The sequence below is a fragment of the Streptococcus sp. SCPM-O-B-15304 (M98) genome, assembly GCF_058200215.1.
In genome coordinates this window covers 1-57,671 of sequence record NZ_JBYQGQ010000008.1, presented here as the reverse complement: position 1 = coordinate 57,671, position 57,671 = coordinate 1, and the positions used below count along the sequence as shown (strand labels likewise).

Sequence of the window (57,671 nt, the reverse complement as noted above, 5' to 3'; positions counted from 1 at the left end):
CAATTCTTGCTTTTATCCTGATCATTCCAGTTGGAATATTTCTACCTCAAATACTTGGTGGAGGTAATCAGGTTGTCTTATCCTTAACAGAACAAGATTATAGTTTTCAAATTCTCTTACTTTACTTTATCATCCGCTTTATCTGGAGCATGATCAGTTACGGAAGTGGACTACCAGGTGGTATTTTCTTACCAATTTTAGCATTAGGTTCTTTACTTGGTGCCCTAGTAGGCGTTATTTGCGTCAATCTTGGACTCGTCACCCAGCAGCAATTTCCTATATTTGTAATTCTTGGAATGAGTGGTTATTTTGGGGCTATCTCAAAAGCACCTTTGACAGCAATGATTCTCGTGACGGAAATGGTCGGTGATATCCGCAATCTAATGCCATTAGGGATGGTGACCCTAGTTGCCTATATTGTTATGGATCTGCTAAAAGGGGCGCCCGTTTATGAAGCCATGTTGGAAAAAATGCTACCAGAATCGGCAACTGATGATGGAGAAGTTACACTAATAGAAATCCCGGTTTCAGACAAAATAGCTGGTAAACAGGTACACGAACTCAATTTACCTCATAATGTCCTCATCACAACCCAAGTACATAACGGTAAAAGTAAGACAGTTAATGGTTCTACAAGGATGTATCTAGGGGATATGATTCATCTCGTGATTCCAAAAAGTGAAATTGGAAAAGTAAAAGATTTGCTTTTATAACAGTATTAATTTACATAATTTATGTTATGTTGTATCGGATAATGATTTAAGAAAAAGATTTTTCAGATTTATTTAATCGACAGATTCTTATAGATGAAAACAATATAAAAACAAAAACTCGGTCTCTAGATGATGAGAACGAGTTTTTGTTTTTCGGTTAAATATACTGTAGAAGTTAAAAAAATTTTAAAACTATAAGTTCAAGGAAGCAATGATTCACCATATTTTAAGCGATTTTTCAAAACTAAAAGTTTATGTACAATTGACTTAACATGAGCTAAACAATTGATACAACTGAATTAGAAGCATAAAGTACATTCTTTAAGGAGTGTACTTTATTTTTGTTTTGTACATTATTCTGGAGTGGTATTTTGCAAGAACACTTTGTACAGTTTAAAAAAATATAGATAAATAAAAACACTCTAAATTTCATTAAATTGATATTAGAGTGTTTTTTTATTGTCAAAATGTACATTTGAAATATTTTTAGTTTTCACTTAAATAAAGTACATTTTCACCTGAATTGAGAGTAGTAAAAAATTCCAGTGTTCACTTAAATAAAGTACATAATTGAGTATAATTGGCTTAAAAATTTTTTTGGTTATGTGTTTTTACTAAGACAATCCGATAAAAACTAAAAGTTTATGTACAATTGACTAAACAAGACTTAAACCATTGATATAACTGAATTAGAAGCATAAAGTACATTATTTAAAAAGTGTACTTTATTTTTGTTTTGTACATTATTTTGGAGTGGTATTTTGTATGTTTTGTAGTACGTAATATTCTCTAATCTAAGAAATTGATTTGTACATTTTTTACTCTAATTGGTGTAGAAGAAGTGGTGGTTCAATTGTACATTTTATTTAAAATATTTATGGTTATAAGATTAGTATTCGAAGCATAAATAAAGTAGATACAGTGGTATAATAGTGTCAAAAGACTTTCAGGAGAAATGAGATGAGATCGCATACAGTTATTCTAGGCGCTGGTGCTACTATTGCAGCAATACCAGATGGTGATAAAAACGGCAAAAGTTCTTCAGTTATGAATGGATTGCTAAAAAAACTAAATTTAGAAGAAATTCTTGCTGGTGTTGAATTACAGACAAAGAGCGAAAATTTAGAGGATATCTACTCAGAATTATTTGAGAGAGAAGAGTGCTCCGAAATAGTTAGAAAGCTAGAAGAAAGACTCTATGATTATTTTGCTTCGTTGGAGTTACCTGATGAACCAACAATTTATGATTTTTTAATATTAAGTTTAACTAATAAAGATTGTATAGCTACGTTTAATTGGGACCCTTTACTTATACAGGCTTATATTCGCTGCTCAAAAATTACTCTGAACTTGCCAAAAATTCTTTGTTTACATGGGAATGTAGCTGTTGGGTTTTGTGAAGAACATATTGAGTTTGGAGGAGTAGATTGCTACTGCCCAACATGTTATAAAAAATTAAATCCAACAAAATTATTGTATCCCGTAAAAAACAAAGACTATTCTTCCGATGGATACATAAATTGGTGTTGGAAAGCATTAGATTACTTTGTCGATCATTCATATATGTTAACTATTTTTGGATACAGTGCTCCTAAGAGCGATGTAGATGCTGTTAATTTAATGAAAAAAGCATGGGGAAATATTGAAGACCGACCACTTGAAGAAGTTTCCGTAATAGATATTGTAGACGAAGAGACTATGCTAAATACATGGAAAGACTTTATTCATAGCCATCATTATAGGTATTCAAATTCATTTTTTGATTCTTACTTAGCAAAATTTCCAAGAAGAACTTGTGAAACTGTATTTGCAACATTTTCATTAAATGTTCCTTCTGATGGTAGTAGAGGTTTTAAAGAGAATTTTAATTGGGACATGATAAAAGAGTTTTTATCTGATATGTTAGTTGAAGAACAGGAAAATAAAGGAAAATCAAATTTAAAATCGAAATATTTAGTTTGGGGTGAAGATGTTAACAAATAATCCAATTAATCATAGTGTACTTAAATTGTCAATGGATTTCGATAATGCTTTTAAACATAAAAATATAGAGGAAATCTATAGACTAATAGAATTTGGAAAAAATATGGAAAATACTATTGATGATATTTCCAAAATTCAATTATTTTATTCTATTGGAACAGCATACGCTGATATATTTGAACTAAGTGATAACTTAGTTTTCAACATAGATACCGATTTTACAGTTCAACAAATTTATTACTTTAGAAAAGCTATCGAAATTTCAAATAATATTGATATAGATCCTGAGAACAATAGCTTTATTCACCCATTATTATGTTCACTATACACCAATTACGCAAATCTATTAGATGCTTGTGGTAGAAAACAGTTAGCTATTAAGATGTATTGTAAATGTATACAAATCAATCCAAGATTCACAATGGCTAGTGGTAACTTGGCTATTTGTCTACATCATTATCGTAATTTTTTGAATGATAACGAACATCTTCACTTTATTAAAAAAATTAAAAATTTAATAGAAACAAGTATAACTGTTTCAGATCCAAACAGAGTTGATTATGCAGAAAAGCGATTTATTGAACTTTACGAACAATATCTTAATTATAAAGACTTAGATGAATGCTCTTGTAAAACCATCGATTATAATCCTAATTCACAAAAGTATCGCGAATGGTGTTGGAACAACGGGCTGTATCTTAATCCACTTAATGACTTACAAGCTGACGATATAAATAGATATGATGATAATCTTTTACTACCAAGTTTATTATTTCAATCAGATAAAGATTTAAACAAATATTTTTCTATGTTTAATCAAATTAAGCAAGAATATGTTTATGCGCGTTATCTCTGTTTTAATAGCATTGAGATTGATTCGGTTCATTATGCTGACGAGTATGTTAATCTTATTGATTGTCTAGACTACGTACAATACTCTATCAGAATTGAAGGATTAAAAGCAGCTTTTAAAACACTATATTCATTATTAGATAAAGTAGCAATGCTTATAAATGAATATTATTGTCTAAAAATCATGCCTCGACAAGTAAATTTTCATTCAATCTGGAGAACAAATAGTAATTTAAATAAATTGTTGGATAAAAATATTGGTTTGTCTTCTATATTCTGGATATCGAAAGATTTTGATAATGGTGATAATTCTTTAACAGCAAATCCACACGCAAAGCTATTAAAAACTATTAGAAATTATTTAGAGCATAGATTTACTAATATTACATTGAATTTTATTGATGTAAATAAAGACAATGACGAAAGCAGATTATATCTAACTGAAATTGAATTGCAAGAGTGTACATTAGATTTATTAAATCTTGTAAGAGAAGTTATTTTTTCATTAAAAAATGCCATTCAAATAAGTGAAAATGAAAAACAATCTACTCTAAGCAGTGAAGTTGCTTTAATTCCGATAAATTATGAAGAAGTAGATTTGGAAGATAAATTATAGCATTAAGCATACAATTTATGGTCGTTATAAAAAGCAATAGTCTAAATTCATTTAACTAATCGACTTAACTAGAGCTAAACCATTGATAAAACTGAATTAGAAGGATAAAGTACACTCATTAAGCAGTGTACTTTATTTTTGTTTTGTACATTATTTGTTGATTGCTTAATCAATACTACATCTCTATCAGGCAATTCAGACTCCATTTAGTCCTCTAAAACTCACGTTGAGGCGGTATCACTGCTTGTACGAGCTGAAGCATCAGCGAGGTAGAAGAAGATGTTCTGCCCATGGGACAGCTGTCTTAGAGTAAGGAATTTACGACGAAACGATACGGTAACAGCGAACCGCTGAGAGTGTTTCTCTGCTCTTAAAAGTGAACGAAAGAAATAATGAAAAGCGTGAAGGTAGCTTCTCTAATCGAATAGAGGGTAAGAATCAGAGTAATAGTTCAAGTATGGCTTCTGGATACTATAGTCTGACATGCTATCAATCTATTTCAGAAGCTGGACAAATTGTAATAACTTTCCTTGAAGGAACTGAGGTAGATTTATAAGAGACTGTGACTGGGAAGTTGCAGTCTTTTTAGGGGTTTAATGGTATAATGTAATTATAAATGTGGATATTGTCTAAATACTCTGGAGGACGCATAATGTTGAATTTAGTAAAAGGTCACCGAGTTACCTTGGTAGAAAACCTGTTTGAATCATTTACAAAGTTAACTGAACATCATTTGATGGCGAATGTACACTCAGAAAAAATATTAGAGGTTTTTCAACACTTTATTGCGATTCATGACGAGCCCTTGTTTTTTATTTTGGAATTGCCTGTCAGTATTGATAGAGAAAAAGTAATAGCAAAGAATATTATCAAGGAATCCCATAAGGATGTTTATTATATTGATGGTTGTTCAAGAGAGGAATGCCTAGAACTGTTGATTAGATACGGTGATTTGCTTGTTAATGATGGACTAAGTAAGTTTGGATTTGGTGGGCATAAAAGTCATGATGAGATCATGCTTGATAGCTATAATGTTGTGACAATTTATAGTAAAGAACTATCGAAATTTAATGACTTTTTTGAACCTCATAATATTCAATTTGTAGAAGAACTAGTGACAGCTTGGAAAACTTTTTCTAAGACCTCACCAGGAATCTCTGAAATCTATGAATGTAATGGAAAAACTGTTTATGATTTGCCTGAAGAATTAGCTGAATGGAGAATATATTTAGCTGAAACTCGAACAGAATAGGCATATCTATAGGATTAAAAAGAGAATACTTCAATTCCTTAAAATTTGATTTAGAGTAAGGTGGAGATTGAAGTTGTAAGATAAATAATGGTTATTTATGGCAGAACTCTGGTTCTGCCTTTTTTATTTATGAAGTATATGAAATATGGCATAAAAGACTAAAGAAAAAAATGCAAAACATTTAATATATTAGAATTTTCTTGCTACTTTTTAAAAATATTTTTTCCTTACAGAATCCTTAAAATTATTTTTTATACTATTTACAAGATTAAAGGAGGAATAAAATATGAACAAATATATTTTAGAAACAAATGAGCTAACAAAAGTTTTTGGAAAACAAAAAGCTGTAAATAATGTGTCATTAAAAATTGAGGAAAATTCAGTATATGGATTACTAGGACCTAATGGTGCAGGTAAATCTACGACATTAAAGATGATTACAGGTATGTTACACAAGACGTCAGGTGAAATTATGTTTGAAGGACATGAATGGAGTAGAAATGATTTATCAGATATTGGTGCTTTAATCGAGATGCCACCCTTATACGAAAATTTAAGTGCAAGAGAAAATCTTAAAGTTAGAACATTATTACTTGGATTGCCTGAAGCAAGAATTGATGAAGTTTTAGAAATTGTAGATTTAAAAAATACCGGAAAAAAGAAAAGCGGTCAATTTTCTTTGGGGATGAAACAAAGATTAGGTATTGCAATTGCTTTATTAAATAATCCTAAACTATTGATACTAGATGAACCGACAAACGGATTAGATCCATTAGGAATTCAAGAATTACGTGATTTGATACGTAGTTTTCCTGAAAAAGGGATAACAGTGATTTTATCAAGCCATATTCTGGCAGAAGTAGAACATACTGCAGATCACATAGGAATTATTCATGATGGAGAATTAAAATATCAAAACATCATTGATCATAATGAAAATTTAGAAGAACTTTTTATGGATGTTGTAAAGAATGGAAAGAGAGTATAGATTAATGAAAAATTATATTTTTGCAGAAACTTTGAAACACAAACACAGTTTTTTGTTGAAGATATTATTTATTGCACCAATTATATCTTTACTTGTTGCGTTTGTATTAATGCCATTATATTTTAGTGTAAATGCATATAATTGGTGGTATGTGATGATTATGCCAGCAACTTTCGCTTTAATACCAGCAATGATGCATAGAAAAGAAGAGAGAAAATTAAACTACCGAGCAATTTTTCCACTCAATATTGATTTAAAAACGATATGGATTTCAAAAATATTAACAGCTTCAATTTATCTAAGTATAACTGCTATTTTGCATATGCTAGGAGTATTTGTTTTTCAATTTTTCATTGGAGAACAATTAACAGGAAACTATGCATTCACGACATTATTATTCGCAAGTGTATTATTGGTTATAACTAACATATGGCAAGTTCCATTTTGTTTTTTCCTGGCTAAAAAGTTTGGGTTTATAGCAAGCATTGTAGTAAACGCTGTATTAGGTCTTGTGTTAGGAATTTTGTTAGCTGACGGTTCTATGTGGATTTATTGCCCTTATTCTTGGGGGATTAGATTGATGGTACCCGTTATGCGTATTTTACCGAACGGTATCCCAACAGAAGTATCAGATCCAATGATTTTAAACACATCCTTACTTGTTCCTTGTATTTTATCAATATGTTTGTTTACATTATTGACTTTCATTACTGCAAAATGGTTTTCTAAGCAAGAGGTGAAGTAATGATGAAAATATTAAAATCAGAGTTTTATAAATTGAAGCATACATGGATTCCCTGGGCTCACTTTATCTTACCTGTTTTATATGCACTAATATTTTATGGAGCAGCAACATTTACAAGTCTAAAAAATTTTTCTGATATGGATATCATACTGAATTATTTTGTGCTTTTAGGTGCTATCTTACCAATAATATTTGGTGCTATCACATCTAAGGTTGTTGACATGGAAGCAAGTGCTGGACGATTTCAAGTGATTCTATCAACTACAAAATCCAGAAGCAAGGCTTATGGCGGAAAACTTATAATGCTCTTATTGAGTTTTCTATTTTCTATAAGTTTAGCAGTTTTTATATTTGCAATGCTATTTGGTAATCAAGCGACTATGGCTTGGTTAATTGAATTATTATTAGTTTTTATAGGATGTTTATCTACATATATGATTCATTTATGCGTATCACTTATGTTAGGTGGTGGTGCATCTATTGGATTGGGATTTGTGGAAACGTTGATTGCTTTACTTTCAATAACCAATTTAGGTGAAAATATCTGGTATTATTTACCTTGTACTTGGGCATCGAGATTATCTGCAACATATATTGTTGGAAGTGAATTGGCTGATAGCTCATATTTAATTAAAGAGTTTACCATGTGGGGCTATGTAGCAATACCTATTACAGTAGTCATTTTTACTGGCTCTTTATTATGGTTCAATAGGTGGGGTGGAAAGTCAATCAGTGAATAATAGCTCTAAATGTATTTGTAAATGGAATATGGTATAATAATAATAAAATATTTATAAATATGGAGGTGGTTTGGTATGGCAAGAATTCTTGCTATAGATGATGAATTAGATATGCTGACTCTAATCAAGAATATTTTAATAAAAGGAGATCATATTGTTGATATTTACCAAACCACGGTAGATATTGATGAAAATAGTTTGGGGAAATATGACTTAATATTACTTGATGTAATGATGCCAGAGGTTGATGGAATCAGCTATTGTAAAAATATACGTAGCAAAGTGGATTGTCCGATTATCTTTTTAACTGCAAAAGCAATGGAAACGGATATAGTAGATGGCTTATTAAGTGGAGGAGATGACTATATTACCAAACCATTTGGTGTTGGTGAATTGTTAGCAAGGGTAGAAGCTCATCTGAGAAGAGAACAAAGAGAAAAACATTCGAGTTTAAACCTAGGGAATATAAGATTTGATTTATCCTCCAATCAAGTATTTGTGAAGGAAGAAGAAATTCATCTGACAAAGTCTGAGTATCAAATTTCTAAACTTTTAGCAAAGAGAAAGGGACAAGTTTTTTCAAGAGAACAAATATATGAAATGATTTTTGGATTTGATGGGATTGGTGATTCTTCTGCCATATCAGAACATGTAAAAAATATTAGAGCAAAGTTCTTAAAATTTGGTGAAAATCCAATTTCTACAGTTTGGGGGATTGGTTATAAATGGAATTAATTAGAAAAGGACAGTCGCTCAAAATAGTATTTCTTAAATACTTAATGACTGTTGGAGTTGGTTTAGGATGTGCCATCGTACTAGCTTTATTAACTTTTACAGCGTTTTATAGTGTTGGTTTGATTGTTCCGGCTAACCATACAGAAAATTTATTACAAAAAGATAAATATAAAATTTTAAATAAAATTGACTTTGATGAAGCATTGATACCTAAAGGAGCTAGCTATATGTTTTTATCGCCAGATGGTGAAGTGATAAAAACTAATATGGATGAAGCTATTCAACTGAAAGCTAAGAATTTTCACAATCATGAGGGATTTTCAACTCCATCTTCTTCATTTATAGAATTTAAAAGGAATGATGGATATGTATTAATCCATTATTCACTAGAGCCACGCTACAATAATGATTGGATGGAAAAATATTTCCCTAGCATAGATTTACTATTAATATTTTTATTAATCATTTTCTTTTTAATGAGTGCATTTGTGGCTACTCTAATCTGGGCAAAACGAATAACAAGGCAATTATCTCCAATGCTAGATGCATCAGATAAAATCGCCAACCATGAATTAGACTTTGAAATAGGAAGTTCAAATATCAAAGAATTTAATGATGTCTTAAATAGCCTTGATATAATGAAAAAAGCCTTAAGTGATTCATTAAGAGAGAATTGGATTAAAGAAGAGAATAAGAGAAGTCAGATATCGGCATTAATGCATGACTTAAAAACTCCGGTTTCTATTGTCCAAGGTAATGCTGAATTGTTAAAGGTAACTGATCTAACTGATGAACAAAAAGATTATGTAGCGTACATTATAAAAAATTCAACACGTATATCAGATTATACAAAAGCTCTGATGGAGATGAATCAGTCAATTAAATTAAACTCGTTGAATTTACAAAAAGTAAAGGTGTCAGAAATAATCGAAAGAGTTAGTGAAATAGCGAGAGAGATTACACTAATACATGACCGTACTATATCTAAATCTATTAATTGTGAAGATTCAGATGTAATGATAGATATACAATTATTTGAAAGAGTCATTCAAAATATATTTAGTAATGCTATTCAATATTCACCAGACAAATCCAACATTGAATTACTAATAATGACTACAGATAAGATACTTTCAATATCTGTGATAGACGAAGGCCCAGGATTTTCTAATGAGGATTTAAAACGAGGAACGGAGCAATTTTACCGTGGAGATAAGAGTAGACATTCAGCTACAAACTATGGTTTAGGTTTATATAATTCTTGGAAAATAATGTTATTACATAATGGACGCATCATATTAGAAAACAACTCGGATAAACATGGTGCAAGTGTAAAGTTAGAATTACCATTACTATAATAGAACAGGAATTGTTTTCAAATGGAATTTATTAAAAATATATCCTTTTTGCTTTTGGTGTAGAATAGAAAATTTACTCCGCTATCAAGCAAGAATCTTACATAGTAGAAAGCTAAATGAACTTTGATAACTGAACAAATTCTAAATGTTAACTTATAAATTTCTAGTAGGAACGGAAGAAAATCTGTGTTTAACTGCAACTAGTAAGTTGCAGTTTTTTATTTTGAATAATGATATAATAGGATAAGAAAATAATGAAAACGCTATATATTTGAAAGTTGATTAGGAAGTAGAAAGTATGAAAACAATTGATATGATTATTAAATCATCAACTGAATTTTATATCGATTTAGTTTATCAGCTTTCAGATACGGTGAGACACATTTTAACTTTATTATTAGGGAAAGCAACTAGATAGCGTATTATTAAGATATTTTTACATATTGGAAACTAAAGTGTAGACGAACTGGATGGGTTACTAGTGAAAACTGCAAGAAGTGTTGGAAAGTGAATCGGAGAGTGCTTGATGAATTTTATTAGTAAGATAGCCATAAATAAAGGCTGGTCAGATGATAAAAAATATTGTGTGACAGATCAAAATCAGCAAAAATATTTCTTGCGTGTTTCTGATAAGGAGAAGTTAGATTCTAAAAAATCTGAATATGATATGATGGAGAAAGTAGCTTCTCTTGGAATTCCGATGTGTAAACCGATTAGTATAGAACTCTGTGATGATGAAGTGCATTCTTTACACGAATGGATAGACGGGAAAGATGCAAGAGAAACCATTTTAACTGTTTCGAAAGAACAACAATACACTTACGGAGTAGAAGCAGGAAGTATACTTCGAAAAATTCATTCACTTCCTGTTACAGAAGTTCGTGAAGATTGGGAACCCTTTTTTAATCGTAAAATTGATGACAAAATCAAAAAATACAAAGAATGCCCCGTTCAATACGAGAATGGTCAGATTTTTATTGATTTTTTAAATGCAAATAGAGAATTATTAAAAGATAGACCTCAGGTTTTCCAACATGGAGATTATCATATCGGGAATTTCATGATTGGTGAAGATCGTAATATTTATGTCATTGACTTTGATCGATTTGACCTTGGAGATCCTTGGGAGGAATTCAATCGTATTGTATGGTCTGCTCAAGTTTCACCTTCTTTTGCCTCTGGTATGATAGATGGATATTTTGATCATAAGGTTCCAGATTTATTTTGGAAACTTCTTGCTATCTATATTCTAAATAACATAGTTGGTGCTCTTCCATGGTCTGTTCCTTACGGAGTTGAAGAAATATCAGTAATGCAAAATCAAGCTAAGGAAATTTTAGAATGGTATGATGATATGAAGCAAATCATTCCTAGTTGGTATTTGATTGAGAAAAAAGCTGAATAATAAAAGAGTTGATTAAAGAAGAATTTGGTAGTTGGGACGTTAAAAGTAAAGAGACTCAACAAGTTTACAAGTTAGCAAGTAAATTTTTTAAGTGACAATTATCAGCTATAAAGTTGAAAAATGGTAACTATAAAATAGTTTCATTCTACATTTTAATTTTAAACAACAACTCAGTTACTTTCGTTCTTTAATATAGGAGTATACTAGCACCACATGTTGAGGCGGTAAGTTTGCTAGTCAAGGAGTAAAACGACGAAGATTAGCATTTACTTCCGCCCATGCGATAGCTGTCCGTGATTGACAAGTGCTAGCACGCAGACAGAACGGAGATAGCGAACCGCTGAGTGTGTCGCTCTGCTCGTAAAAGCTTAGAAACCTTTGAACGAAAGGGATAATGAAAGCCTTGATTGCAAGGCTTTTTGCTTTATGGTGGGTAAGTATCAGAGTGAGAAAATTTTTGGAATGAGTAGAAGTGATAGCTAGAAATTATCAGTTTCTATTTCCATTTACCCTGTGGGTACGTGTTTGTTTCCATTGACAAGGAGTTTGTGGGAATAGAAATGTACCCACCTTGTTTGAATCAAGTGAAGTGTAGTTGAAGGAAATCTGTTGAAAGCAATACTTCATTTTACCGAATAAGTAATAATTTAGGCAACTTCAAATCGATTAAAAAAAACTATTTTAAAGGTTAAGAGTAGACAAAAATTGTCCACTCTTTTTTGCAAACTCAATTTATCAATAAATGAAATGAGGGAATGTAAAATGAAATATTTTGAGGTTGAGTTAGAAAATCCTGATGAATTTTTAAAACTACAAACAGAAGATTTTGTGAAAGCTAATCGCTTGCTACTAAGGAAGATAATCCAGAGCGTTACAGTCTATGAAGAAAACTTCGTCATATCCTTTAAATCTGGCATCGAATTGGAAGTATGAGTCTCATTCCATAACTTTTATATTGAACATATCATCTTGTTGTGTTATACTATAAATTGATATAAACAAAGATGTAGGAGGAACCGAAACTATGACAGCCTCAATGCGTTTAAGATAAGCTGGCAATAAAAAAAGCAGAATCTATACCCGATGATAGGCTTTTTTGTTGTGCTTATTTATACGATATTGAGCATTCATTAGTTACGGTGAGGATATTGGTTATTTAACTATACCTTTATTTAACTATGTCTTTAATATGAATGTTTCCAAATTGTATGTATGCAGACCAAAAGCCACATTGTGGGGTTTGGCCTGCATTTTTTATTGCCTAGAATGCTATTCAAAATAGAAATTCAAGCAAAATAATATGCAGGAGATAATATAAATGGAAAAATACAACAATTGGAAACGAAAATTTTATGCAATATGGGCAGGGCAAGCAGTATCATTAATCACTAGTGCCATCCTGCAAATGGCGATTATTTTTTACCTTACAGAAAAAACAGGATCTGCGATGGTCTTGTCTATGGCTTCATTAGTAGGTTTTTTACCCTATGCGATTTTGGGACCTGCCATTGGTGTGCTAGTGGATCGTCATGATAGGAAGAAGATAATGATTGGTGCCGATTTAATTATCGCAGCAGCTGGTGCAGTGCTTGCTATTGTTGCATTCTGTATGGAGCTACCTGTCTGGATGATTATGATAGTATTGTTTATCCGTAGCATTGGAACAGCTTTTCATACCCCAGCACTCAATGCGGTTACACCACTTTTAGTACCAGAAGAACAGCTAACGAAATGCGCAGGCTATAGTCAGTCTTTGCAGTCTATAAGCTATATTGTTAGTCCGGCAGTTGCAGCACTCTTATACTCCGTTTGGGATTTAAATGCTATTATTGCCATCGACGTATTGGGTGCTGTGATTGCATCTATTACGGTAGCAATTGTACGTATACCTAAGCTGGGTAATCAAGTGCAAAGTTTAGAACCAAATTTCATAAGGGAGATGAAAGAAGGAGTTGTGGTTCTGAGACAAAACAAAGGATTGTTTGCCTTATTACTCTTAGGAACACTATATACTTTTGTTTATATGCCAATCAATGCACTATTTCCTTTAATAAGCATGGAACACTTTAATGGAACGCCTGTGCATATTTCTATTACGGAAATTTCCTTTGCATTTGGGATGCTAGCAGGAGGCTTATTATTAGGAAGATTAGGGGGCTTCGAAAAGCATGTATTACTAATAACAAGTTCATTTTTTATAATGGGGACCAGTTTAGCCGTTTCGGGAATACTTCCTCCAAATGGATTTGTAATATTCGTAGTTTGCTGTGCAATAATGGGGCTTTCGGTGCCATTTTATAGCGGTGTGCAAACAGCTCTTTTTCAGGAGAAAATTAAGCCTGAATATTTAGGACGTGTATTTTCTTTGATCGGAAGTATCATGTCACTTGCTATGCCAATTGGGTTAATTCTTTCTGGATTCTTTGCTGATAAAATCGGTGTAAATCATTGGTTTTTACTATCAGGTATTTTAATTATTGGCATTGCTATAGTTTGCCAAATGATAACTGAGGTTAGAAAATTAGATTTAAAATAAACAATATTGGAGGAATATTTATGTATCTTATTTTCATGTAACTCTTCCTGCTAAAATCGCAGGGTTTTCCCTGCATACAAGCAAATGAAAGCATGCGATTATAGACAGGAGGAAATGTTATGGAATTAATATTAAAAGCAAAAGACATTCGTGTGGAATTCAAAGGACGCGATGTTTTAGATATAAATGAATTAGAAGTATATGATTATGACCGTATTGGTTTAGTAGGAGCAAATGGTGCTGGAAAAAGCACTTTACTCAGGGTACTTTTAGGAGAATTAACTCCCCCAGGATGTAAAATGAATCGTCTGGGTGAACTTGCCTATATTCCCCAGTTGGACGAAGTAACTCTGCAGGAGGAAAAAGATTTTGCACTTGTAGGCAAGCTAGGTGTTGAGCAATTAAATATACAGACTATGAGCGGTGGTGAAGAAACAAGGCTTAAAATAGCACAGGCCTTATCGGCACAGGTTCATGGTATTTTAGCGGATGAACCTACGAGCCATTTAGACCGTGAAGGAATTGATTTTCTAATAGGACAGCTAAAATATTTTACAGGTGCACTGTTAGTTATTAGCCATGACCGCTATTTTCTTGATGAAATAGTAGATAAAATATGGGAACTGAAAGATGGCAAAATCACTGAGTATTGGGGAAACTATTCTGATTATCTTCGTCAGAAAGAGGAAGAACGTAAGAGCCAAGCTGCAGAATACGAACAATTTATTGCGGAACGTGCCCGATTGGAAAGGGCTGCGGAGGAAAAGCGAAAACAGGCTCGTAAAATAGAACAGAAGGCAAAAGGTTCTTCAAAGAAAAAAAGTACTGAAGACGGAGGGCGTTTAGCTCATCAAAAATCAATAGGAAGTAAGGAAAAAAAGATGTATAATGCTGCTAAAACCCTAGAGCACAGGATTGCGGCCTTAGGAAAAGTAGAAGCTCCGGAAGGCATTCGCAGAATTCGTTTCAGGCAAAGTAAAGCATTGGAGCTCCATAATCCATACCCTATAGTCGGTGCAGAAATTAATAAAGTATTTGGGGATAAGGCTCTGTTTGAAAATGCATCTTTTCAAATTCCGTTAGGAGCAAAAGTGGCGTTAACTGGTGGTAATGGAATCGGAAAAACAACTTTAATCCAAATGATCTTAAACCATGAAGAAGGAATTTCTATTTCGCCTAAGGCAAAAATAGGTTACTTTGCACAGAATGGTTACAAGTACAACAGTAATCAGAATGTTATGGAGTTTATGCAGAAGGATTGTGACTACAATATATCAGAAATTCGTTCAGTGCTAGCATCTATGGGGTTCAAACAGAACGATATTGGAAAAAGTTTATCTGTTTTAAGCGGTGGAGAAATTATAAAATTGTTGCTTGCTAAAATGCTCATGGGTAGATATAACATCCTAATAATGGATGAACCCAGTAACTTCCTTGACATACCAAGTTTAGAGGCTTTGGAAATACTAATGAAGGAGTACACCGGAACTATCGTGTTTATCACCCACGATAAACGATTACTCGAAAATGTAGCAGATGTAGTTTATGAAATTAGAGATAAGAAAATAAATCTGAAACATTAAATTTAAGGTAGTCGCTGGTCAGTATAGTCTGTTCTGGTTGGCGACTCCATTGTTAAAGAGTATAAAGACTTTAGATTTTATGAATATTAAAAATAGGAACAGTCAATTGAACTGCTCCTATTTTTCTGCTAAATATATTGTAGTTTTCTTATATGTATAATGATAGATTAGCGGATTCTCATCTACGGTACTTACTTCAAATATGAAGAAGTGATCGCGGTTATCTCTGGACTTTTCCTTATTGAGGACAAAGTAATTCTTACGTGAAGTCGCCATTGTTTTTAGGATATCATCAGTTAGGAAGGTCAATGGAATATTCATGTTAGAGTAGCGGTAGAAGTCACGTTCAAAATCTTGGTAGCTCTCGCTATAATAGTCCATTTGTAGGTGATTACGCTGAAACTCAAGCTGATTCATAGAGCACCTCCTCGACAAGTTCAATACTAATAATGTCTTTTAATTTCAAATTGATGTGACCTGTTGTAGTTTTTATCAAAATGAAATCTTTGGTCAGACTTGGTATTGTTCCAGTGTAGGAAACACGCTTGTTTTTTTCAATCACTTGAATGCGTGTGCGTAGCTGCCCGGCGTATACTTGACTGAGGAGTAATAATTTCTTCTCTAGTGATAAGTCAGACATGTACGTTACTTTGTTTGTATCATCAGAGAGTGCTGATGCATGTTCAGATAGGAAAAAGCCCATCCATTTTTGCATCTTTGTATCCTGGTACTCTCTTGCTGATTGAAATGGTAAATATGAACGGTCAATCATATCAAATCCTTTCTATGCAGAGGCAAGGGTATTTTTATCAAATTGAATCGTAAAACCTTGAATTCCCCCACCTGTGTAACATTCTTTAAAGCGATTGATTACCTCAGTATAGATTATCACAGATGAGCTTGTTGGCTTAATGCTAAATGTAAATTCCAATGGTAATCGGTTTTCAGATTTAGCATGTACTAGTCGTATCGATATTTCAGTTGTTTTGAGTTTTCTCTGACGAAGTTTTGAAGTTGCTGTTTCAACGATTCCATGTAAAAATCTTTCAAGCATTTCAATATCATTACATCCTTTGCTACGGATTTCTGAAAATTGTACTGTATTTTTTTCTTGTTTCATTTTAATCCCTCCAATCCACCCGCGGAATGACCACCGATAAGTTTACTGCGTTCAATATTTCTGGAACCTTCAGTTAGGACGGTTCCTTTTTGTATGGCTAAAAAACCAAACTGTTCTCTGACAACATCAATAGCTGTCTGAAGTCTATTATCTTTTTCAATTTGTTCTACATCATCAAAGAGTGATAGTAGAGTATAGCTTTCATCTACGAAGCCACTATAAGATACACCAATTTGTCTCACTGCACCAGAGGTGTATTTTTTCGGAATAATACAAGTACATGACTCACCATTGTTTTGGGGAGATTTGCGGGTTCAATTTTATTCTGAGCATTTATAGATTTTTTCATCTCAGTCCTAGAATAGCCAATATGAATAGAAACGACAGTAGTCAATACTAGGGCTACTGTTCCGTTCCACAGTATCATTTAAAAATCATTTTCACACCCTTTCGTCTATTAGTATAGAAGAAAGCTCTCAGCACATGAGGAGAAATCATGAGGGATATTCTCAGTTGAATAAGTAAGAGTATAATCTACATCTCCAAAGTAGGAGTGGCCAGTTCCAGCAGAAAGACCTTCATAGGTTTTATAACTGAATAGATCGACTACTTTGTTGTCGAATTTTTCCTGTTCTTCAAGTAATCCTGAGGAATAGACGACAACTTTAAAATCAAATAAGCTAAAAACGCTCTAAAATCATTAAATTGATATAAAAATGTTTTTTATTGTCAAAATATACAATTAAAAAAATTTCCAGTTTTTTTAAAATCACTATCTCAGATGACAATTTAATCAAAATATGATATAATACAGAAAAAGTAAAAATAACAAAAGTAACTTACAAAAGTAAAAGAAAAAAAGTAAATAGATAGCCACGGCGGATATTCCTTTCATTGTTTAGAAGGAGTTGCTGTGGTTATCGTTGTTGCTGAGCTAATTAATTGCTCTTATTACTTAGATGAAGTTACTTTTGTTATTGAATTAATTCAAATAATAATAACGATCAATGAAAGTACTCATCGATATTCCCTTTATGCAGTTTAGAGCACAAAGGAAAATGGTACTGATTTGATCGTTTTTTTGTGTATTGACATCCTAAAACCCAGTCAGAACCTTCAGTCATATTAAACAAGGAGATAACATGAGATTTGTTGTATATAAACATTCACTAGTTTTAGGTGATAACAACATCGTGACAAAGCAATTTATCGTTCTGAAGCACGATGACGGCAACTTACAATTTACTGATTTTCATCGTTATGTTAAATCTACTTCAAGAATCAAGTCTATTTCAGATGATGGGAATAAACGCTTTTCTTACGTTGTTAAGTTTCTAAATTTTATATTTGGTACTTCTGGACTTAAAAGTATAGATCAACTTACACTTGAAATGGTTAGAGAATTTTTTACGCTTTATGGATTATCTCAGTTACCAGGAGATAGAGAAAAAAGAAAGAAAAGCACCGTTGAAAAATGCGTAAATGCAGTTCTTGACTTCTTAACTCTTTATTTAAGTGAGCGAGAGGGAAAGGCTAAGTTAAAAGCAGAAGAATTGTATGCTACGACAACTTTTACGAATAGTAGAGGACGGGTTATAAAGCGTAAAGAACCAAATTTTGAAATATACGTAAATGATAGCAACACTGAGAAAGCTATTTTTCGTGATATGCCAAATAGTGCTTTTGAGATGTTATTTTCTCACATAGCACACTATCATAAAGATCTACTCATGGTTGTGGCCTTGGGAGCCTTTGTTGGCTTAAGACCATCAGAAGCATGCAATGTAAGACGTGAAGATAGTCCTCTAGGGCCAGGTATTTTGTTTCACCAAAGTGATGGGCAAGTATTTAAGATTGAGATCGATCTACGAAAAGAAATACCTCTCCGAAGCGATTTAAAGCCAACTGGACGGATTAAAAAGGAAAGACTTCAAGCAGTACCTTATATCTTTCTGGAGGTCTTTTTAGACACTTATAATGACTATATGACTTATCTGGAAGGTAAGAAGTATGAGAAGGATTATGGACCTTTAAATCTTAACAGACGAGGAAAAGCATTATCATACGATGTATACTATCAACGATTTCGTAAGATTATTCGCGACGAAATGATCCCAATCTTCTTAAAATCTGATGATGCAGAGGTTGTCTTTTTTGGGCAGCTTTTGCAGGAGCATAATATTTCCCCACATATTTTCAGACACTGGTACACGACACAGTTAGTATTATCTGGGGTTTCTGAAATAAGTGAGCTTATGTCAGCAAGAGGTGATAAATCGCCTGAGAGTGCTTGGGTTTATCTACAAAACAAAGGAGAAATCGCAAAACAATATGGTCAAGTTAATAATGGTGTTTTTGACTATATGAATTGGCGAGCAAATGAACTTTTTGGTGATAAGTTAGAAAGGTAATGTATGACTTATTCAATTAAATCTTTGATCGAAAATCTGTTAAGTGAACTCGGAAAAAACGATATACAGTATAAAGGCAAAATTAGTAAGTTTTTAGTTGATAACAATTGGTTTAATATTGAGATTGATTTGGATAACTATTCTATCTCAGATAAAGATGCTCAATTATTAATAGAAAAAATAACCAATTATCTTCTTGGACCAACTGGTTTAGCAGGAATTCAGCCTATATTTAAACAAAAATTCCCATTAACTTACAAATATTTTCAGCAATACTCAGAAGATAGCAACTTATCTAAGGAAAACATGTTTTATGTTCAAGATTTTCTTGCTTTTTATCTTAAAAGAGATTTATTTCTCTGTAATGATAATGAGATTGAATTGTTGGTTGAAGAAGCAGTATATGCACTTGAAAAGCAAAAAGGCGAAGTTTTTATTGATTTTTTAAAGTGGTTAATGAATAAAATGAGATGTAACTATCACAAAAGATATGAATTTACACCTCGATACACATTAGAACAGGAGACTAACGCTTATGAGTTAGACGAATATTTAGAATTACTGTATTTTCTTTTTAATGACAATTACATTAGAAAAGAAGATATGCTTTATAAAGCAGCAATCTCAAAAGACTACGCAGATACCTGGCTATTTCTAGCACTTCATTTTATATGTGCGCTACGTGGAACAGATTTAGAACAACTTGGACATCCACAACTTCCTAGAACACCGAAAGAAGTTCTAAAATCAGTTAGAAGTGGTAATTGGAGTAGCAGTGAGGCAAGAAGAACTCTTTTAAGTATTACAACTCGTTTAACTTATTTAAATATTACTCCAAACAAAACAAAGCGAACTAAAAATATTAGTCAGATTAAATTTCAGGTCCCTGAGAGTTGTCAGGTATTGATTGGAACGTTGTTGGCTATCTGTGAAGCTCATTATCAGTTGAATAAAGATAATAATGATGAACCTTTAATTCGACAAATAAAAGAATATAAACGAATTAATCGATATATGGGGAAAGAAATTGGAGACTTATTTCTTGAAAGGAATTTTAGTTCTAGATCTGCAAATAAATCCTATCTTCAAACTGTTGCCATGTTAGCAGATGATGTTTTGCAAGAAAAATCTGAGTTAAATATTAAAGGCTATTTTTTAGCCGCATTAGCCCGTAGCCATAAAGGTTCATTCGATGAATTTGCACAAACTACAACAACGTACCTAAAAGATGCCCAACTAAGCCAGCTTAAACCAGAAATGGTTGCGAGAGAACTATTTGAACGAGGTGTTTTATCTATGATTCCATCAATGATCCTGACGATTGTAACTAGAGGAAAGTATAAAGAATTAAGTCCTAGTCAACAGACTCAGATGATTAAACAGTTAGATTTGACACCAAATGAGATTGAAAAAACATTGGCTTTAAGCATTCAGGCAGAAGTGAAATCGCAAAAGGCATTAAAGATTTTGGTAGAAGAAGAAGCAGAGCCTAATCAACTTCTTACTATTTGTCATCGTATAGGAAACGGTGAAGCCTTCTCAAAACAAGGTGAAAGCATGTGTCTTTTATCTGCGCTTGGAAAGATTTGTCCATATGACGATAGGCAACATTGCATCGGTTGTCATTATGAATTACAAACGAAATCTACTTTATTGTTATTAGTAGGAGAATTCAATCGTTTGAACAAACAATACTCTAGAGTTCGAACTGATTTAGAAAAAGGTAAAATTCGGAGTATTTTAGAAGAACAAATAAAACCTTGTTTAACTGAAATGTTGCAAGCTTTATGCGAGCAATATGGAGATGACGTGTTACATGATTACGAAGAAATAATAAAGGAGTTAATAAATTGAACAATCAAGCTAAACTTTTTAAAATTGAAAATTATTTTGAAACTTTTGACCGTGATTGTGTTCTGCGAGCAAAAGAAGTTTTCGATGACTATTTTGATAAAGGAATTATTCTAAGTTACGATTTTGATCATAAGAAATGGGAAACTACAAATGAATATGCCAATATTAGCCTGTTTTTTAACATTTCTGAATTTCAATATAGGAGATTTTATCAATCAATTTTTCAGTTGCCTTATAAGAAATTTATCGATTACTTAAAAAGTTTTATTGTTTTCTCAATGAAACAACATGTTTTAAAAACTTTACAGCTATTTCTAATGGATATTAAACAAATTATTAAAAATACAACCAAAGATACGTTTTTAGATTTAGAAAATATTTCTGTAAAATTTCCTGGTTTATGTATTGACTTTTTCTCAAATCTTCCCTGTTCAGATGATAGTCAACTAAATCAACTATTGGAGCAATTAGATAATAAATTAACTATCAACCTTCAAAAAAAGCAGAGGTCAAAACAGCAAAGACAATTAGCGCAATTTCAATCCTATTTTACTTTTAATGACATTTTAAATGATTATTGGTCTCAAACATTATCTAAGAAAGAACGTCTATTTTATTATCCATTGTATCTCTGGTGGCAGATTACAGCAATTTTACCTTTAAGGCCAAGAGAATTTCTTTTAATACAAAGAAACTGTTTAACCGAGAAAGATGGAAAATATTTTCTTACATTAAGGAGAAATATAATCAAAGGAAGGGATCGACTTGTTGCACATAAAATTTCTGAAGATTATACTTTGAATACTTATGAAATTACTAATTCATTAGCTTCTGAAATAAAGACTTACCTCAAACTTACGGAAAATGATAATTCTACTAAATTAGATACATTATTTGTGACTGATCCTCATTATAACCGTTGGGGTCGTCGAACAGGTGTTAATAACCGATTTTTAACTTACACTAATCTCAATACTATTTTGAGGTATTTTTTTAATGAGATTATTTCTCAAAAATACGGTTATCAAGTTAATTATTTTAGTTTTCCAGCTAGATTAGATGAAATTGGGGATACGAGACACATTGCAATGATCAATTTAATTGCAGAAGGGGCTAGTCCTGTTACAGCTATGCTTTTAGCTGGTCATGAAGATGTGACAACTTCATCTCACTATTTTTCAAATTTAAGCCAATTTATTGAATGTCGTAGTTATCAAATGTATCGTAAACTAACGAGTAAGAATACGAATTACACCATAAGTAAGAGACAGCCATTTTATACAGCACAAGGACAATACATCACTTTAGAAAATAAAGGACGGTGTTACTCACCCCGCTTTGCGAAAGGTGATTATTCAGATTGTCTGAAAGTTATTAGTGAGCATGCAGAACTAGGTGCTTGTACGAGCTGCCCTTTTTACCGTAAAGCAGGTAAAGATTATTTTTCAATGGATAAAACATTTAAAAAGTCAGTTGATGAAAAAGCTATGGTTGTAGATGAAGCGATTAGAAAAGTTAGGCAAGGGAAAGGTCATATTGAAGATATTGGAGAAGCTTTGTTGAAATTAAAAACAGTTAGCAATACCTATCAAGATTACTTAAATGCTAAACAACTATCTTTAGAGGAGAATAAGTCTAATGGCTAGAAAGAAATCAATTTCTGATGATGAATTGATTCATTTGTTTGAACAGTATTTAATTTCCCAGTGTTCCTGTGATTTAAGCTTGGTAAAAATCCCTCGGTTTGGTGACTATGTTAGGAATAATGGCTATCAAAATGTTGCGGATACAACCATTAGACGTAATAAAAGATTCAGGGATTTTTTAAAAGAAAGTGAAATTAAATACCAAGATGAAAATTATGAAGCTGTAATTACTTATAAGACCATAGATCCTGACAATTTTATGGCAAAAAATCGTGCTCCAGGTGCTATGAAAAGAGCATTGGTGGAAATTAGCCAATACTACAAGAAAATAGCAAACATTGCGGCCAGCTATAAACAAGAAGCAGATAAGTTACGTAGTTTAAATTCTGAACTACAGTCAACTAATGAAGATTTAAAACAGAAGCTACAAAGAGAAAATGAGTTAAGTGATGAGAATCAAAAACTATTACAAATAATCAAAACAAGTGTCTATCCAGAAATTGCGAATGAGCTTTTAAAAGCAGAAGGATTGTTAAAATATTCTCAAAAGGTTATCAGTGAGGATTTCCTAGCAGACAATATCATCACCGCTGATTCAGAAATAGATTTTCATTCTGGTGGTCTTATTGAACAAGAAAATCCTCAAAAATCAACTAAAGTGGTTTCTATTAAAAACTTACTAGACAGCAAAACTAATTATAAATGAGGAAAGAAATGAACAAGAAAGTTAAAGATAATCCAGCTATTTACATGTACTGGGATCAAAAACGAAATGTTCTTGACCCCAAAAAAATATCGTCAAATAGTTTAAAATATGCCTATTGGTCTTGCCCTTATTGTCAACACCATTGGGAAGCGAAAATCATTGATGTGCAGCTTGACAGTTATGAATATCTTAGGTGTTGCCCCCATTGTGGATTAGGTGAACGTTCCATTGATGAAAATGAGAGCGTCCTTCAGGTTTATCCCGATTTCAGAAATTATATAAACTACAGCATTGAGCAAGATGAAGAATTAGATGAGAAACTTCTTACCTTGCCGTTCAATAGTAAAAGAAAATTCAATTTTAAATGTCCGACGTGTCAATTAAGTTGGAAAGATTCTGCGACAAATAAGAGGTTATTTCAACTAACAAGTGGGGATTTGTTTCATTTTGGCTGCAATGAAACTTCCTATCATTGCGATTACAAATCAATTTATCCAAATTTAGCTAAAATCTATAGCGAACATTTAAACAAATTTAAATTTAACGAACTGAAGCTGAGTTACAATATAACAGTACCTATCCATTGGGAATGTGATAAGTGTCATTGCAAATTTGAATTATCTATTGATAGATTATTGAACCGAATTAAAAGAAGTGGTCATTACTGTTTGGAGTGTCATTCTTCATTTGAAGAGTTATTGGATAAAGATTTTGATGTTTCTCCTCTATCTTTTTTAAATTCTTCCATGCTCAAGGAGTGGTCTAAAAGGAACAATATTACACCTAATCAAGTTGATGTATTATCTAATGTTCATGTGTTATGGGAATGTACGAATTGTCACGGAGAGTATTCATGCTCACTATTTGAAAAAACAGATAGGTCTTGTCCATTTTGTTCAAATAGAGAAAAACTTCAGGATTTTAATACACTAAATGAAACACATCCCTATTTGAGGGAATTTTGGGACCTCAGTAATGAAAGGGATTTTTCCGAATATTGGTTTAAGTCAAATAATGTAGTTAGTTGGGTTTGTCCTTGTTGTAAAATCAACTTTCAATGTAGCCCAGCCGAAATGATCAGTCGAACCGATTTAGAAAATCAAAACTTTCAAACATGTCCCAATCAATGTGACTGGAGGACTGAGGTATTTAAAAATAATATTTTCCTTAAAGAACCAAAACTCATCAAAGAATGGAGCGATAAAAATAAAATTCCTATTCATTTATCTCAGACAACAATAGAAACGAAAAAATATTGGTGGGATTGTTCAAAGTGTCATGGGACATATTTATGTTCTATCCCAATTCGAAGAGAAGTTTCTCAGTGTTGTCCTTTCTGTAACAACGATAAGCCTCTGAATGGGTATAATACATTTGATTATTTGTACCCTGAACTAGCAAAATTGTGGGCACCAAATAATAAAGTCTCAATAGATAGTTTTGTTCCATTATTAACTGAAAAAAGGTTTTATTTATGGCGCTGCAAAGAATGTAACTTCGAATTTCATGAGCGCTTCAGCATTATATTAAATAAGTATTTAAATTCCGAGACAAAAGATCTTAAAGAAATGTGTCCATTTTGTGCAGAATTAAAAGAAAGACAAGATAATATCTCATTTGAAGATTTGATGAACGAGTGGGACTATCTTAACAATCTTATTCTAGGGGATCCAGAAAGAATCCCAAATAATACGCAATTAAGATTTTGGTGGATTTGTAAGAATAATCCAGAGCATCGTTATAGAATGGCTATTGTAGATAAGATTGCAAATGTAAAACGATCTATCGAGCCATGCATATTTTGTAAAGGGCGTAGACGAAAAAGAGAACATTTTGTTCCTTATAGGAAAATTTAAAAAACAGGTTCAAATTTGAACTTGTTTTTTATCATAAATTTTTATAAAGTACATTATTTTAAAAGATTGTATTTTTAGTTTTCAAGTAGATAGTGTACAGAATTTTAGTATGCGAAAGATTTAGTTTTCACGGGAATAAAGTACATTTTTTGCTCAAAAATTTTTTTCGGTTAACCTATATATCTCCTATAACTTCTTTCCGAAAAACTATAATTTTCTTGAAAAATATATCTGGCTATGCTATACTACTAGTATAGAAAGATTTGGAGAAAAACATGAAACGCGAGATCTTATTAGAACGTATTGATAAACTCAAACAAGTCATGCCCTGGTACGTTCTGGAATACTACCAATCGAAATTAGCTGTTCCCTACAGTTTTACAACCTTGTACGAATACTTAAAGGAATACGATCGATTTTTCAGATGGGTTTTAGAATCTGGTATATCGAATGCTGACACCATGGCAAATATACCTTTAGATGTACTTGAGAATATGACCAAGAAAGACATGGAATCTTTTATTCTTTACTTGCGTGAACGACCGTTGCTGAATGCCAATACAACTAAACAAGGAGTTTCTCAAACAACCATTAACCGTACTTTATCTGCATTGTCTAGTCTTTATAAATATTTGACCGAGGAAGTTGAAAATGAACAAGGTGAACCTTATTTCTATCGCAATGTCATGAAGAAGGTTGCTACCAAGAAAAAGAAAGAAACCTTGGCTGCCCGAGCTGAAAATATCAAGCAAAAACTCTTTTTAGGTGATGAAACAGAAGGTTTTTTGAATTATATAGATGAGGAATACCCTAAAACTCTCTCAAATCGCGCCTTATCCTCCTTTAATAAGAATAAAGAGCGAGATTTGGCCATCATTGCCCTTCTTCTTGCTTCTGGTGTCCGTCTCTCTGAAGCAGTTAACCTTGATCTTCGAGATCTCAACCTCAAAATGATGGTGATTGATGTTACTCGTAAGGGTGGAAAGCGCGACTCAGTCAATGTTGCTGCCTTTGCTAAGCCTTATTTAGAACAATATCTTGCTATTCGAGACAAACGCTATAAGACAGAAAAGACTGATACAGCCCTCTTCTTAACCCTGTATCGAGGTGTTCCAAATCGGATTGATGCTTCTAGTGTTGAAAAAATGGTCGCCAAGTATTCAGAAGACTTTAAAGTCCGCGTAACCCCCCATAAACTGCGCCATACATTAGCAACTCGTCTATATGATGCCACCAAGTCACAGGTTTTGGTAAGTCATCAACTAGGACATGCTAGCACACAGGTAACGGACTTGTATACGCATATCGTTAATGACGAACAGAAAAATGCCTTGGATAGTTTATAAGATACATAATATAATTTATGTAATTTTTAGTGTTAGAAAAAGAGCGTAGGATTTTTTTATGGTATCTTACGCTCTTTTATTCTTTCTATAAACTATAAAAATTCGATCCAATAATTACGGTGTGGCTCAATAATGACTGGTTTTCCCCAGAATGATTTTAGATAGGCCAAGTTTGCAGGGGTGACTGGTCTTTTTTCATCATTGAACTTCTCTGCACTCTCTTCCGTTAGAAAGCATTTAACTGCTTCATATGGTTTACCATCGCTCGCTATTCGATCAATTCCTAAATAAGCAATTTCATCACCGGATTTTGGAATATCTGTAAGTAGTTTACCAATAAAATAAACTGTCTTATCTTTCATTAATTCATAAGCCTTACTATTTTCCAGTCTGTTATTCGCTGCAGCGTACATAATACAAAAACTGTCCACAATATCTTTCAAAGGCATTAATTCTTCTTTGCTGACTATAATTTCGTCGGGAGCAAGTCCACCAAGGATTAAGTTTTGATAATGAGGTTGCTGAATGATATTATCTAAAGCCATTCCTAATGGTAGTTGGACAGCTTGATAACCTAATGGTTCTAGCTCTTGCTTTTTCTGGTCAAGGTGTTCTTGTGTAATACTGATATTCAAATCATATGGACTTGAAGGTTGTTGTTTGCTAAAAAAAGCCACTACTATACGATCTAACTGTTCAAATAAACCGAGATTTTCAACTGGAATTTTCATCATCGAATATGATCCCCTTTTTTTGTTAAGATTTCTTCTTTATTCTACTCTCATTATTTTTGAATATCAAGTCTAAGATAAAAGATATCCATGTTAAATGGATATCTTTTACTTTATTCAACAACTGCTTCAGCAATTTCTTCAGCAGTAATTCCTGCGAAATAACGACCTAGGTTAATGGTTTGAAGTGCTTTAAGGACATCTTCGCGTTCGTATTTAACACCACGAAGGACCTCTTCTACTGCTGCAACATCTTCGATACCGAAAAAGTCACCGTAAATCTTGATATCTTGAATTTTTGACTCGATAACATTAGCAAAAATTTCAACTTTACCACTTGGGAATTTAGTTCCACGACGGACATTGTATTCAGGTGATTTCCCATAGTTCCAGTCCCAAGTTCCAAACTTAGTTTCTTTGATTCGATTGATTTCAGCCAATTCTTCATCCGAGAAGACATACTCAGTCATCTCAGGGTATTCTTTTTTCATGTATTCCAAGAGTAAATCACGGAATTCTTCAACAGTGATCTTTTCTGGCAACTCATCGATAATATTAGTTACTCGAGCACGGACTGATTTAACCCCTTTTGATTCAAACTTATCTTTAGACACTTTAAGTGCGTTAGCTAGGACTGACAAATCCACGTCAAAGAGAAGACAACCATGGTGCATGATACGGCCATTGATATAGGCTTGTGCATTTCCACAGAATTTCTTACCGTCGATTTCCAAGTCGTTACGGCCTGTAAATTGAGCTTTAACACCAAGTTCTGCCAAAGTATTGATAACTGGTGTAGAGAAGCTCTTGAAGTCAAAAGCCTTATTTTCATCTTCTTTAGAAATGATAGTATAGTTAAGGTTGTTCAAATCATGGTAAACAGCTCCACCACCACTGATACGACGCACTACTTCAATTCCATTTTCACGAACATAATCACGGTTAATTTCTTCGATAGTGTTTTGGTGACGTCCTACAATAATAGATGGTTTGTTAATCCAAAGAAGGAAGATTTGATCCTCATCAAGGAGATGTTTAAAAGCGTACTCCTCTAAAGCAATATTAAAGGCAGTGTCGTTTGAATGATTGATAATGTATTTCATAAGATACCTTCTAATACGATAGAGACTGGAAAATAATTCCAGTCTAGTCTATCTATTTTTATTTTTTCTTAGGTGAATGGATAGCCATTCCAAGAACATCAGCAAATGCTTCGTACATAACTTCAGAGTATGTTGGGTGTCCGTGGATTGTCTTAAGCATTTCTTCAACAGTGATTTCCATTTCGATGATGCTTGACGCTTCATTGATCAACTCTGCAGCAGCAGGACCAATGATATGAACACCAAGGATTTCACCATATTTCTTGTCTGCAATGACTTTAACAAATCCTTGAGCAGCATCTGATGCAATTGCACGTCCGTTTGCGGCAAAGTTGAATTTACCGATTTGGACATCGTATTTCTCACGAGCTTGTTCTTCAGTCAAACCAACTGCTGCTACTTCTGGAAGTGTGTAGATAGCTGCAGGAGTCAAGTTCAATTTAGCAACATGGTGATTTCCTTTAAGGGCATTTTCCGCAGCTACCTCACCCATACGGAAGGCAGCATGTGCCAACATCTTAGTACCGTTGATATCACCTGGTGCATAAATACCAGGAACAGAAGTTTCCATGTACTCGTTAACCTTGATACGACCACGGTCTAACTCAAACTCAACTTCTCCGATACCTTCAAGGTCTGGAACACGACCAATTGAAAGAAGAGCTTTATTTGCGATGATATCATCTTTTCCTTCAACTTTGATACGGAGTTTGCCATCTTCTTCAATGATTTCTTGCAGTTTAGTACCTGTCAAGATAGTCATACCTTTGCGCTCAAGAATCAAGCGAAGGTTTTTAGATACTTCAGCATCCATAGCTGGAACAATACGATCCATCATTTCGATAACAGTAACTTTTGAACCAAATGTCATGAAGGCTTGTCCAAGCTCGATACCGACAACTCCACCACCAATGATCACAAGGCTTTCTGGTACTTCGTTCATTTCAAGGATGTCATCACTAGTCATCACAAGAGATGATTCCATACCAGGAACATTGATTTTGCTTACTTTTGAACCACCAGCAAGAATGATCTTCTTAGTTTCAAGTAATTCAGAACCGTTTACCAAGACATTCTTATCTTTAGTAATAGTACCGATACCTTTATGAACATCAACTCCATAGCTACGAAGAAGTCCTGCAACACCACCTACAAGGGTATTGACAACTTTAGATTTTGTTTCTAAAAGTTTCTCCATATCAACAGTGAAATTAGGATTTTCAATTACGATACCACGATTTGCTGCATGACCGATATTTTCAATGATTTCAGCGTTGTGAAGGTAAGTCTTAGTTGGGATACACCCACGGTTTAAGCAAGTTCCACCAAGTTCAGATTTCTCAACAAGAGCAATCTTACCACCTAATTGAGCTGCTTTAATGGCAGAAACATATCCAGCAGGTCCACCACCAATAACAACGATATCATAAGCATCATCGCTCTTACCATCATCGTTTGAAGCACTTTCTGCAGGTGCTGGGCTAGCTTCTGGTGCAGCTGCTCCAGCTGTTGGGATATTTTCCCCTTCTTCACCAAGATAACCGATAACTTCAGTAACAGGAACAGTCTCGCCGTCACCTTTTAGGATAGCGATCAAGTAACCGTCTTCTTCTGCTTCCAATTCCATGCTGACTTTGTCAGTCATGATTTCCAAAAGGATTTCTCCTTCTTTTACAAATTCTCCGACTTTTTTATTCCATTGGACGATTTGTCCTTCTGTCATATCCACGCCGGCTTTTGGCATAATTACTTCTAAGGCCATATCTTACTTCCTCTATCTATATTTCTAAAACAAATACTTTAAACCAACATTGAGATTGGGTTTTCAATTAAAGCTTTCAAGTCTTTCATAAACTTAGCACCAGCCATACCATCTACGACACGGTGGTCAATTGTTAAACCAAGACTCATAATTGGACGAATCACGATTTCACCATTAACAACAACTGGTTTCTCAATTGTTGAGCTAACCCCAAGGATTGCTGAGTTCGGTTGGTTAATGATTGGACCGAATGATTGAACACCAAACATCCCCAAGTTACTGATGGTGAAGGTTGAATTTTGCAATTCGCTAGGAGCTAGTTTACCATCTAAAGTACGTCCAATAACGTCTTTAAATGCAACAACCAATTCAGACAAGCTCATTTTTTCTGCATTATAAACAACAGGTGTCATCAATCCATTATCCATACCAACCGCCATCGCAAGGTTGACATAATTGTGAGTGATGATAGTCTTACCATCTTCAGTCAACGAAGCGTTGATATATGGATGTTTCATAAGAGTTTTGACAACCGCAAGTGAAAGCAAATCTGTAACAGTGATCTTCTTACCAGTTGCTTCCATGATTGGTTCAAGGACCTTCTTACGAAGGGCAAGCAATTCAGACATATCTACATCGTAGTTAAGCGTGAAGGTTGGAGCAGTCAAGTATGACTCAACCATACGTTGTGCAATAACCTTACGCATAGGAGTCATCGGAATACGTTCGATTTCACCATAAGGTGTTACGTTATCTGGAACTTCTTCCACTTTCTCAATTTGAGCAGGTGATTTAATCGTATCGTTTTCGATATTTTCAGGAAGAAAGGCTAAAACATCCTTCTTCATGATTTTACCACGATGACCTGTTCCTTGAATTTCTTGCCAAGCAATATTATGCTCTAGTGCAATTCGTTTTGCGAGTGGTGAAATGCGAACCACGTTAGTGTCTTTATATGTTTCCACGTCTTCTTTGTGGACACGACCGTTTGCGCCTGAGCCAGAAATGTCGTAGAGATTTATCCCTAAATCATCTGCTAATTTTCTAGCCGCAGGAGTCGCTCTTAGCTTATCATCAGCCATGACCTCTCCTATTCTATTATAAGATACTAAGGGCGTCAAAAGTCAAAGTGAAAATAGGAAACTTGACGAAGAAACTTTAGTTTCTAGGAAAGTTTATCTTTTTCACCCAGACTTTAGCCCGTGCTCTAATCTAAGATATCAAGGACGTAGAGGACTCTGCACCTAAAAGATACAAAGCTTCTCGTCTAATTAATTTTTTACATAATTTATTTTATGTATTATTGTTTATTATATGTTTTACGGATGGCATCTTTGATGCTTTCAACTGTCGGAATCATTGCATTTTCTAGATTTTGTGCATAAGGCATTGGTACATCCTCACCTGCACAACGGCGAATTGGCGCATCCAAGTAGTCAAATGCTTCAGATTCTGAGATAATAGCTGAAATTTCACCGATAAAACCACTTGTCTTGTGGGCATCGTTGACAAGAACTACTTTTCCAGTCTTCTTAACTGAATTAATAATGATGTCTTTATCAAGTGGAACCAAAGTACGTGGATCTACCACTTCTACTGAAATCCCTTCTTCAGCCAATTCTTCAGCTGCTTGCATGACACGACGAAGCATTTTACCGTAGGTTACTACTGTTACATCAGTACCTTCGCGTTTGATTTCTCCGACACCAAGTGGGATAGTATAGTCTGGATCAACAGGAACCTCACCTTTTTGGTTGAATTCTGATTTGTATTCAAGAATGATAACAGGGTTGTTATCGCGAATAGAAGACTTGAGAAGTCCCTTCATATCAGCTGGTGTACCTGGAGCTACAACCTTCAATCCTGGGATATGCGTAAACCATGTTTCTAATGATTGTGAGTGTTGTGCTGCAGAACCTACACCATTACCAGCTGCACAGCGGATTGTCATTGGTACTTGACCTTTTCCACCAAACATATAACGAGTTTTAGCGGCTTGGTTAACGATAGCATCCATGGCAATTACAGAAAAGTCCATAAAAGTCATATCTACGATTGGACGAAGTCCAGTCATTGCAGCACCAGCAGCTGCACCAGAAATTGCAGCTTCAGAAATCGGACAGTCACGAACACGTTCTGGACCAAATTCTTCAAGCATACCTACTGAAGTACCGAAGTCTCCACCGAAAACTCCGACATCTTCACCCATCAAAAGCACATTTTCATCACGACGCATTTCCTCAGACATTGCAAGGATAATGGTATCGCGGAAAGACATTAATTTAGTTTCCATATTTTCTCTACTTCTCCTTAGTCTGCGTAAATATCTTCAAATGCTGATTCTAGTGGAGGGAATGGACTTTCTTCTGCAAATTTAACAGATGCCTCCACTGCTTCCTTAACTTGTGCTTGAATTTCTTCAAGTTCTTCTTCGTTAGCAATCTTATTTTCAACAAGGTACTTGCGAAGGTTTTCGATTGGATCTTTTTGCTTCCACTCTTCTACTTCTTCACGTGTACGATATTTACCAGGGTCAGATGATGAGTGACCAAGCCAACGGTAGGTTACACTTTCAATCAAGACAGGACCTTTACCAGAGCGAACGTGCTCTACCGCTTTTTTAAATCCTTCGTATACATCAATTACATTGTTTCCGTCAGGAATAAACATACCAGGAATACCGTAAGCAGCACTACGTTCATGAATATGTTGAACATTTGTCATTTTCTTAATATCAGCAGAGATTCCATATCCGTTATTGATACAGTAGAAAATAACAGGAAGATTCCAGATTGAAGCCATATTCACCGCTTCGTGGAAGACACCTTCGTTTGTTGCACCGTCACCAAAGAAGCAGACAACGATTTTACCAGTGTTTTTCATTTGTTGAGTAAGGGCAGCACCTACTGCGATTCCCATACCACCACCTACAATACCGTTGGCACCAAGGTTACCTGCATCAAGGTCAGCGATATGCATAGACCCGCCTTTACCTTTACAAGTTCCAGTATATTTACCTAGGATTTCAGCCATCATACCATTAAGGTCAATACCTTTAGCGATGGCTTGACCGTGACCACGGTGATTTGAAGTGATCAGGTCATCTGCGTTTAGAGCTAACATAGCCCCGACGTTAGCAGCTTCCTCACCAACAGAAAAGTGCGTCATTCCTGGCACTTTTCCTTTTTTTACTAATTGAGCAATTTTTAAGTCCATACGACGAATTTCTTCCATCTTACGGAACATCTCAAGCAAAAGATTTTTATCTAAAGTTGACATAATCTTGCCTTTCTAAGTTTAAATTCTTATAGTTCTATTTTACTTTATAGGTTAATTAGTGTCAAAAAATATGCTTGCAATTTTTCACAATATAAAAAAAGAAAAGTCAGTAAAATCAAGACTTTTCTTTATATAAAATACAAATTTCACAAGCTGTTTTTTCATCATTTTTCAACAAATTATTTGAATCTTTTCATAATAACTTGTAAACGCCACTGATAAAGAATTCCACTTACCATTAAACTAATGATAAGAGCAATCCAATAGGAGTACGCACCTAAACTAGTCGAATAATCAAGATATAAGCCAAGCGGAATCCCTACACCCCAGTATCCAAGAAGACCAAGGCAAAAAGGAACAATCGTATCCTTGTAACCTCTTAAAATCCCTTGCAAAGGTGCCGCAAAGGTATCAGCTAACTGGAAAAACAAGCTATAGGTCATAAAAGAAGCTGTTAGTTGGATAAATTCTGGATCTTGACCATAGAGACTAGCAACATTCTCACGATAAATATAAAGGAAACTAAGTGTTAAAACTGCAAAGACCATAGCTGTTAAACGACCAATATGGATATACTGTTTTGCATCGTCTAACCGTTTAGCTCCTACCTCAAAAGAAATCACAATAGCCATTGCTGTTGAAATGCTCATAGGAAAAGCGTACATGAGAGATGAAAAGTTCATGGCAGACTGATGACTAGCTATTATCAATGATGAAAACTTCGCCATAATCAAGCCGACGGCTGAAAAAATAGCAACTTCTGCAAATACAGTTCCACCTATTGGTAGACCAAGATAAATAGCTTCCTTGATTTTTTTGATTTGTAGGGGCATAGGTCTTTGGAGTTGATATCCCTTGAGCTTTTTATGCTTTAACAAGACCAAAACCGAAATCAGCAACAAAGCCCAGTAGGCAAGGGAAGTTCCCAGACCTGCTCCTACACCTCCTAACTCAGGAAAACCAAAAGCTCCGTATATTAGTAAATAGTTAAATCCACTATTTAAAGGAAGTAAAAGAAGCATGAGATACATAGACAATTTTGTCAGTCCTAGCGTATCAAGTAGCGAACGAATAACACTAAAAAGTAAGAGAGGAATAATACCGATTGCTAAGAGCCACAGATAACGTATGGCAACACTGGATACAGCCACTTCCAGCCCCATGAATTGTAAGACAATTGGTGCTAAAAAGAAAACCAAGCCAAAAAGTAGGATAGATAAGGCTAAAGCCAAATAAAGAAATTGATAAAAATCCGAAGAAACTTCTTTCTTTTTTCCTTGTCCCAAATGGTGACCAATAATAGGGACTAAGGCTGAGACAATCCCTGTCAGGAAGGTAAAGAAAGGATTCCACAAACTAGTTGCAATTGAAACACCCGCTAAATCCAGTGTATTATATTGCCCTGTCATCGTGGTATCTACAAAAGATGCGGAAAAATTAGCGAATTGATAAATTAAAATAGGAAAGAAAATTTTTAAAAATAAGATGATTTTATCTTTAATAGTTTCTGTTGTATGCATACCTACTCTTTCTACTCCTTTTCATCCAAGCCAAAAAGCTTTAAGCCGTATTTTCTCAAGCTCAAGGGTGGATTACTAGCTTTTGATGTCGTGTGCCAACAATTACATGAGGCGCAATAATAGCTTCTAACCAATCCACCATTATCATAGCCTACGGCGTGATCAGCTTTTTCCTTGGTTTCATACTGAATTTTAGCACGGTTAGCTGCTGGACAAAATACTCCATGGCAAGCATTTCGTTTTCGATTTCTAAGTTTACGAAAATAATTCATCCTCAAGCTCCTAATCTGCTTGATAAACGATTTGTCCCTTACAGATAGTATATTTGACCTGCCCTTTTAATTGTTCACCAATGAATGGTGAATTAGCTGCTTTAGAAGCAAAATGTGTATATACAACTCGATCCGCTTTATCATCGAAAATCGTAATATCAGCTGGCCCGTTTTCAGTTAGATAACCTGCTTCAAAATTATACAGTTTTGCTGGATTGTAGGTCATTTTTTCTAGCAATTGCATTAAACTCAACTCGCCAGCTTCAACCAAGTAGGTTAAACCTAGTGACAAAGAAGTTTCCAAACCAGTCATACCTGATGGCGCTTTGGTAATATCCTCAACATTTTTTTCGTCAGCATGGTGAGGCGCGTGGTCAGTAGCAATGACAGAAATGACTCCAGATTTTAAACCTTCAATGACGGCGCGACGGTCTGATTCCAAACGAAGAGGAGGATTCATCTTAGCGTTACTTCCTTTAGTCAATAGAAGCGTTTCAGTCTTAGAAAAATGCTGTGGAGCTACTTCTGCAGTTACATTTGCTCCCATATTTTGAGCAAACTCAACAACTTTGACACTTTCTTCTTTAGACAAATGCTGGATATGAACATGAGCCTTGGTTGCATAGGCAATCATGACATCACGAGCAATCATAGCGTACTCTGCAACTCCTGTTGCACCGCAGATATGGAAATGTTCTTTTGCGATATTTTCGTTAAAACCAAGCGTACCATTTAAGCCAGGATCTTCTTCATGAAGACTAATAAAAGTATTTAGTTTTTTCGCTTCTTCCATGGCTTCCTTGACAACTTTACTACTTTCAAGAGGAATCCCGTCATCAGAAAAACCAACTGCCCCTGCTTCTAAAAGGGCTTTAAAATCAGTTAAGTCTTGACCATTAAAATTTTTGGTAATTGTAGCTACAGACTTAACGTTAATCTTTTCCTTAGCTGCAGATTGAAGAACTTCCTCTAAAGTCTCAACATCTGAGATAGTTGGATTGGTATTAGCCATCATAACGACAGTTGTAAAACCACCTGCTGCGGCTGCTAAAGCACCTGTATGAATGTCTTCTTTATGAGTCTGACCAGGTTCACGGAAATGGACATGGATATCCACCAAACCAGGCGCAACTACAAGACCAGTAGCCTCTATTACTTGAGCACCTTCTTCCTGGATTTCAGGAGCGATTTGAATGATTTTCCCTTCATCAACCAAAACATCACAAACTTGATCCAAACCAGACTTTGGATCTATCACACGGCCGTTTTTGATTACTAACATAACAATACTCCTTTATTCGTAGAAATCCACTTGGGTATCCAATAACTTATCACCATCATAGACAAACTTGGCTGAAAAGAAGGGTTTATCTTCTAAAAGCCACTCGACAAAGGTATGGTCACCTTCCCAAGTCGGTTTGCTTAAAACTTCATCGTAAGGAACCCATTCTAAGGTCCCTTCGTTGCAGTCAATCAATTCACCCTCAAACTCTGTCACCTTAAAGACGTAGGTGTACCAGTCCAAGTCCGGTGTAAACTCTGGAAAGGTGATCACTCCTTTTAATACTGGTTTTGCTTTTAGACCAGTTTCTTCTAAAATCTCACGAGCAGCACATTCTTGTGGAGTTTCTCCACGCTCTAACTTTCCACCTACACCGATCCATTTTCCTTCATGGACATCATTAGGCTTTTTATTGCGATGAAGCATGAGCAATTCTTTTCCATTATCAATGTAGCAAATTGTCGCTAGCTGAGGCATATTCTCTCCTTATCTAAGCCAATCGATTGGCTTTTGTCCTGTTTCTTTTAAGAATGCATTGGCCTTGGAAAAAGGCTTGGAGCCCCAAAATCCTCTGTAAACAGAAAGAGGACTTGGGTGGGCTGATTCGATAATCAAGTGCTGAGGATTTTTAACTAAGGACTTCTTCTTACGTGCATAAGCACCCCAGAGTACAAAAACCACAGGTCTATCTAAATTATTGACAACCTTAATCACTGCATCCGTGAATGGCTCCCAAATCTGACCAGCATGACCATTAGCCTGCCCAGCAGGGACAGTCAAGCAAGCATTGAGAAGCAAAACACCCTGCTCCGCCCAAGAGGTCAAGTCATGAGACGGTTTTACCCCAATATCATCCGCAAGTTCTTTTAAAATATTTTGCAAAGAAGGAGGTGCTGGAATAGAATCTGGAACTGAAAAACTCAAGCCCTGAGCTTGACCAGGCCCATGATAGGGATCTTGGCCTAGAATTACCACTTTAACCTCTTCCAGAGGAGTCGTCAAAAGAGCCTGAAAAACCTTTTCCTTAGGCGGATAAACAGTTCCTTGAGCATAAACCTGCTCCATAAAGTGATTGATTTTTCCAAAATAACCTTCAGGTAATTGCTCTTTAATCAAAGCATGCCAAGATGAGTGTTCCATAGCCGACTCCTTCCTTAATACTGCCTCTATTATAGCAAAAAGTGGCTGTCTAAACCACTTTAAAAAGTATCTATTGAGATTTGAGAAGTTTTATAGAGAATTTATACTAAAGAGCCTTTATTCACCACCTTTTCTCGTGTTAGAAAGGATAAATTCTTTGTCGATTTCATCAATAATCAATTCTGTTCGAGTATTAAGTTTTTCATCAAATCTTTTATTCAATTCCTTTACAACGCTTATCTTAAACTCATCACTTGATTTTTGTTTATAGAAATCAAATCCTCCAGAAGCCGCGCTACAGCAACTCCCCCAATCTGAAAGATAGCCTATTATTTCAAAAACACTATCATTGTATTTTTCAAATTTTTTAGTTGCTGTACTTTTTAAATAACCTGAAATACAATTTACAAAAGAGTAGTAATACTTAGAATCACGAAATGAATTGTATTCTGCACTATGAAAACTTGGATCGAGAATTCGTGCTGATCGCACATCTTCCATAGTGGGTTTTGTGGTCATTTTAATATCAGTCTGCAGATAAGCATAATAGGTTTCCTTATCAAAGAAAGCTCCATCTACCGCTATCAAAGCACCATACATGCCATCTTCATACTGAAAAACCATCACAGCACCGTTCCTATATTTGCTTTCTATAGGAACAGGCGGAGCAATTCTCTTTTTGGGATTTTCTTTTTTTACACTAATTTTTTCTAAAAACTTTTCTAGATTTTCACTTCTTTGTTCTAAAAATTCACTATCTGCCCCCAATTCTTGGGCAAGTTCTAAATCCTCTTTGTTGAGAATGATTTCTTTAATTTCAAGCAAGAATTCGTCATCTAATTGCCCAACTTCCCATAAACAGTGTGCTAAGGCGAACAAGACATCATACATATCGTCATCGTACAAATCCGACGTCAAGTCATTTTTAATTGTATTTGCATCTTCTCCTTGATTGTATCTCTCGAAGAATTCTTCTTTAATATCTAAGGAGGTGTCATTTCCAAAAATCGTTGCATCCCATGTGCCCATAATTTCAAGACTCCTATCTACTTTTAAAAAGTTCTAAATATTTTACAAGGTTTTGCAAAGAATCTATTGTTCAGAATACTCAGAAAGATAACTGATCATTATAAAAAAAACTATCATGATATCTTTCAAATCTTTTCCTTGCAGGACTTTTCAAATACCTTCTAAATCTATGCTGACAACAAACTAGATTAAATCTCCCCTTAGCCAGAGATAAGGAGAGATTACTAAAACTATACTTAAGCACATCTTAAAGATTAAATTTCTATTATTTGACTTTCACCCAATAAATAAACTATTTAACAATCAAATAATGTGCATCTTTTATCTTATAATTTTCTAGATTGATAACTGTTTGTTTCTTATCAACAATATCATATTTAACCAGAGAATCATTAAATAAAAAATAATAGATGTTGTCTTTAAATGTAAAATACGGTGCAATATATTGCTCTGTACTAAAGCCTTCCAGATGAATAATATCTTCTTCTAAATTGTCTAGATTGACTGTAGTAAAGGAAAATTCGCCATTATATAATCCCTCATTCTCTATAATCAATTGATTATTTTTAGCATCATAGTGAATATTTGTTGGATACTTATCAGGAATATCGATATAATTCTTGCTCTGACTCTTTAAATCAAAAACCATTATTTTATTTCCCGACTTATATTCTCCATCAGAATTGCGCCCACTAAGTGCTTCCACAATATACAAGACATCATCTACATTAACCATTCTCATATATGCTGATGTTTCGTCAAGATTATATTTTTCCACGATGTTGAACTCTTTATCCATTTTCCAAATTTCCGTATTAGGAACTTGGGTTGATAAATCCAATGTGGTTACAAGTAAGTATAAATAATTATCTACAATAACAAACTGTTGACTGGCATTTAACTGACCATCATTTTTCACGGTAACATTAGTAATAACCTCTAAATTATTATCATATTTATAAAATTCAATTCTATCTGTAAAGACAGCAGTTGCATATAAATAATCCCCATCTGTTATAGATGCGTATGCATCATTTCCTTCTGCTAATTTAAACGTTTCACTTAAATTTTCCTTATTAATTCTAGAGACATATCTTTTTAGACCTGAGGTATCTTTTGTTTTTGCAGTTGAATAGGATCCTGCTTCCGAAAAACTTTCTGCCCAATAGATAAATTTCTCTTTTCTAGATATATTAACCTTGAACTCATTTAAATCATAATCATCAAAGACAGCTATTTTATCGCTATCCCAGATAGCCATTTTATAATCATCTACCGAATTTACCTTATTTGACTGACAGGCACTTAGACAAATAAGGCAGCAACAAGCACTTATTAACATCAACATGAAGTTTATGTTTCTTTTATTACTTTTTAATATCATACTGATTTGCTCCTATATAGCTTTTTTATACCAATTTAAGACGTTCAAACAGATGAATAGATAATTTATTGACTAGTTTAGATGCTTCTTTTTCAATACCTACTTGATTAACTGTACTACCAATTTGATATCCATATACAACTTAACGGTAGATGACAATCACAATATTCTTGCCATTATATCCTTGTATGATTTATTATATCAAAAAATAAAACGTTTTCAAAATATTATCAAAATTTCTTGCACTCCATGAATCATGTTTTCCAGAACCTTTTATATTTTGTGATTTTTAAAGTTCCCCCAAACAATTCAGCAAATCTTTGTAAGAATGAACTTCATAAGTTGGCTGGGCTTGAGTCTTATTTTCCATATGATGAGGATTGTACCAGATGGTATCGATGCCAGCATTATTTCCCCCCTGAATATCAGCTGATAAGGAATCACCAATCATAAGGGCATGATTTTTATCAAAGTTAGGGATTCGAGCTCCAATTTTCTCATAAAATTCAGCATCTGGTTTTTGAGTATGGAGTTGCTCTGAGATGAAAATCTCCTTGAAGTACGGTTTAATACCAGATTGTTCCAAACGACCTGTCTGAATATAGGTAATTCCATTTGTCGCAGCATAGAGCTCATAGCCTTGTTTTATCAAATTTTTTAATAAATCTTCCACACCTAGGTAAGTCTGCCCCTGTTTTGAAAGGAAAAACTGGTAGCGCTCTGCTAAGTAGGACCCATCTTTTTCAATACCAAAATGAGCAAACAATTTTTCAAAACGAGTGTTAATTAACTCAGCCTTTGTAATTTTTTTCTGTTCCAAATCCTTCCAAAGGGCTTTGTTCATGGGCACATAATAATCTTTGTAAGTTTGGATATCCTCAACTCCTTCTTCTTCTAAGAGTTGCGTCAGAGCTATATCCTCAGCAGCATCAAAATCGAGTAAGGTGTGATCGAGGTCGAATAATAGAAATATGTATTTCAATTTTAAAAACTTCCTTTCTTGGGGGGACAAATAGTGGGACTAAATGATTCAAAAAAATTTAAAAAATTTTACCTCTACTTATTGAATAGCTTAGCCCAATTCTGCTTGGAATTTAAAATTCTGGAGACATAAACCTCATATTTGTCGATATAATAAAAAGCTAAGTAATTTTCAATTGGCATATATCGATAACGTTTTCCGTCATCTGTTAATTCACCATAACCTCGACTTGAAACCAAAGGACATGCTTCTGGAAAGGTTTCTAAAGTTTCTAGTGCCGTTAGAATAAGGTCTAGTTTACTATCGGCAGATTGCTGGCTGTAAAAATTCAGTACAATATAATCATGTATTTCTCTCAAGTCTTTCTTAGCTTGATCCGTAAGAGAAACATGGTAACGCTTATGATTAGTCAAGTCCAAATTCCTTTCTTACATCTGCCAAAGACGTTAGTTTACCTTGCTCAATTTCTTGATGTCCCATCAAGATTTCCTTTTTCAAGTCTTCAAAAGCAACCTGATATTGAGTCTCTTGTAAATCACTAAATACGAACTCTTTAGGATCAACTGCACCTGTCGCAATTTTACGAAGTGCAGCATTAAAAATATCTGATAGAGTTAACTTTTCATCAGCTAAGATTTCTTTCGTTTGTTGGTAAAAAGTCGAATCTGCTCGAAAATTAACAGGTTGAGTACTTGCCATGATTAATACCTCTTTGTAAAGATGATTTGTAAATACATTTTATCATCTTTAGATTTGAAATTCAACGAAAAGCTCCTTTAACAGAAAAGGAGCTATCTTGTATTTTATTGGTGTACAGCTTGTGCTGCTGTGATTAGAGTAAGTTTGAAGACGTCATCTGAGTTACATCCACGAGAAAGGTCATTAACTGGTTTGTTCAAACCTTGCAATACTGGACCAACTGCTGCAAAGCCACCGAGACGTTCTGCCATCTTGTAGCCAATATTTCCTGCTTCGATACCTGGGAAGATAAAGACGTTTGCTTGTCCAGCAACCTTGCTTCCTGGCGCCTTGAGAGCAGCTGTTTCTGGAACGAAGGCAGCATCAAATTGCAATTCACCATCAATTTCAAGGTCAGGACGAAGATCATGAGCAATCTTAGTCGCTTCAACAACTTTATCAACGCTTTCACCAAAACCAGAACCTTTAGTTGAATAGCTCAGCATAGCAATTTTTGGTTCGATACCGAACATCTTAGCTGTGATAGCAGAGTTAATCGCAATTTCTGCCAAAGCTTCAGCATCAGGATTGATATTGATGGCACAGTCACCAAAGAGGTAACGTTCGGTACCACGAACCATGAGGAAGGCACCTGAAGTTCGGCTAACATTAGGACGAGTTTTAATGATTTGAAGGGCTGGGCGAACAGTTGCCGCAGTAGAGTGAATAGCTCCTGAAACCATTCCATCTACCAAGCCCATGTAAACCAACATAACACCAAAATAGTTTACGTCATTAACCAAGATTTCGCGTGCTTCATCTTCAGTCATTTTTCCTTTACGACGTTCTACAAGTGATGCTACCATTTCTTCAAATTGAGGATAATGTGCAGGGTCAATCACTTCATAACCATCCATAATTCCTTCGATTTCAAGATAGATTTTAATTTTGTCAGGATTTCCTAGCAAAACGGGAATAACTTCTGTTTCTTTTACGATGCGTTTTGTAGCTTGAAGAATACGTGGTTCTTCACCTTCAGGCAAGACAATACGTGCATTTTTACCAACTAGGTTGGCTTTTAAACTTTCAAAAACTTCCATGAGTTTTTACTCCTTTTAAGATAAATTATTATTTGATAACTGGGTAATAAGGGTGTTAAAATCATCCGGCAGTGGACTTTCCATCTCCAACTGCTCTTCAAGAAAAGGATGATAAAACGATAAGTTATGGCAATGCAGAGCTTGACGCTCTATGCCATGTTCAAGACTACCACCATATAGGTCATCACCAAGCAAAGGGAATCCGATATGGGAGAAATGGACACGAATCTGGTGTGTCCTTCCTGTATGCAGTCGAATATCAACTAGATGAATATTGCCATAAGACTCCACTATACGATAGGAAGTATGGGCATACTTACCACCTTTTGCAACTCGTCTAGTGATGATCGAATCTTCGTCACGGGCAATCGGGGCAATAATTTCACCTTGAGGTTCCAGAACCCCATCTCCTTTAACCAGAGCAAAATAGCGCTTTTCAATGGCTTTCTTTTGCAACTGCTTGTCTAGTCTAGCATGAGAATAACCATGTTTAGCAAAAAGCATGAGACCCGAAGTATCGCGATCTAGTCTGGTTACAATGTGAACCTGCTGATTTTCATAGTTCTGTTTCACATAGTAGCCCTTGATAAAATTAGCGATGGTATTGGAATGATTGACACTAGGAATCGAGGCCACACCAAAGGGTTTGTTTAGGATTAAGAAATGATCATCTTCAAACAGAATATCCAGTGGATAATCAATTGCTTCCAGTGTCTCAAAACCTTCCTCAGGAGGAATGTCGATGACAACCACATCCCCTATATCTAAGAGATAGGTTGCATTTTGTGGATGACCGTTTACGCGAATATCTCCACCTCGAAACTTGATTTTGGCAAGCAATCCTTTAGAGACTTCATGCTTTTTCAAAAATGTCTTTACCTTGACGTGTTCGTCAGCAATAAATTCAAACCTCATTCATCCACCTCACCAATAAAGGCATCTTTGACACGATTCCAAAAACTAGTATGGCTTGGTGTTGCTACAAAATGAATCTTATGATGGTCTATCTGGTATTCTATTCTTTCAATATTACGGTAAGAATAAATGCTATTGTCAACAGAAATCGTATGATAGTCATTACGAGTTGGTATCAATTCTATCTTATCCTTCTTAGGCACAATAATAGAAGAACCTAAGGTCCGGTAGACACGATTGTTAAGACTCGCAATTTCTGTCAATTGTAGGGCCTCAATAGTAGGGTGCAAAACAGCTCCACCAAGAGATTTATTATAGGCTGTACTCCCAGTTGGCGTCGATACCGTCAGGCCATCTCCTCTAAAACGTTCAAATGGCACTTGGTTAATGATAATATCGGCAACCATGGTCCTATCAGCTCTCCGAATGCTAGCCTCATTCAAAGCACGGAAAATTTTCACTTCTCCATTTTCCAAAAATATCTTTACATTTAACAGTGGGTAAGACACACGAGCCCCAGTATCCAACTGTAAATTAGTAAGCAATTGATCTAGTTCAAAATCACGGTAATCCGTATAGAAGCCTAAATGACCTGTGTGAACACCAACGAAGCGAACCTTATCCAGCTGGTCTTCATACTTGTGAAAAGCAGACAAAAGCATCCCATCCCCACCTATGGAAATCACGATATCGGGATGTTTATCATTTAATATAAAGTTATTCTTTTTTAGTCGATCTCTTAATTCATATAAGACTCTTTGACTTTGAGGTTTGCGATTAGCGATTAGATCAATTCGTTTACCTGTATTCTTCATCGGTATCGTCACTATTACCTACCCCGTCATTTAACTTTCTATGCAATGGATCAAAGAGTGCCTGTGCTTCCTGGATATCATCACGAATTTTACTCATTTCTTCATCCAATTGGTGAGAGATTCTTGCTGTGATTTCCAAGCGTTTCTTAATTTCTTCTGGAAAATCCCCTTGATATTTATAATTGAGAGAATGCTCGATGGTAGCCCAGAAATTCATAGCCAAAGTACGAATCTGAATCTCCACCAGAATCGTTCTTGCCCCATTGATCGTATCAACTGTATACTCAATAATCAAATGGTAAGAACGATAGCCTGAAGCCTTTCGATGAGTAATGTAGTCACGTTCTTGTACCACTCTCATGTCTTGCCTCTTACGAAGGATGGCAACAACCTCGCTCACGTCATCTACAAATTGAACCATGACGCGTAAACCTGCAATATCTTGCAAGTCCTGTTCCAACGTATCGTATCCAATCCCTCGACGAGCCATTTTTTCTTTTATACTTTCGATCGGTTTGACTCGACCAGTTACAAACTCAATTGGAGAATGTTTATTTTGTTTGCGGTATTGTTTTCGAATACCTCGGAGTTTTATCTTCAGCTCTCCGACAGCCTGAATGTAAGGATCTAAAAATTCTTCCCATTCTGTAATCATATATCTTTTTCATCCAATTCTCTATACACTTCGATTTATCTAGTTTTTGATTTTCTAGGAAAAATCTTATACAATAAATACAATGCTTATTATACCATACAATCGCTTTCAAAGATAAGGAAAAAGTAAAAAAAATGAAACATTTAGAAATTGAAATGAAAACACTTCTAAACAAGGATGAATATCAAAGATTGCAGGATCACTTTTCAGGAGTCACACCTATTACACAAAAAAATTACTACCTAGACACGCCAGATTTTTACCTTCGCAAACATAAAATCGCTATGCGCATTCGTACTTTTGAAAATAGCGCTGAATTGACCATAAAAATCCCACAAAAAGTTGGAAATATGGAGTACAATCAAGATCTAAGCCTCGAGGAAGCAAACCATTGTCTTAAAGAATGTAAACTTCCGCAAGGAATGATTCTTGACGAATTGACTAGCCGTGGACTTTCAACCAGTGGTTGGGTAGTTTTAGGTTGCCTAACTACTGTTCGCTACGAAAAGCAAACTCCTATCGGACTCATGGCACTTGATCAAAGCCAATACTTTGATATTGTTGACTATGAGCTTGAATTAGAAGTGGAAGATGGCAACCAAGGTAGTCTTGATTTCCAAGAATTTTTACAAGCCAATGAAATCCATTACAAAAAAGCTCCTTCAAAATTGGTTCGTTTTATAGAAAATATGAAAAAATACTGAAATAATCTTCTTTTTTTGATAAAATAAAAGGGATGAAAAATAATAGAATCTGTTGTAGAGAGCATTTATCACTAAAAGTGTTTCACTACAGCGATTCACTTAGTTTAAAGAGGACGGTTTATCGATGTCAGATACAAAAAACATGAAACTTTTCGCACTATCTTCCAACCAGGAAATTGCTCAAAGAATCGCAGATGCTGCAGGTGTTCCACTTGGAAAAGTATCTTCACGCCAATTTTCAGATGGTGAAATCCAAGTTAACATCGAAGAAAGTGTTCGTGGATATGATGTTTATATCATCCAATCAACTAGTTATCCAGTAAATAACCACTTGATGGAACTCTTGATTATGGTTGATGCTTGTGTTCGCGCTAGTGCTAATACCATTAACGTTGTACTTCCATACTTCGGCTACGCTCGCCAAGATCGTATCGCTTCTTCACGCGAACCACTTACTGCAAAACTGGTTGCAAATATGTTGGTGAAAGCTGGAGTTAGTCGTGTATTGACTCTTGACCTCCATGCCGTTCAGGTTCAAGGATTCTTTGACATTCCTGTAGATAACCTCTATACAATTCCACTTTTTGCAAAACATTACTGCGATAAAGGTTTGACTGGTTCAGATGTGGTTGTTGTTAGTCCTAAAAACTCTGGTGTAAAACGTGCTCGTAGTCTTGCAGAATACCTAGATGCTCCGATTGCTATCATTGATTATGCACAAGATGATTCTGAACGTAGCCAAGGTTACATTATTGGGGAGGTTGAAGGTAAGAAAGCAATCTTAATCGATGACATTCTGAATACTGGCCGTACCTTCTCTGAAGCTGCTAAAATCTTAGAACGTGACGGCGCAACTGAAATCTATGCAGTTTCAAGTCATGGACTATTCGTTAACGGTGCTGCAGAGTTATTAGATGCAACAAATATCAAGGAGATCTTGGTTACAGATTCTGTTGTGACAGAAAGTAGAAAACCTAAAAACGTACAATACATCACTGCTAGTGAATTGATTGGTGATGCTATGGTTCGTATTCATGAAAGAAAACCAGTTAGTCCACTATTTAAATAGAAATTAGGTGAGTTTTTGATTTATTTGGATAATGCTGCAACGACTCCGATGTCTTCAGTAGCTATCTCAGCAATGACTCAAGTCATGCAAGAAACTTATGGCAACCCTTCTAGTATTCATGGCCATGGGCGCCAAGCAGGTAAACTATTACGAGAAGCTCGTCAAGAACTTGCAAGTTTACTAGGAACAAAGCCACAACATATATTTTTTACCACTGGTGGTACTGAAAGCAATAATACTGCTATCATCGGCTACTGCCTTCGCCATCAAAATCGTGGAAAGCACATTATCACTACTGCGATTGAGCACCATGCTGTTCTAGAACCCATCAAATACTTGGTTGAAAATTTCGGTTTTGAAGTGACTATTTTACATCCTGAACATCAAGAAATCACTGCAGACCAAGTCAAAAATGCACTGCGTGAAGATACCATTCTTGTTTCTACTATGTTTGCAAACAATGAAACTGGTACACTTTTACCTATTGCTAAAATTGGTGAAGTTCTAAAAAATCATCCAGCCGTCTATCATGTCGATGCGGTTCAGGCAGTTGGTAAATTTGAGATTCTTCCCGAAAAATTGGGAATTGATTTTCTTAGCGCTTCTGCACACAAATTTTATGGTCCAAAAGGAGTTGGTTTTCTCTATGCTGCATCTACAGATTTTGACTCCTACCTTCATGGTGGCGATCAAGAGCAGAAAAAAAGAGCAGGAACAGAAAATCTTCCTGCCATTGTGGGAATGGTAGCAGCTCTAAAGGATGATCTTGAAAACCAAGAACAAAACTTTAAAAAGGTTCAAAAACTAAAAGAAACATTCTTAAAGGAAATGGCTGACACAGACTATTATCTCAATCAAGGGAAAGACCAGCTACCTTATGTCCTTAATATTGGATTCCCAGGTCAACGTAATGATCTACTACTCCTTCGTCTAGATCTTGAAGGTATTTCTATTTCAACTGGCTCTGCTTGTACTGCAGGTGTCGTTCAGGTTAGTCATGTTCTTCAGGCTTTCTACGGTGAAGACTCTCCTCGCTTACACGAATCCGTTCGCGTCAGCATTTCACCTCAAAATACAGAGCAAGAAATAATCACTCTCGCACAAACTCTAAAAGAAATCATTGGAGGTTAACTCAATGGCATTCGAAAAAACCATTAGTCTTAAAAATTGCCGTTATGATTACACACTTAGCCCAACCGTCAAAAAGTTCACTCTAAAAGATAACACTTTTTTTGAAACTAAGGTTGGTAACTATGAACTAACACGTCTTCTTGAAAAAGTTCCAAATAGTGGGGAAGGTTTCCAACTTAAGATTATCATCAACAAAGACTTAACAGGTGCAAAAATCAACATCACTGATAAATTTGGTCTACGTTTAGTCGATATCTTTAAGTCAGAAGAAACTCATATCCACCAAGAGAAATTTTACTTCTTGATGGATAGTCTTGTTGAACGTGATGTCTTTACTAAAAGCGAAAGATAGAAGGCAATTATGTTTCGATTAACTTACAAAGACACCTATCAAGTCGATCGCGTTTTAGAATACGAAGATTATGAAGCACTCATGCTATCACTTTCAGGTTGTGTGACTCTTCCAGATACTACTGTCATTACTTCTCTGACCTATAATGAAAAAGAAATCTATCAGGGGCTTCTGGGAAATCTCTATCGTTTTCTATCTCACTATGATTTTACGAAGATAAGCTAAGATTTTTCTTAGTTTTTTCTTGTTTTTGTTGATTTTTTCACAATCTTTCTATAAAATAGTATTTAGAAAGGTTGTGATTTTGTGAAAGAAAAACAGTCTGCTATTCCAAAAGCAACAGCAAAGAGACTTTCTCTTTATTATCGTATCTTTAAAAGATTTCATGCAGAAAAAATTGAAAGAGCCAACTCAAAACAAATTGCCGAGGCCATTGGTATTGACTCTGCTACTGTTAGACGAGATTTTTCCTACTTTGGTGAACTTGGTCGCCGTGGATTTGGCTACGATGTCAAAAAACTAATGACGTTTTTTGCTGATCTTCTAAATGATAATTCTATTACAAATGTTATGTTGGTGGGTATTGGTAATATGGGGCACGCTCTCCTTCACTACCGTTTCCACGAACGAAACAAAATGAAAATCATTATGGCTTTTGATTTGGATGATCATCCTGAAGTTGGGACAAAAACTCCTGATGGAATCCCAATTTATGGAATTTCCCAAATCAAGGATAAAATAAAGAATGCAGATGTTAAAACTGCAATCTTAACAGTTCCGAGTGTCAAATCACAAGAAGTAGCTAATCTCCTTGTCGAAGCAGGTATTAAAGGAATTTTAAGCTTTTCACCCGTTCATCTCCAACTACCAAAAGATGTGGTAGCTCAGTATGTAGATTTAACTAGTGAATTGCAAACTCTCCTCTATTTCATGAGAAAAGAGGATTAGAAAGCGAAAGCATTTATGAAAAAACCAGTTATTGGGATTACAGGAAACGAAAAAGCTCATCCTGATGATGAGCTTATGATGAGCTATGCTGCGAAAGGCTTTGTTGAAGGAGTCAAGGAAGCTGGGGGAATTCCCATTATCCTACCAATTGGTGATCAAGAAATGGCTAGTTACTACATTGGCTTGATTGATAAACTCATTTTAACTGGTGGACAAAATGTCGATCCAAAGTTCTATGGTGAGCCTAAAAAGATCGATAGCGATGACTACCACCTTCAGAGAGATATTTTTGAGCTAGCTCTTATAAAAGAAGCCATTAAACAGAAGAAACCCATTTTTTCTGTTTGTCGAGGCACCCAGCTCTTTAATGTGGCTATGGGAGGATCTCTTTATCAAGATATTGAAGACCATTGGCAGGATACTTCAGCCGAGTATACAACTCAACGTTTAGTCACCGAGCCTGATACTATTCTTCGAGATATCTATGGAGAAATCTCCCATATCAACTCTTTCCACCATCAGAGTATTAAGGACCTAGCTCCAAATCTAAAGGTTGTAGCTCATGATCCTAAAGATGGAATTATCGAGGCTGTTACAACAACGGATGGTTTCCCTTTCCTCGGTGTTCAATGGCATCCAGAATTTCTCTTTGAAAATCGCCCCAAAGATAAAACACTTTTCGACTATGTCGTCAATGAACTCTAAAGCTACTAATAGGTTATTAAATCGTGAATGAACTTAAAACACCTTCTACTCATGATATTTTGAGAGATTTAGAAGCTAATATTTTCACTTTTCTTAAGAGCAAGGAAATAGAAGTTTATTTTCAACTTTCTAATCTATACAGACTTTTAACAGCCGAAAGCTATCAAGCATTTTCTAAGGATAAAGAGAATCTTGATAAACTATCTCAAAAAGAAAAACAAAAGCAACTCAAAGAGTGGTCTAAAAAGGCAAAACCATTTTGTAAAAAAACAGATGCTAAATTAAAAGGTAAATTTCGCTCATCGGTCGGTTTTTACAGGGATATCCTCATCCATAAAAAAAGGTATTATAAAATAAAAGATTTTAATGCTATTGTTGATTTTATCGTGCAAGAAAAATTGCTAGTCCCTACATTAGCTCCACTTCCTGTCATAGATATGACTCAAGTAGAATCCTATGCTTTACAAGAGATTGATCAGGGTCCCCTAAAATTTAAAAAATAAACCTATATCAAGTCCGTCTTCTCACGGTAACTAAAATAATCGGAATGTGAAACAATGAGATGGTCCAATAAGACCAAACCCATTAATTCGCAGGCTTCTTTAACAAGTTTCGTAACATGGTCATCATTTCTACTAGGCATAACAGCACCAGATGGATGATTATGAACAAGAATCACGGATGTAGCCATATGCTTTAAGGCATAGTGAAGAATTTCTCTTGGTTCCGCAATACTTCTAGTAGCAGATCCAATAAAAATGGTTTGCTGATGAATAATTTGATTTTGTGTATTCAGATAGAGCGCCACTAGGTGCTCTTGTTTTTTATCTCCCAATTCTTGTTGCATCTTTTTAGCCAGTCTTTGACTACTAAGAATGCTCTCTGCCTCAATGGTTTCATGTTTGTGAATACGACTTCCAAGCTCAATCATTGCTTGCAGTTCAATAGCCTTCACTCTACCGATACCTGATAAACTCTGCAGTTCTTGCAAGGTCATTTTTTTTAACTCAGTTAAACTGTTCAATTGAGACAATACTTTCTGTGCAATTTCAAAAACGGTAGATTGACGAGTTCCTGTTCGTAATAAAATGGCTAGTAATTCCTGATTGCTCAAACTCTCTACTCCTTCTGTCACCAAGCGTTCCCTTGGCAAGAGCGAATCTTCTTGAAATGAAATACTGTACATAAAAATCCTCCTCACTTTATTATTCGTGAGAAGGATGATTAATTCAATAAAAACTAGTTATTTTTAGATTTTTTCAAGAGCTAGTCGCAAATCTTCAATCAAATCATCGACATTTTCAAGACCGATTGAGAGACGGATTTGATTTTTAGTTACTCCTGCTGCTTCTAGATCAGAGTCTGACAACTGAGCATGTGTTGTAGTTGCGGGATGAACCACCAATGATTTAGCATCTGCTACATTGGCTAAGTTTGAAAAGATTTCCAAGTTGTCAATCACTTTACGAGCTTCTGCTTCTCCACCTTTAACATGGAAGGTAAAGATTGAACCAACACCTTTTGGTAAATATTTCTCCGCCAAGGCATGGTAAGGGCTATCAGCTAATTTTGGATAATTGACTTTTTCAACTTTTGGATGGTTCACAAGGAAATCAACGATTTTCTCAGCATTTTGAACATGACGTTCAACACGGAGAGATAGTGTCTCAAGACCTTGTAGGAGCAAGAATGAGTTAAATGGTGAAAGGGCAGCTCCCATATCGCGAAGCAATTGCACGCGAGCAGCAACGATAAAGGCTGCAGCACCAACATCACGAGTATAGCTGATATTGTGGTAGCTTGGATCTTCATCGACTAATTGAGGGAATTTCCCTGAAGCAGCCCAGTCAAACTTACCGCTATCAACAATGACACCGCCAATAGTTGTACCGTGTCCACCGATAAATTTAGTCGCCGAGTGAACCGAGATATCTACACCGTGTGAAAAGACATTGATAAGATAAGGCGTTGCAAAGGTATTGTCTGAAACCAAAGGAATCTGATGTTTATGAGCAATTTCAGCTATTTTTTCAATATCAGGAATGTTGATAACTGGATTACCCAAAGTTTCAATCAAAACAAGTTTGGTATTATCTTTAATCGCTGCCTCTACTTCTTCTAGATTATCAATATCAACAAAAGTTGTGGTGATTCCGTAACGAGGAAGGGTTTCTTTCAAAAGGTTAAAGGTCCCACCGTAGATAGTTGAAGCTGCAACCACGTGGTCTCCTGCATGAGCAAGTCCAAGGATAGTATAAGTAAGAGCTGCCATCCCAGAAGCTGTGGCAAGTGCACCTACTCCGCCTTCTAGTGCTGCAATACGCTCTTCAAAAGCTGAAGTTGTTGGATTGGTAATACGAGTATAGATATTTCCAGCTTTTTGAAGGGCAAAAAGGTCTGCACCCTCCTGTGTATCTTCAAATACAAAAGATGTTGTTTGATAAATTGGTACAGCACGAGACTTGGTAGTAGCATCTACCACTTGTCCTGCATGCAATTGAAGAGTTTCAAATTTAAATTCACGAGTCATAATCAGACCTCCAAAGATTTCATTAAATTAATTGTATCATCTATGGCAGTTAGTTACAAATACAACTTTGTTATATATTGGCATAAGCAATAGCTATGGCTATTATTAAAATTGTAGAACTTTTTTCAGAAAGTTTAAAAAGTTTGATTTCACTTCTCCCATACTTTATAATGAATATAAAGGAGAAGAATATGTCAGAAATTACACATGAAATTGATACAAACTTCGCTGGTCGTTTAAATATTCTACGTGCTGGTGTCCTCGGAGCCAATGACGGGATCATTTCCATCGCTGGAGTTGTTATCGGGGTTGCCAGTGCAACAAGTAATATTTGGATAATCTTTCTTTCAGGTTTGGCTGCCATCTTAGCGGGTGCCTTCTCTATGGCTGGAGGTGAATATGTTTCAGTATCCACTCAAAAAGACACTGAAGAAGCTGCTGTAGCTCGTGAGCAATTACTTTTGGATAAGGATATCGAGGCTGCAAAGAAATCTCTCTATGCTGCTTATCTTCAAAATGGTGAGTGTGAAACTTCAGCTCAACTTTTAGTCAATAAAGCTTTTCTTAAAAATCCACTTAAAGCTTTAGTTGAAGAAAAATACGGAATCGAGTATGAAGAGTTTACCAATCCTTGGCATGCTGCAGCATCTAGCTTCATTGCTTTTGTTCTTGGTAGTCTACCACCAATGCTTTCCATTACCATCTTTCCAAATGACTATCGAATCCCTGCTACTGTTTTTATCGTTGCGATTTCTCTATTGATTACAGGTTATACCAGTGCCAAACTTGGGAAAGCCCCAACTAAAACAGCTATGATTCGTAACCTTTGTATCGGTTTTTTAACCATGGGAGTGACCTATCTATTGGGTCAGTTGTTTAGTATTTAAGATAAAAATTGATGCTGAGCAAAAACTAGATTAAAAATAAAACCACACAGTGATTTCAAGCTTGAATAGCATCAAGCCGAAAGAAATACTGTGTGGTTTTTGAATAGTAGCCTTTTAGAGTCTAAACTACTGGCCAATTTTGCTAGATTTATAGTCGTGAAGGTGAATCCTAACTCTGTTTAAATGGCTTATTTGCCTCTAATACTCAATGAAAATCAAATAGCAAACTAGGAAATTAGCCACAGGCTGTACTTGAGTACATCAAGGCGACGCTAAAGCAGTTTGAATTTGATTTTCGAAGAGTATTAATTATAAACCATGGCATGAGAAAGGTATTCTGTAAGAAAAAACTGCACTGGTCCTCTGAAAAATCAAATGATGCAACAACTGCTCAATTATTGATAAACATAAATTGATGATGCGATGGACCTAACTTTGTATGCACATGATACATATAAGTAAACTGAATGTCATTGTTTTCTTCAGGACTATTTGTAAGTTTTATCAACTAAAAAGCGCGAGTATTAAGATAAAATACTAGGATTATAAATTGACTTTTTTTCTATCAAAACAGGCAAATAAATCGCAATCACTTACTTTTTTCTTTAAAAGATTCATATATTTTTTTATATACCACTTTTATATCTTTTTTCTGAGAATTCAACTCTTCATTACCGTAGTCAAAATTTGCTACTACAAATCCCTCGTCAGCATTAGAAAAAGTAAAAAATTCTATTCCAATGAGTTTATTATGCTTAGAGTCCTCAATAGTGTCTCCTAAATTATTATTAAATTGCTTCACTTCTTCTTCACGAACTCCGAACCCAGAAGCAGCACCATTTGCAATGATGTTTGAAAATACTTCTTCTGAAGACGCTACTTCTTTCACAGTTATGAAGTATGTGGCCTCTTCTGTTTCTACTTGTCTCACTTTATTCCATTTTTCTGTATCACTAGAAGAAACCGTAAAAACTGTTAACTCCAACGTTGGTTTATTGGTATTCTCTTTTGAGATCATTTGTTTTCTAAAAAAGAAGAAGGCAAGTAACCCAGCTACAAAGATCAAAGCAATATAAATTATCTTTTTCATACATTATCCCCTATATCTTTCATATCAATGATCACATCAACTTTATTATAGACAGCTGGATCATGCGTCGCTATAATAACATATTTGTCTTCATCTCTTTCATTTAATAATAAACGAATAATTTCTTTTCCAATCTCACCATCTAAAGCTCCTGTGGGTTCATCTGCTAAGATAATTTTACGTGGTTTCATTAACATTCTAGCAATAGCTACACGTTGAGCCTGCCCTCCAGACAATTCATATATTTTTTGATGTAAATAGTCACTTGACAGTCCTACTTTTTCAAGTACATCAGTTATTGTTTTTTTGTCTTTAGTGATAAGTTTCAAATTATCATATACTGTTTTGTTTTCGATTAAAGAATAATTTTGAAATACATATCCAACAGTATTTTTAAAAAAAGTTCTTTCTTTTATCTTCCAAATATCCTGTTTATCAACTAAAACATTCCCACTATCAATTTTTTCTAATCTTCCTATAATATTAAGAAGGGTGCTTTTACCAGATCCGGAACCTCCAATCAATGCATAACTTTTTCCAGATTCAAATCTTAAATTTAAGTCTGTAAAGATCTTCTTTGAGCCGAAACTTTTTGAAACGTTCAAAAGGTCAATTGTCATGTTTCATCTCCTTTTAAAATTTTAGTATAGCTTTCAGATAATTTTCTAAAACTCATGATTATTGACAACATCAAAACCAGCAGAGAAGCAAGACCAATATATAGCAACTCTATTTGACCTGTCATAAGAAATGTAAATAGGATAACCATTGTAATAGTCATCATAAAATACTTGAGACTTGAAATTGCTATATATGTTTTTGACAGACCCAAAATGATTTTCTTCACATATTCATTCTGTTTTAGGGCAATATAAAGTTGGACATATTGATAAATGAGTATAAAGACAATACTGTAAATTATCTTCTGCAAGATTTGTGACAGTAGAATTTGGTGCTCTAAGGACTGGATCTTTAATTTCACAATTTGGTAAACATCTACTGGATTCATTGAAACATTCAACTGGCTAGCCATCTCATTTATTTTCTTTACCGCTTCAGGACTAAAAAGAGACTTATGTGTTATATTACTAGCTAAAGAAAACTGGTTGTTTTCAATCATTTTGTCCGTATCTAACACAACAACAATATTATCTTTACTATCTGCTACACTTGCGATCGGTAAAAACTCTTTCATTTTATGATTATCATCAGCATCCTCATTGAAATAAAAAATTTTTTCCCCATCAGGAATTATTTGTACTGCAAGCTCTTCTTTTGTATAGTTTGTTCCAATAAATTGTTCTGCTACAACTGTATTCTCAATGGATTTCTGGTTTTCTTTCCATTTTTCAGGAATATAGATGGTTGCTATCTTATTATCTAAAAGATGATAGTTTGTTCCATTCACTTTATTTTGTAGGTTAGCACCTGCTTGATTGATATAAATCAACTCTTTATTTATTTCTGGATTCGTTATTCCGTCATTTTCTAATTGTTTAGAAAAGTCTTCTAAAGCATGAGACGTTTTCATAAAATCTGGAACATAGGCCGAGGATCGTTCTATATATAAATAATCTAAGTTTTTTAAGGAAGCAGCTATCTGTAGATACTGACCATCCGAATCACTTACTTCTCCATTTTTAGCAGAGTTATTTTCAATTCCAAGGAACTCAATCCTTCTCCAGTCTTTTACTGTGTCCCATGGTACTAAATTCTGTATCTGGATGTTGATACTGGATTGACTACTCTTTGTTTCTTGTAAAAAAATTCCTGATACAACGATAATAATCGAAATAATGGCAAGCCATACGACAAAAATAAGCTTGTTTTTCGCCTTGTTTTTGATAATTTCAATGGGCTTTTCAATCTGAATCGTCAACCAAAATAAAACAAAGGTAATGAGATCAATGATTTGAAATAATATAAAATTCGTTAAAAGCAGAGAGAAAAATAACTTAGAACTATAGGTTAAGAAACCATTTCCCAAAAAAGAACTGTAAAAAACCATCAATAAAGCCATCATAATCAGTTCAAAAATAAGAGAAATGCCATACTCTCTTCTTAGATCGTATACAGGCAATCCCAAAGAACGTCGTATCACTCCCTCTTTAATCTGCCTCGTTCTAACTACAAATAACACAACTAATAAAGTTAAGTAAATTGAACTCATTAACAGTATTCTTAAAGTTCCAGTGAATTGTAACATTCCTCCTATATACCAAGGATAAGACATATATACTGTTTGCAGCCCTGTCATCGTAAGTGGTTTCAAAGTGTCTACATCCATTTTCCCAAGGGTGTAATACATCCCTATTATCGGTACTGACTTTAACTGTTCACTGTTTTCATCATCGAAATTTACATACTTAAACTGACCCGAACTCTGAACGATTGGCTTGTAAATGATAACTTTTTCCGTTTTTGATAAGTCACGAAGCATTTCGTATATTTCGTTATTAGAAAGATTGCTTTTCCCTTGAATAGAAAAAGCACCATCAATTGGTAAAGGTATGGGGGTTTCAGTATCACTGATAGTGACCAAACCAATTGCAGCAATCAAACAAAAGAAGAATCCAATGATACATAATTTTAATTTCATAAGCACTTACCATATTACAAAAGACCCCATCTTATAATCGGGTCTCTTGTTTTCATAAATTATTTTTAAAATCTATAATAATCCCAATATGCATTTAATCGAATATCGCTCCAAGATTTTTTTGCACTTGAATATGCCCATCCATAATCTTTTTTATCGTGAACTTTAACGTTCCCCAAATATTCGTTTGGGTTAATACTATGATTCCTTGACAAACATTTTTTATTATATTTGAACAATCTTGCGATAACTTCTTGAAGTAATCATAAATATTAGGACATAGACTAAAGCAAAGATACCACAAATGGAAAGTGTTACGCTTAACATCATAGCTGTATCCACACCACCAATAACCTTGATAATCAAACTCAACATGTGATAGGCAAAGGCTAGATGTAGGAAGGCGAAGATTACAGGGAGGAAGAAGACAGTCAAGACTTGCTTGTTAATGGTTTGCTTGATTTGTTTTTGGTCCAAGCCCACCTTTTGCAAAATCACAAAGCGTTCACGGTCTTCATAACCTTCTGAGATTTGTTTATAGTAAATAACCAGTACAGTACCTAT

59 protein-coding genes (1 of these 59 running past the window's edge) are annotated in these 57,671 nt (G+C 34.8%); 29 read left to right on the top strand and 30 right to left on the bottom strand.

The window, feature by feature from the left end:
• From AC3E7H_RS06355 to msr(D), 13 genes are all read left to right on the top strand, one after another.
• A protein-coding gene (locus tag AC3E7H_RS06355; protein WP_045763873.1) for a ClC family H(+)/Cl(-) exchange transporter crosses the window boundary here: on the top strand, positions 1-713 show its end. 838 nt of this gene lie to the left of the window's left edge; 713 of the gene's 1,551 nt are visible here — the last part of the coding sequence; its start codon lies beyond the left edge, outside the window; its stop codon occupies positions 711-713.
• Positions 714-1,673: 960 nt separating this feature from the next.
• Complete coding sequence (locus AC3E7H_RS06350; RefSeq protein ID WP_075228601.1) at positions 1,674-2,696, top strand: hypothetical protein; 1,023 nt, start codon at positions 1,674-1,676, stop codon at positions 2,694-2,696.
• Positions 2,683-4,164 (top strand): LA2681 family HEPN domain-containing protein, encoded by a 1,482-nt coding sequence (locus AC3E7H_RS06345; protein WP_490676265.1) that lies wholly within the window; start codon positions 2,683-2,685, stop codon positions 4,162-4,164. Before AC3E7H_RS06350 ends, AC3E7H_RS06345 begins: the two co-directional genes overlap by 14 nt.
• A 652-nt stretch (positions 4,165-4,816) precedes the next feature.
• A complete protein-coding gene (locus AC3E7H_RS06340; protein WP_004252832.1) occupies positions 4,817-5,416 on the top strand; it encodes a hypothetical protein in 600 nt (199 codons plus the stop codon).
• Between the two features lie 286 nt (positions 5,417-5,702).
• Entirely contained in the window at positions 5,703-6,404 is a 702-nt protein-coding gene (gene pcfF, locus AC3E7H_RS06335) for a lantibiotic protection ABC transporter ATP-binding protein PcfF (RefSeq protein ID WP_004252834.1), read from the top strand.
• A gap of 4 nt (positions 6,405-6,408) precedes the next feature.
• On the top strand, positions 6,409-7,149 hold the full coding sequence (gene pcfE / locus AC3E7H_RS06330; RefSeq protein ID WP_004252835.1) for a lantibiotic protection ABC transporter permease PcfE: 741 nt from the start codon (positions 6,409-6,411) through the stop codon (positions 7,147-7,149).
• Positions 7,149-7,889 (top strand): lantibiotic protection ABC transporter permease PcfG, encoded by a 741-nt coding sequence (gene pcfG / locus AC3E7H_RS06325; protein ID WP_049517878.1) that lies wholly within the window; start codon positions 7,149-7,151, stop codon positions 7,887-7,889. Before pcfE ends, pcfG begins: the two co-directional genes overlap by 1 nt.
• A 75-nt stretch (positions 7,890-7,964) precedes the next feature.
• Positions 7,965-8,624: a response regulator transcription factor gene (locus AC3E7H_RS06320; RefSeq protein WP_004252839.1), complete on the top strand. Its 660-nt coding sequence runs from the start codon at positions 7,965-7,967 to the stop codon at positions 8,622-8,624.
• On the top strand, positions 8,615-9,982 hold the full coding sequence (locus AC3E7H_RS06315) for a sensor histidine kinase (RefSeq protein ID WP_023918143.1): 1,368 nt from the start codon (positions 8,615-8,617) through the stop codon (positions 9,980-9,982). The genes AC3E7H_RS06320 and AC3E7H_RS06315 overlap by 10 nt, the downstream gene beginning before the upstream one ends.
• 526 nt (positions 9,983-10,508) lie before the next feature.
• On the top strand, positions 10,509-11,387 hold the full coding sequence (locus tag AC3E7H_RS06310) for an aminoglycoside phosphotransferase family protein (RefSeq protein WP_004252845.1): 879 nt from the start codon (positions 10,509-10,511) through the stop codon (positions 11,385-11,387).
• Between the two features lie 762 nt (positions 11,388-12,149).
• The gene (locus AC3E7H_RS06305; RefSeq protein ID WP_000873143.1) at positions 12,150-12,320 is read left to right on the top strand and encodes a hypothetical protein; all 171 of its coding nucleotides are present in this window, start codon (positions 12,150-12,152) and stop codon (positions 12,318-12,320) included.
• Between the two features lie 385 nt (positions 12,321-12,705).
• Positions 12,706-13,923: a macrolide efflux MFS transporter Mef(A) gene (gene mef(A), locus AC3E7H_RS06300; RefSeq protein WP_000417519.1), complete on the top strand. Its 1,218-nt coding sequence runs from the start codon at positions 12,706-12,708 to the stop codon at positions 13,921-13,923.
• A 119-nt stretch (positions 13,924-14,042) separates the two neighbouring features.
• Complete coding sequence (gene msr(D), locus AC3E7H_RS06295) at positions 14,043-15,506, top strand: ABC-F type ribosomal protection protein Msr(D) (RefSeq protein ID WP_000420313.1); 1,464 nt, start codon at positions 14,043-14,045, stop codon at positions 15,504-15,506.
• A gap of 117 nt (positions 15,507-15,623) precedes the next feature.
• On the opposite strand, the gene AC3E7H_RS06290 is transcribed toward msr(D), so the two are convergent.
• From AC3E7H_RS06290 to AC3E7H_RS06275, 4 genes are read right to left on the bottom strand one after another with little or no spacing between them, the layout of a single operon-like run.
• Positions 15,624-15,923, bottom strand: coding sequence for a DUF5960 family protein (locus AC3E7H_RS06290; RefSeq protein ID WP_001072467.1), 300 nt, complete (start codon positions 15,921-15,923; stop codon positions 15,624-15,626).
• Positions 15,910-16,278 (bottom strand): hypothetical protein, encoded by a 369-nt coding sequence (locus AC3E7H_RS06285; protein ID WP_000567222.1) that lies wholly within the window; start codon positions 16,276-16,278, stop codon positions 15,910-15,912. Before AC3E7H_RS06285 ends, AC3E7H_RS06290 begins: the two co-directional genes overlap by 14 nt.
• 12 nt (positions 16,279-16,290) lie before the next feature.
• Entirely contained in the window at positions 16,291-16,626 is a 336-nt protein-coding gene (locus AC3E7H_RS06280; RefSeq protein WP_000806926.1) for a DinB/UmuC family translesion DNA polymerase, read from the bottom strand.
• Positions 16,623-16,868 carry a hypothetical protein gene (locus AC3E7H_RS06275; protein ID WP_001813542.1) on the bottom strand — a complete coding sequence of 82 codons (246 nt, stop codon included), beginning with the start codon at positions 16,866-16,868 and terminating at the stop codon, positions 16,623-16,625. The genes AC3E7H_RS06280 and AC3E7H_RS06275 overlap by 4 nt, the downstream gene beginning before the upstream one ends.
• Before the next feature lie 900 nt (positions 16,869-17,768).
• Between AC3E7H_RS06275 and AC3E7H_RS06270 the strand changes: the two genes are divergently transcribed.
• The 6 genes from AC3E7H_RS06270 (at position 17,769) to xerS (ending at position 26,445) form a co-directional block, all read left to right on the top strand.
• Complete coding sequence (locus tag AC3E7H_RS06270; RefSeq protein ID WP_490676264.1) at positions 17,769-19,037, top strand: site-specific integrase; 1,269 nt, start codon at positions 17,769-17,771, stop codon at positions 19,035-19,037.
• A 3-nt stretch (positions 19,038-19,040) separates the two neighbouring features.
• The gene (locus AC3E7H_RS06265) at positions 19,041-20,891 is read left to right on the top strand and encodes a hypothetical protein (RefSeq protein ID WP_025197155.1); all 1,851 of its coding nucleotides are present in this window, start codon (positions 19,041-19,043) and stop codon (positions 20,889-20,891) included.
• A complete protein-coding gene (locus tag AC3E7H_RS06260) occupies positions 20,888-22,537 on the top strand; it encodes a hypothetical protein (protein WP_490676263.1) in 1,650 nt (549 codons plus the stop codon). The genes AC3E7H_RS06265 and AC3E7H_RS06260 overlap by 4 nt, the downstream gene beginning before the upstream one ends.
• The gene (locus AC3E7H_RS06255; RefSeq protein ID WP_049550152.1) at positions 22,530-23,243 is read left to right on the top strand and encodes a hypothetical protein; all 714 of its coding nucleotides are present in this window, start codon (positions 22,530-22,532) and stop codon (positions 23,241-23,243) included. Before AC3E7H_RS06260 ends, AC3E7H_RS06255 begins: the two co-directional genes overlap by 8 nt.
• Before the next feature lie 8 nt (positions 23,244-23,251).
• Positions 23,252-25,099, top strand: a complete 1,848-nt coding sequence (locus AC3E7H_RS06250; RefSeq protein WP_490676262.1) for a zinc-ribbon domain-containing protein — start codon at positions 23,252-23,254, stop codon at positions 25,097-25,099.
• Positions 25,100-25,374: 275 nt separating this feature from the next.
• On the top strand, positions 25,375-26,445 hold the full coding sequence (xerS, locus tag AC3E7H_RS06245; protein WP_490676261.1) for a tyrosine recombinase XerS: 1,071 nt from the start codon (positions 25,375-25,377) through the stop codon (positions 26,443-26,445).
• Positions 26,446-26,537: 92 nt separating this feature from the next.
• On the opposite strand, the gene AC3E7H_RS06240 is transcribed toward xerS, so the two are convergent.
• The 13 genes from AC3E7H_RS06240 to AC3E7H_RS06180 form a co-directional block, all read right to left on the bottom strand.
• Entirely contained in the window at positions 26,538-27,179 is a 642-nt protein-coding gene (locus AC3E7H_RS06240) for a hypothetical protein (RefSeq protein WP_490676260.1), read from the bottom strand.
• A 110-nt stretch (positions 27,180-27,289) separates the two neighbouring features.
• The gene (gene lplA / locus AC3E7H_RS06235) at positions 27,290-28,279 is read right to left on the bottom strand and encodes a lipoate--protein ligase (RefSeq protein ID WP_490676259.1); all 990 of its coding nucleotides are present in this window, start codon (positions 28,277-28,279) and stop codon (positions 27,290-27,292) included.
• A gap of 58 nt (positions 28,280-28,337) precedes the next feature.
• Positions 28,338-30,041, bottom strand: a complete 1,704-nt coding sequence (gene lpdA / locus AC3E7H_RS06230; RefSeq protein WP_490676258.1) for a dihydrolipoyl dehydrogenase — start codon at positions 30,039-30,041, stop codon at positions 28,338-28,340.
• A 38-nt stretch (positions 30,042-30,079) separates the two neighbouring features.
• Entirely contained in the window at positions 30,080-31,123 is a 1,044-nt protein-coding gene (locus AC3E7H_RS06225) for a dihydrolipoamide acetyltransferase (protein WP_490676257.1), read from the bottom strand.
• Positions 31,124-31,341: 218 nt separating this feature from the next.
• A complete protein-coding gene (locus AC3E7H_RS06220; protein ID WP_075231349.1) occupies positions 31,342-32,334 on the bottom strand; it encodes an alpha-ketoacid dehydrogenase subunit beta in 993 nt (330 codons plus the stop codon).
• 17 nt (positions 32,335-32,351) lie between these two features.
• The gene (locus AC3E7H_RS06215) at positions 32,352-33,320 is read right to left on the bottom strand and encodes a thiamine pyrophosphate-dependent dehydrogenase E1 component subunit alpha (protein ID WP_490676256.1); all 969 of its coding nucleotides are present in this window, start codon (positions 33,318-33,320) and stop codon (positions 32,352-32,354) included.
• A gap of 179 nt (positions 33,321-33,499) precedes the next feature.
• Entirely contained in the window at positions 33,500-34,840 is a 1,341-nt protein-coding gene (locus AC3E7H_RS06210) for an MATE family efflux transporter (protein WP_490676255.1), read from the bottom strand.
• 11 nt (positions 34,841-34,851) lie between these two features.
• Positions 34,852-35,112 carry a hypothetical protein gene (locus AC3E7H_RS06205; RefSeq protein ID WP_490676254.1) on the bottom strand — a complete coding sequence of 87 codons (261 nt, stop codon included), beginning with the start codon at positions 35,110-35,112 and terminating at the stop codon, positions 34,852-34,854.
• A 10-nt stretch (positions 35,113-35,122) separates the two neighbouring features.
• Positions 35,123-36,394: a dihydroorotase gene (locus tag AC3E7H_RS06200; protein WP_490676253.1), complete on the bottom strand. Its 1,272-nt coding sequence runs from the start codon at positions 36,392-36,394 to the stop codon at positions 35,123-35,125.
• A 12-nt stretch (positions 36,395-36,406) separates the two neighbouring features.
• On the bottom strand, positions 36,407-36,871 hold the full coding sequence (locus AC3E7H_RS06195; protein WP_001135775.1) for an NUDIX hydrolase: 465 nt from the start codon (positions 36,869-36,871) through the stop codon (positions 36,407-36,409).
• A 9-nt stretch (positions 36,872-36,880) separates the two neighbouring features.
• A complete protein-coding gene (locus AC3E7H_RS06190; RefSeq protein WP_490676252.1) occupies positions 36,881-37,534 on the bottom strand; it encodes a uracil-DNA glycosylase in 654 nt (217 codons plus the stop codon).
• A gap of 117 nt (positions 37,535-37,651) precedes the next feature.
• The gene (locus tag AC3E7H_RS06185) at positions 37,652-38,563 is read right to left on the bottom strand and encodes a hypothetical protein (RefSeq protein WP_490676251.1); all 912 of its coding nucleotides are present in this window, start codon (positions 38,561-38,563) and stop codon (positions 37,652-37,654) included.
• 292 nt (positions 38,564-38,855) lie between these two features.
• The gene (locus AC3E7H_RS06180) at positions 38,856-39,824 is read right to left on the bottom strand and encodes a hypothetical protein (protein WP_049509215.1); all 969 of its coding nucleotides are present in this window, start codon (positions 39,822-39,824) and stop codon (positions 38,856-38,858) included.
• Between the two features lie 226 nt (positions 39,825-40,050).
• Here AC3E7H_RS06180 and AC3E7H_RS06175 point away from each other — a divergent pair, with 226 nt between their 5' ends.
• Positions 40,051-40,200 carry a hypothetical protein gene (locus tag AC3E7H_RS06175; RefSeq protein WP_490676250.1) on the top strand — a complete coding sequence of 50 codons (150 nt, stop codon included), beginning with the start codon at positions 40,051-40,053 and terminating at the stop codon, positions 40,198-40,200.
• A 36-nt stretch (positions 40,201-40,236) separates the two neighbouring features.
• Here the strand turns inward: AC3E7H_RS06175 and pynA are convergent, their stop codons facing one another.
• From pynA to yjbM, 7 genes are all read right to left on the bottom strand, one after another.
• Positions 40,237-40,929, bottom strand: a complete 693-nt coding sequence (pynA, locus tag AC3E7H_RS06170) for a pyrimidine 5'-nucleotidase PynA (protein ID WP_485681054.1) — start codon at positions 40,927-40,929, stop codon at positions 40,237-40,239.
• Positions 40,930-41,003: 74 nt separating this feature from the next.
• Positions 41,004-41,342 carry a type II toxin-antitoxin system RelE/ParE family toxin gene (locus tag AC3E7H_RS06165; protein WP_049509216.1) on the bottom strand — a complete coding sequence of 113 codons (339 nt, stop codon included), beginning with the start codon at positions 41,340-41,342 and terminating at the stop codon, positions 41,004-41,006.
• A complete protein-coding gene (gene relB, locus AC3E7H_RS06160) occupies positions 41,335-41,628 on the bottom strand; it encodes a type II toxin-antitoxin system RelB/ParD family antitoxin (RefSeq protein ID WP_049509199.1) in 294 nt (97 codons plus the stop codon). Before relB ends, AC3E7H_RS06165 begins: the two co-directional genes overlap by 8 nt.
• A 104-nt stretch (positions 41,629-41,732) precedes the next feature.
• Positions 41,733-42,707, bottom strand: coding sequence for a phosphate acetyltransferase (gene pta / locus AC3E7H_RS06155; protein WP_485681053.1), 975 nt, complete (start codon positions 42,705-42,707; stop codon positions 41,733-41,735).
• A gap of 15 nt (positions 42,708-42,722) precedes the next feature.
• A complete protein-coding gene (locus AC3E7H_RS06150) occupies positions 42,723-43,622 on the bottom strand; it encodes an RluA family pseudouridine synthase (RefSeq protein ID WP_485681052.1) in 900 nt (299 codons plus the stop codon).
• On the bottom strand, positions 43,619-44,437 hold the full coding sequence (locus AC3E7H_RS06145) for an NAD kinase (protein ID WP_025171265.1): 819 nt from the start codon (positions 44,435-44,437) through the stop codon (positions 43,619-43,621). The genes AC3E7H_RS06150 and AC3E7H_RS06145 overlap by 4 nt, the downstream gene beginning before the upstream one ends.
• Positions 44,421-45,092 (bottom strand): GTP diphosphokinase, encoded by a 672-nt coding sequence (gene yjbM, locus AC3E7H_RS06140; protein ID WP_000627444.1) that lies wholly within the window; start codon positions 45,090-45,092, stop codon positions 44,421-44,423. The genes AC3E7H_RS06145 and yjbM overlap by 17 nt, the downstream gene beginning before the upstream one ends.
• Before the next feature lie 134 nt (positions 45,093-45,226).
• Here yjbM and AC3E7H_RS06135 point away from each other — a divergent pair, with 134 nt between their 5' ends.
• From AC3E7H_RS06135 to AC3E7H_RS06100, 8 genes are all read left to right on the top strand, one after another.
• Entirely contained in the window at positions 45,227-45,796 is a 570-nt protein-coding gene (locus AC3E7H_RS06135; protein ID WP_000681314.1) for a CYTH domain-containing protein, read from the top strand.
• Positions 45,797-45,920: 124 nt separating this feature from the next.
• Positions 45,921-46,865, top strand: coding sequence for a ribose-phosphate diphosphokinase (locus AC3E7H_RS06130; protein WP_001285421.1), 945 nt, complete (start codon positions 45,921-45,923; stop codon positions 46,863-46,865).
• Positions 46,866-46,880: 15 nt separating this feature from the next.
• The gene (locus tag AC3E7H_RS06125; protein WP_000639691.1) at positions 46,881-47,996 is read left to right on the top strand and encodes a cysteine desulfurase family protein; all 1,116 of its coding nucleotides are present in this window, start codon (positions 46,881-46,883) and stop codon (positions 47,994-47,996) included.
• Between the two features lie 4 nt (positions 47,997-48,000).
• Positions 48,001-48,348 carry a DUF1831 domain-containing protein gene (locus tag AC3E7H_RS06120; protein ID WP_049526341.1) on the top strand — a complete coding sequence of 116 codons (348 nt, stop codon included), beginning with the start codon at positions 48,001-48,003 and terminating at the stop codon, positions 48,346-48,348.
• 9 nt (positions 48,349-48,357) lie between these two features.
• Positions 48,358-48,573 carry a DUF4649 family protein gene (locus tag AC3E7H_RS06115; protein WP_000489417.1) on the top strand — a complete coding sequence of 72 codons (216 nt, stop codon included), beginning with the start codon at positions 48,358-48,360 and terminating at the stop codon, positions 48,571-48,573.
• 81 nt (positions 48,574-48,654) lie between these two features.
• Complete coding sequence (locus AC3E7H_RS06110) at positions 48,655-49,296, top strand: redox-sensing transcriptional repressor Rex (RefSeq protein ID WP_000660647.1); 642 nt, start codon at positions 48,655-48,657, stop codon at positions 49,294-49,296.
• A gap of 15 nt (positions 49,297-49,311) precedes the next feature.
• Positions 49,312-50,001: a gamma-glutamyl-gamma-aminobutyrate hydrolase family protein gene (locus tag AC3E7H_RS06105; protein ID WP_000743329.1), complete on the top strand. Its 690-nt coding sequence runs from the start codon at positions 49,312-49,314 to the stop codon at positions 49,999-50,001.
• Positions 50,002-50,024: 23 nt separating this feature from the next.
• On the top strand, positions 50,025-50,504 hold the full coding sequence (locus tag AC3E7H_RS06100) for a hypothetical protein (RefSeq protein ID WP_001004203.1): 480 nt from the start codon (positions 50,025-50,027) through the stop codon (positions 50,502-50,504).
• Positions 50,505-50,506: 2 nt separating this feature from the next.
• Here AC3E7H_RS06100 and radC read toward each other — a convergent pair whose 3' ends face one another.
• The gene (gene radC, locus AC3E7H_RS06095) at positions 50,507-51,187 is read right to left on the bottom strand and encodes a RadC family protein (RefSeq protein WP_000286951.1); all 681 of its coding nucleotides are present in this window, start codon (positions 51,185-51,187) and stop codon (positions 50,507-50,509) included.
• A 63-nt stretch (positions 51,188-51,250) separates the two neighbouring features.
• Complete coding sequence (locus AC3E7H_RS06090) at positions 51,251-52,531, bottom strand: O-acetylhomoserine aminocarboxypropyltransferase/cysteine synthase family protein (RefSeq protein ID WP_075228582.1); 1,281 nt, start codon at positions 52,529-52,531, stop codon at positions 51,251-51,253.
• Positions 52,532-52,722: 191 nt separating this feature from the next.
• Between AC3E7H_RS06090 and AC3E7H_RS06085 the strand changes: the two genes are divergently transcribed.
• Positions 52,723-53,418, top strand: a complete 696-nt coding sequence (locus AC3E7H_RS06085; RefSeq protein ID WP_075228581.1) for a VIT1/CCC1 transporter family protein — start codon at positions 52,723-52,725, stop codon at positions 53,416-53,418.
• Positions 53,419-54,007: 589 nt separating this feature from the next.
• Here AC3E7H_RS06085 and AC3E7H_RS06080 read toward each other — a convergent pair.
• From AC3E7H_RS06080 to AC3E7H_RS06065, 4 genes are all read right to left on the bottom strand, one after another.
• Positions 54,008-54,508 (bottom strand): hypothetical protein, encoded by a 501-nt coding sequence (locus tag AC3E7H_RS06080; protein WP_075228580.1) that lies wholly within the window; start codon positions 54,506-54,508, stop codon positions 54,008-54,010.
• Entirely contained in the window at positions 54,505-55,128 is a 624-nt protein-coding gene (locus AC3E7H_RS06075) for an ATP-binding cassette domain-containing protein (protein ID WP_075228579.1), read from the bottom strand. Before AC3E7H_RS06075 ends, AC3E7H_RS06080 begins: the two co-directional genes overlap by 4 nt.
• Positions 55,125-57,107, bottom strand: a complete 1,983-nt coding sequence (locus tag AC3E7H_RS06070; protein WP_490676249.1) for an ABC transporter permease — start codon at positions 57,105-57,107, stop codon at positions 55,125-55,127. Before AC3E7H_RS06070 ends, AC3E7H_RS06075 begins: the two co-directional genes overlap by 4 nt.
• Before the next feature lie 225 nt (positions 57,108-57,332).
• Positions 57,333-57,671, bottom strand: a 339-nt coding sequence (locus tag AC3E7H_RS06065; protein WP_490676248.1) for an FtsX-like permease family protein, incomplete at its 5' end; no start/stop codon positions are given.

Excerpts from the sequence above, each read along its gene's own strand:
- AC3E7H_RS06265 (WP_025197155.1), top strand. The coding sequence starts at position 19,041 with ATGACTTATTCAATTAAATCTTTGATCGAAAATCTGTTAAGTGAACTC.
- AC3E7H_RS06255 (WP_049550152.1), top strand. The coding sequence starts at position 22,530 with ATGGCTAGAAAGAAATCAATTTCTGATGATGAATTGATTCATTTGTTT.
- AC3E7H_RS06210 (WP_490676255.1), bottom strand. The coding sequence starts at position 34,840 with ATGCATACAACAGAAACTATTAAAGATAAAATCATCTTATTTTTAAAA.
- AC3E7H_RS06150 (WP_485681052.1), bottom strand. The coding sequence starts at position 43,622 with ATGAGGTTTGAATTTATTGCTGACGAACACGTCAAGGTAAAGACATTT.
- AC3E7H_RS06120 (WP_049526341.1), top strand. The coding sequence starts at position 48,001 with ATGGCATTCGAAAAAACCATTAGTCTTAAAAATTGCCGTTATGATTAC.
- AC3E7H_RS06350 (WP_075228601.1), top strand. The coding sequence starts at position 1,674 with ATGAGATCGCATACAGTTATTCTAGGCGCTGGTGCTACTATTGCAGCA.
- AC3E7H_RS06270 (WP_490676264.1), top strand. The coding sequence starts at position 17,769 with ATGAGATTTGTTGTATATAAACATTCACTAGTTTTAGGTGATAACAAC.
- AC3E7H_RS06145 (WP_025171265.1), bottom strand. The coding sequence starts at position 44,437 with ATGAAGAATACAGGTAAACGAATTGATCTAATCGCTAATCGCAAACCT.
- AC3E7H_RS06305 (WP_000873143.1), top strand. The coding sequence starts at position 12,150 with ATGAAATATTTTGAGGTTGAGTTAGAAAATCCTGATGAATTTTTAAAA.
- AC3E7H_RS06130 (WP_001285421.1), top strand. The coding sequence starts at position 45,921 with ATGTCAGATACAAAAAACATGAAACTTTTCGCACTATCTTCCAACCAG.
- pcfF (WP_004252834.1), top strand. The coding sequence starts at position 5,703 with ATGAACAAATATATTTTAGAAACAAATGAGCTAACAAAAGTTTTTGGA.
- AC3E7H_RS06280 (WP_000806926.1), bottom strand. The coding sequence starts at position 16,626 with ATGAAACAAGAAAAAAATACAGTACAATTTTCAGAAATCCGTAGCAAA.
- AC3E7H_RS06115 (WP_000489417.1), top strand. The coding sequence starts at position 48,358 with ATGTTTCGATTAACTTACAAAGACACCTATCAAGTCGATCGCGTTTTA.
- AC3E7H_RS06240 (WP_490676260.1), bottom strand. The coding sequence starts at position 27,179 with ATGATGAAAATTCCAGTTGAAAATCTCGGTTTATTTGAACAGTTAGAT.
- AC3E7H_RS06290 (WP_001072467.1), bottom strand. The coding sequence starts at position 15,923 with ATGAATCAGCTTGAGTTTCAGCGTAATCACCTACAAATGGACTATTAT.
- AC3E7H_RS06220 (WP_075231349.1), bottom strand. The coding sequence starts at position 32,334 with ATGGAAACTAAATTAATGTCTTTCCGCGATACCATTATCCTTGCAATG.
- AC3E7H_RS06340 (WP_004252832.1), top strand. The coding sequence starts at position 4,817 with ATGTTGAATTTAGTAAAAGGTCACCGAGTTACCTTGGTAGAAAACCTG.
- AC3E7H_RS06075 (WP_075228579.1), bottom strand. The coding sequence starts at position 55,128 with ATGACAATTGACCTTTTGAACGTTTCAAAAAGTTTCGGCTCAAAGAAG.
- AC3E7H_RS06320 (WP_004252839.1), top strand. The coding sequence starts at position 7,965 with ATGGCAAGAATTCTTGCTATAGATGATGAATTAGATATGCTGACTCTA.
- AC3E7H_RS06200 (WP_490676253.1), bottom strand. The coding sequence starts at position 36,394 with ATGTTAGTAATCAAAAACGGCCGTGTGATAGATCCAAAGTCTGGTTTG.
- AC3E7H_RS06205 (WP_490676254.1), bottom strand. The coding sequence starts at position 35,112 with ATGAATTATTTTCGTAAACTTAGAAATCGAAAACGAAATGCTTGCCAT.
- AC3E7H_RS06070 (WP_490676249.1), bottom strand. The coding sequence starts at position 57,107 with ATGAAATTAAAATTATGTATCATTGGATTCTTCTTTTGTTTGATTGCT.
- xerS (WP_490676261.1), top strand. The coding sequence starts at position 25,375 with ATGAAACGCGAGATCTTATTAGAACGTATTGATAAACTCAAACAAGTC.
- AC3E7H_RS06195 (WP_001135775.1), bottom strand. The coding sequence starts at position 36,871 with ATGCCTCAGCTAGCGACAATTTGCTACATTGATAATGGAAAAGAATTG.
- yjbM (WP_000627444.1), bottom strand. The coding sequence starts at position 45,092 with ATGATTACAGAATGGGAAGAATTTTTAGATCCTTACATTCAGGCTGTC.
- AC3E7H_RS06085 (WP_075228581.1), top strand. The coding sequence starts at position 52,723 with ATGTCAGAAATTACACATGAAATTGATACAAACTTCGCTGGTCGTTTA.
- lplA (WP_490676259.1), bottom strand. The coding sequence starts at position 28,279 with ATGAAATACATTATCAATCATTCAAACGACACTGCCTTTAATATTGCT.
- AC3E7H_RS06345 (WP_490676265.1), top strand. The coding sequence starts at position 2,683 with ATGTTAACAAATAATCCAATTAATCATAGTGTACTTAAATTGTCAATG.
- AC3E7H_RS06310 (WP_004252845.1), top strand. The coding sequence starts at position 10,509 with ATGAATTTTATTAGTAAGATAGCCATAAATAAAGGCTGGTCAGATGAT.
- AC3E7H_RS06225 (WP_490676257.1), bottom strand. The coding sequence starts at position 31,123 with ATGGCTGATGATAAGCTAAGAGCGACTCCTGCGGCTAGAAAATTAGCA.
- AC3E7H_RS06135 (WP_000681314.1), top strand. The coding sequence starts at position 45,227 with ATGAAACATTTAGAAATTGAAATGAAAACACTTCTAAACAAGGATGAA.
- relB (WP_049509199.1), bottom strand. The coding sequence starts at position 41,628 with ATGGCAAGTACTCAACCTGTTAATTTTCGAGCAGATTCGACTTTTTAC.
- AC3E7H_RS06090 (WP_075228582.1), bottom strand. The coding sequence starts at position 52,531 with ATGACTCGTGAATTTAAATTTGAAACTCTTCAATTGCATGCAGGACAA.
- AC3E7H_RS06185 (WP_490676251.1), bottom strand. The coding sequence starts at position 38,563 with ATGGGCACATGGGATGCAACGATTTTTGGAAATGACACCTCCTTAGAT.
- lpdA (WP_490676258.1), bottom strand. The coding sequence starts at position 30,041 with ATGGCCTTAGAAGTAATTATGCCAAAAGCCGGCGTGGATATGACAGAA.
- AC3E7H_RS06315 (WP_023918143.1), top strand. The coding sequence starts at position 8,615 with ATGGAATTAATTAGAAAAGGACAGTCGCTCAAAATAGTATTTCTTAAA.
- pcfE (WP_004252835.1), top strand. The coding sequence starts at position 6,409 with ATGAAAAATTATATTTTTGCAGAAACTTTGAAACACAAACACAGTTTT.
- radC (WP_000286951.1), bottom strand. The coding sequence starts at position 51,187 with ATGTACAGTATTTCATTTCAAGAAGATTCGCTCTTGCCAAGGGAACGC.
- pta (WP_485681053.1), bottom strand. The coding sequence starts at position 42,707 with ATGGAAGTTTTTGAAAGTTTAAAAGCCAACCTAGTTGGTAAAAATGCA.
- AC3E7H_RS06190 (WP_490676252.1), bottom strand. The coding sequence starts at position 37,534 with ATGGAACACTCATCTTGGCATGCTTTGATTAAAGAGCAATTACCTGAA.
- AC3E7H_RS06105 (WP_000743329.1), top strand. The coding sequence starts at position 49,312 with ATGAAAAAACCAGTTATTGGGATTACAGGAAACGAAAAAGCTCATCCT.
- AC3E7H_RS06285 (WP_000567222.1), bottom strand. The coding sequence starts at position 16,278 with ATGATTGACCGTTCATATTTACCATTTCAATCAGCAAGAGAGTACCAG.
- AC3E7H_RS06080 (WP_075228580.1), bottom strand. The coding sequence starts at position 54,508 with ATGAAAAAGATAATTTATATTGCTTTGATCTTTGTAGCTGGGTTACTT.
- AC3E7H_RS06250 (WP_490676262.1), top strand. The coding sequence starts at position 23,252 with ATGAACAAGAAAGTTAAAGATAATCCAGCTATTTACATGTACTGGGAT.
- AC3E7H_RS06215 (WP_490676256.1), bottom strand. The coding sequence starts at position 33,320 with ATGTCAACTTTAGATAAAAATCTTTTGCTTGAGATGTTCCGTAAGATG.
- pcfG (WP_049517878.1), top strand. The coding sequence starts at position 7,149 with ATGATGAAAATATTAAAATCAGAGTTTTATAAATTGAAGCATACATGG.
- AC3E7H_RS06180 (WP_049509215.1), bottom strand. The coding sequence starts at position 39,824 with ATGGCTATCTGGGATAGCGATAAAATAGCTGTCTTTGATGATTATGAT.